At 50.9% G+C, this 57,671-nt stretch carries 51 protein-coding genes and 1 tRNA gene (1 of these 52 running past the window's edge); 25 read left to right on the top strand and 27 right to left on the bottom strand.

The window, feature by feature from the left end:
• The first annotated feature begins 86 nt into the window (after positions 1–86).
• Together AC6I7T_RS01945 and AC6I7T_RS01950 are read left to right on the top strand one after the other, a co-directional pair.
• On the top strand, positions 87–839 hold the full coding sequence (locus tag AC6I7T_RS01945; protein WP_497791596.1) for a hypothetical protein: 753 nt from the start codon (positions 87–89) through the stop codon (positions 837–839).
• A gap of 572 nt (positions 840–1,411) precedes the next feature.
• On the top strand, positions 1,412–3,142 hold the full coding sequence (locus AC6I7T_RS01950; RefSeq protein WP_497791597.1) for a methyl-accepting chemotaxis protein: 1,731 nt from the start codon (positions 1,412–1,414) through the stop codon (positions 3,140–3,142).
• Between the two features lie 640 nt (positions 3,143–3,782).
• Here the strand turns inward: AC6I7T_RS01950 and AC6I7T_RS01955 are convergent.
• The 3 genes from AC6I7T_RS01955 to AC6I7T_RS01965 all read right to left on the bottom strand — a co-directional run bounded on the left by AC6I7T_RS01955 (position 3,783) and on the right by AC6I7T_RS01965 (position 6,412).
• Complete coding sequence (locus tag AC6I7T_RS01955) at positions 3,783–4,205, bottom strand: type 2 periplasmic-binding domain-containing protein (protein WP_497791598.1); 423 nt, start codon at positions 4,203–4,205, stop codon at positions 3,783–3,785.
• A 24-nt stretch (positions 4,206–4,229) separates the two neighbouring features.
• The gene (locus tag AC6I7T_RS01960) at positions 4,230–5,378 is read right to left on the bottom strand and encodes a hypothetical protein (protein ID WP_497791599.1); all 1,149 of its coding nucleotides are present in this window, start codon (positions 5,376–5,378) and stop codon (positions 4,230–4,232) included.
• 725 nt (positions 5,379–6,103) lie between these two features.
• Complete coding sequence (locus AC6I7T_RS01965) at positions 6,104–6,412, bottom strand: ABC transporter (RefSeq protein WP_497791600.1); 309 nt, start codon at positions 6,410–6,412, stop codon at positions 6,104–6,106.
• Positions 6,413–7,261: 849 nt separating this feature from the next.
• On the opposite strand from AC6I7T_RS01965, the gene AC6I7T_RS01970 reads away from it, so the two are divergent.
• From AC6I7T_RS01970 to AC6I7T_RS02020, 11 genes are all read left to right on the top strand, one after another.
• Positions 7,262–9,025 (top strand): sigma-54 interaction domain-containing protein, encoded by a 1,764-nt coding sequence (locus tag AC6I7T_RS01970; RefSeq protein WP_497791601.1) that lies wholly within the window; start codon positions 7,262–7,264, stop codon positions 9,023–9,025.
• A 161-nt stretch (positions 9,026–9,186) separates the two neighbouring features.
• Positions 9,187–9,606 carry an Ohr family peroxiredoxin gene (locus AC6I7T_RS01975; RefSeq protein ID WP_497791603.1) on the top strand — a complete coding sequence of 140 codons (420 nt, stop codon included), beginning with the start codon at positions 9,187–9,189 and terminating at the stop codon, positions 9,604–9,606.
• Between the two features lie 55 nt (positions 9,607–9,661).
• Positions 9,662–10,729 (top strand): alpha/beta fold hydrolase, encoded by a 1,068-nt coding sequence (locus AC6I7T_RS01980; RefSeq protein WP_497791604.1) that lies wholly within the window; start codon positions 9,662–9,664, stop codon positions 10,727–10,729.
• A gap of 22 nt (positions 10,730–10,751) precedes the next feature.
• Complete coding sequence (locus tag AC6I7T_RS01985) at positions 10,752–11,882, top strand: redoxin family protein (RefSeq protein WP_497791605.1); 1,131 nt, start codon at positions 10,752–10,754, stop codon at positions 11,880–11,882.
• Between the two features lie 592 nt (positions 11,883–12,474).
• Positions 12,475–13,167 (top strand): RHS repeat-associated core domain-containing protein, encoded by a 693-nt coding sequence (locus AC6I7T_RS01990; RefSeq protein ID WP_497791606.1) that lies wholly within the window; start codon positions 12,475–12,477, stop codon positions 13,165–13,167.
• A gap of 28 nt (positions 13,168–13,195) precedes the next feature.
• Positions 13,196–13,888, top strand: coding sequence for a hypothetical protein (locus AC6I7T_RS01995; RefSeq protein WP_497791607.1), 693 nt, complete (start codon positions 13,196–13,198; stop codon positions 13,886–13,888).
• Complete coding sequence (locus AC6I7T_RS02000; protein WP_497791608.1) at positions 13,879–14,124, top strand: hypothetical protein; 246 nt, start codon at positions 13,879–13,881, stop codon at positions 14,122–14,124. Before AC6I7T_RS01995 ends, AC6I7T_RS02000 begins: the two co-directional genes overlap by 10 nt.
• Before the next feature lie 13 nt (positions 14,125–14,137).
• Entirely contained in the window at positions 14,138–14,344 is a 207-nt protein-coding gene (locus AC6I7T_RS02005) for an RHS repeat-associated core domain-containing protein (RefSeq protein ID WP_497791609.1), read from the top strand.
• A 141-nt stretch (positions 14,345–14,485) separates the two neighbouring features.
• A complete protein-coding gene (locus tag AC6I7T_RS02010; protein ID WP_497791610.1) occupies positions 14,486–14,809 on the top strand; it encodes a hypothetical protein in 324 nt (107 codons plus the stop codon).
• Positions 14,810–15,323: 514 nt separating this feature from the next.
• Entirely contained in the window at positions 15,324–15,851 is a 528-nt protein-coding gene (locus AC6I7T_RS02015) for an RHS repeat-associated core domain-containing protein (RefSeq protein WP_497791611.1), read from the top strand.
• A 67-nt stretch (positions 15,852–15,918) separates the two neighbouring features.
• Complete coding sequence (locus AC6I7T_RS02020; RefSeq protein WP_497791612.1) at positions 15,919–16,992, top strand: IS630 family transposase; 1,074 nt, start codon at positions 15,919–15,921, stop codon at positions 16,990–16,992.
• A 521-nt stretch (positions 16,993–17,513) separates the two neighbouring features.
• On the opposite strand, the gene AC6I7T_RS02025 is transcribed toward AC6I7T_RS02020, so the two are convergent.
• From AC6I7T_RS02025 to AC6I7T_RS02040, 4 genes are all read right to left on the bottom strand, one after another.
• A tRNA-Gln gene (locus AC6I7T_RS02025) sits at positions 17,514–17,587 on the bottom strand.
• 268 nt (positions 17,588–17,855) lie between these two features.
• Positions 17,856–18,536 (bottom strand): TetR/AcrR family transcriptional regulator, encoded by a 681-nt coding sequence (locus AC6I7T_RS02030; RefSeq protein WP_497791613.1) that lies wholly within the window; start codon positions 18,534–18,536, stop codon positions 17,856–17,858.
• A gap of 3 nt (positions 18,537–18,539) precedes the next feature.
• The gene (locus AC6I7T_RS02035; protein ID WP_497791614.1) at positions 18,540–19,286 is read right to left on the bottom strand and encodes an ABC transporter permease; all 747 of its coding nucleotides are present in this window, start codon (positions 19,284–19,286) and stop codon (positions 18,540–18,542) included.
• Positions 19,287–19,289: 3 nt separating this feature from the next.
• Entirely contained in the window at positions 19,290–20,075 is a 786-nt protein-coding gene (locus AC6I7T_RS02040) for an ABC transporter ATP-binding protein (RefSeq protein WP_497791615.1), read from the bottom strand.
• Positions 20,076–20,336: 261 nt separating this feature from the next.
• On the opposite strand from AC6I7T_RS02040, the gene AC6I7T_RS02045 reads away from it, so the two are divergent.
• The 5 genes from AC6I7T_RS02045 (at position 20,337) to AC6I7T_RS02065 (ending at position 24,270) form a co-directional block, all read left to right on the top strand.
• Positions 20,337–20,843: an RNA polymerase sigma factor gene (locus AC6I7T_RS02045; protein WP_497791616.1), complete on the top strand. Its 507-nt coding sequence runs from the start codon at positions 20,337–20,339 to the stop codon at positions 20,841–20,843.
• Between the two features lie 8 nt (positions 20,844–20,851).
• Positions 20,852–21,649 carry an anti-sigma factor family protein gene (locus AC6I7T_RS02050; RefSeq protein WP_497791617.1) on the top strand — a complete coding sequence of 266 codons (798 nt, stop codon included), beginning with the start codon at positions 20,852–20,854 and terminating at the stop codon, positions 21,647–21,649.
• A gap of 148 nt (positions 21,650–21,797) precedes the next feature.
• Positions 21,798–22,760, top strand: a complete 963-nt coding sequence (locus AC6I7T_RS02055) for a heme-binding domain-containing protein (protein ID WP_497791618.1) — start codon at positions 21,798–21,800, stop codon at positions 22,758–22,760.
• The gene (locus AC6I7T_RS02060; RefSeq protein WP_497791620.1) at positions 22,757–23,263 is read left to right on the top strand and encodes a cytochrome P460 family protein; all 507 of its coding nucleotides are present in this window, start codon (positions 22,757–22,759) and stop codon (positions 23,261–23,263) included. Before AC6I7T_RS02055 ends, AC6I7T_RS02060 begins: the two co-directional genes overlap by 4 nt.
• A 101-nt stretch (positions 23,264–23,364) precedes the next feature.
• Entirely contained in the window at positions 23,365–24,270 is a 906-nt protein-coding gene (locus AC6I7T_RS02065; RefSeq protein WP_497791621.1) for a cation diffusion facilitator family transporter, read from the top strand.
• Between the two features lie 62 nt (positions 24,271–24,332).
• Here the strand turns inward: AC6I7T_RS02065 and AC6I7T_RS02070 are convergent, their stop codons facing one another.
• The 5 genes from AC6I7T_RS02070 to AC6I7T_RS02090 all read right to left on the bottom strand — a co-directional run bounded on the left by AC6I7T_RS02070 (position 24,333) and on the right by AC6I7T_RS02090 (position 31,085).
• A complete protein-coding gene (locus AC6I7T_RS02070; protein ID WP_497791622.1) occupies positions 24,333–27,413 on the bottom strand; it encodes an efflux RND transporter permease subunit in 3,081 nt (1,026 codons plus the stop codon).
• A 2-nt stretch (positions 27,414–27,415) separates the two neighbouring features.
• On the bottom strand, positions 27,416–28,606 hold the full coding sequence (locus tag AC6I7T_RS02075) for an efflux RND transporter periplasmic adaptor subunit (protein ID WP_497791623.1): 1,191 nt from the start codon (positions 28,604–28,606) through the stop codon (positions 27,416–27,418).
• Positions 28,606–29,892, bottom strand: coding sequence for a TolC family protein (locus tag AC6I7T_RS02080; protein WP_497791624.1), 1,287 nt, complete (start codon positions 29,890–29,892; stop codon positions 28,606–28,608). Before AC6I7T_RS02080 ends, AC6I7T_RS02075 begins: the two co-directional genes overlap by 1 nt.
• A 159-nt stretch (positions 29,893–30,051) precedes the next feature.
• On the bottom strand, positions 30,052–30,360 hold the full coding sequence (locus AC6I7T_RS02085; RefSeq protein ID WP_497791625.1) for a hypothetical protein: 309 nt from the start codon (positions 30,358–30,360) through the stop codon (positions 30,052–30,054).
• Between the two features lie 416 nt (positions 30,361–30,776).
• The gene (locus tag AC6I7T_RS02090; protein ID WP_497791626.1) at positions 30,777–31,085 is read right to left on the bottom strand and encodes a hypothetical protein; all 309 of its coding nucleotides are present in this window, start codon (positions 31,083–31,085) and stop codon (positions 30,777–30,779) included.
• A gap of 302 nt (positions 31,086–31,387) precedes the next feature.
• Here AC6I7T_RS02090 and AC6I7T_RS02095 point away from each other — a divergent pair, with 302 nt between their 5' ends.
• Complete coding sequence (locus AC6I7T_RS02095) at positions 31,388–31,957, top strand: TetR/AcrR family transcriptional regulator (protein ID WP_497791627.1); 570 nt, start codon at positions 31,388–31,390, stop codon at positions 31,955–31,957.
• Positions 31,958–32,108: 151 nt separating this feature from the next.
• Complete coding sequence (locus tag AC6I7T_RS02100; RefSeq protein ID WP_497791629.1) at positions 32,109–33,170, top strand: SDR family oxidoreductase; 1,062 nt, start codon at positions 32,109–32,111, stop codon at positions 33,168–33,170.
• Positions 33,171–33,298: 128 nt separating this feature from the next.
• Here AC6I7T_RS02100 and AC6I7T_RS02105 read toward each other — a convergent pair whose 3' ends face one another.
• The 7 genes from AC6I7T_RS02105 to pdxR all read right to left on the bottom strand — a co-directional run bounded on the left by AC6I7T_RS02105 (position 33,299) and on the right by pdxR (position 45,076).
• A complete protein-coding gene (locus AC6I7T_RS02105; protein ID WP_497791630.1) occupies positions 33,299–35,923 on the bottom strand; it encodes an ABC transporter permease in 2,625 nt (874 codons plus the stop codon).
• A gap of 242 nt (positions 35,924–36,165) precedes the next feature.
• On the bottom strand, positions 36,166–38,811 hold the full coding sequence (locus tag AC6I7T_RS02110; RefSeq protein WP_497791631.1) for an ABC transporter permease: 2,646 nt from the start codon (positions 38,809–38,811) through the stop codon (positions 36,166–36,168).
• Positions 38,808–39,152 carry a PadR family transcriptional regulator gene (locus AC6I7T_RS02115; protein WP_497791632.1) on the bottom strand — a complete coding sequence of 115 codons (345 nt, stop codon included), beginning with the start codon at positions 39,150–39,152 and terminating at the stop codon, positions 38,808–38,810. The genes AC6I7T_RS02110 and AC6I7T_RS02115 overlap by 4 nt, the downstream gene beginning before the upstream one ends.
• 326 nt (positions 39,153–39,478) lie before the next feature.
• A complete protein-coding gene (locus tag AC6I7T_RS02120) occupies positions 39,479–40,426 on the bottom strand; it encodes a hypothetical protein (RefSeq protein ID WP_497791633.1) in 948 nt (315 codons plus the stop codon).
• A gap of 80 nt (positions 40,427–40,506) precedes the next feature.
• On the bottom strand, positions 40,507–43,182 hold the full coding sequence (locus AC6I7T_RS02125) for an ABC transporter permease (protein ID WP_497791634.1): 2,676 nt from the start codon (positions 43,180–43,182) through the stop codon (positions 40,507–40,509).
• Positions 43,183–43,191: 9 nt separating this feature from the next.
• Positions 43,192–43,521 carry a PadR family transcriptional regulator gene (locus tag AC6I7T_RS02130; protein WP_497791635.1) on the bottom strand — a complete coding sequence of 110 codons (330 nt, stop codon included), beginning with the start codon at positions 43,519–43,521 and terminating at the stop codon, positions 43,192–43,194.
• A 79-nt stretch (positions 43,522–43,600) separates the two neighbouring features.
• Complete coding sequence (gene pdxR / locus AC6I7T_RS02135) at positions 43,601–45,076, bottom strand: MocR-like pyridoxine biosynthesis transcription factor PdxR (RefSeq protein ID WP_497791636.1); 1,476 nt, start codon at positions 45,074–45,076, stop codon at positions 43,601–43,603.
• Positions 45,077–45,159: 83 nt separating this feature from the next.
• Here pdxR and AC6I7T_RS02140 point away from each other — a divergent pair, with 83 nt between their 5' ends.
• From AC6I7T_RS02140 to AC6I7T_RS02155, 4 genes are read left to right on the top strand one after another with little or no spacing between them, the layout of a single operon-like run.
• Positions 45,160–45,597 (top strand): cupin domain-containing protein, encoded by a 438-nt coding sequence (locus tag AC6I7T_RS02140; protein WP_497791637.1) that lies wholly within the window; start codon positions 45,160–45,162, stop codon positions 45,595–45,597.
• The gene (locus AC6I7T_RS02145) at positions 45,597–46,043 is read left to right on the top strand and encodes a MauE/DoxX family redox-associated membrane protein (RefSeq protein ID WP_497791638.1); all 447 of its coding nucleotides are present in this window, start codon (positions 45,597–45,599) and stop codon (positions 46,041–46,043) included. Before AC6I7T_RS02140 ends, AC6I7T_RS02145 begins: the two co-directional genes overlap by 1 nt.
• Before the next feature lie 10 nt (positions 46,044–46,053).
• A complete protein-coding gene (locus AC6I7T_RS02150; protein WP_497791639.1) occupies positions 46,054–46,503 on the top strand; it encodes a nuclear transport factor 2 family protein in 450 nt (149 codons plus the stop codon).
• Between the two features lie 40 nt (positions 46,504–46,543).
• Complete coding sequence (locus AC6I7T_RS02155) at positions 46,544–47,032, top strand: carboxymuconolactone decarboxylase family protein (RefSeq protein WP_497791640.1); 489 nt, start codon at positions 46,544–46,546, stop codon at positions 47,030–47,032.
• Between the two features lie 70 nt (positions 47,033–47,102).
• Here the strand turns inward: AC6I7T_RS02155 and AC6I7T_RS02160 are convergent, their stop codons facing one another.
• The 5 genes from AC6I7T_RS02160 to ychF all read right to left on the bottom strand — a co-directional run bounded on the left by AC6I7T_RS02160 (position 47,103) and on the right by ychF (position 52,976).
• Positions 47,103–47,294, bottom strand: a complete 192-nt coding sequence (locus tag AC6I7T_RS02160; RefSeq protein WP_497791641.1) for a YqaE/Pmp3 family membrane protein — start codon at positions 47,292–47,294, stop codon at positions 47,103–47,105.
• A gap of 225 nt (positions 47,295–47,519) precedes the next feature.
• Positions 47,520–47,966 carry a rhodanese-like domain-containing protein gene (locus AC6I7T_RS02165; protein WP_497791642.1) on the bottom strand — a complete coding sequence of 149 codons (447 nt, stop codon included), beginning with the start codon at positions 47,964–47,966 and terminating at the stop codon, positions 47,520–47,522.
• A gap of 207 nt (positions 47,967–48,173) precedes the next feature.
• Positions 48,174–49,109 (bottom strand): alpha/beta hydrolase, encoded by a 936-nt coding sequence (locus AC6I7T_RS02170; RefSeq protein ID WP_497791643.1) that lies wholly within the window; start codon positions 49,107–49,109, stop codon positions 48,174–48,176.
• A gap of 211 nt (positions 49,110–49,320) precedes the next feature.
• Positions 49,321–51,405 (bottom strand): glutaminase family protein, encoded by a 2,085-nt coding sequence (locus AC6I7T_RS02175; RefSeq protein WP_497791644.1) that lies wholly within the window; start codon positions 51,403–51,405, stop codon positions 49,321–49,323.
• A 473-nt stretch (positions 51,406–51,878) separates the two neighbouring features.
• Positions 51,879–52,976, bottom strand: coding sequence for a redox-regulated ATPase YchF (gene ychF, locus AC6I7T_RS02180; RefSeq protein WP_497791645.1), 1,098 nt, complete (start codon positions 52,974–52,976; stop codon positions 51,879–51,881).
• Positions 52,977–53,429: 453 nt separating this feature from the next.
• On the opposite strand from ychF, the gene AC6I7T_RS02185 reads away from it, so the two are divergent.
• Complete coding sequence (locus AC6I7T_RS02185) at positions 53,430–55,988, top strand: ABC transporter permease (protein ID WP_497791646.1); 2,559 nt, start codon at positions 53,430–53,432, stop codon at positions 55,986–55,988.
• 396 nt (positions 55,989–56,384) lie between these two features.
• Here the strand turns inward: AC6I7T_RS02185 and AC6I7T_RS02190 are convergent, their stop codons facing one another.
• The 3 genes from AC6I7T_RS02190 to AC6I7T_RS02200 form a co-directional block, all read right to left on the bottom strand.
• Positions 56,385–56,708, bottom strand: a complete 324-nt coding sequence (locus AC6I7T_RS02190; protein ID WP_497791647.1) for a hypothetical protein — start codon at positions 56,706–56,708, stop codon at positions 56,385–56,387.
• A gap of 208 nt (positions 56,709–56,916) precedes the next feature.
• A complete protein-coding gene (locus AC6I7T_RS02195; protein WP_497791648.1) occupies positions 56,917–57,210 on the bottom strand; it encodes a flagellar basal body rod C-terminal domain-containing protein in 294 nt (97 codons plus the stop codon).
• Positions 57,211–57,354: 144 nt separating this feature from the next.
• Positions 57,355–57,671, bottom strand: partial view of a metallophosphoesterase family protein gene (locus AC6I7T_RS02200; protein WP_497791649.1) — the final stretch only. Its footprint extends 637 nt past the window's final position; 317 of the gene's 954 nt are visible here — the last part of the coding sequence; the start codon falls outside the window, past its right edge; it ends in the stop codon at positions 57,355–57,357.

Below are 57,671 nucleotides of genomic sequence, written 5' to 3' on the forward strand. Positions count from 1 at the left end.
AGGAACTGCACGCCAGTCCAGGCGATCGGAGGGGGAGAGCTTGCCTTCGTCGCTGAGGCTGCAAATTGCTTCGTGTTCTCGAGAATATGGGACGTCTTATGTACGATAGATGGCACTGGCTGTATGACTGGACTGAAAGGCTCAAACTTCTGCCCCTTGCGGCCTTTTTCATCACCGGCTTCCACTATCTGGCAGGATTTTCTCTCGGAGTATCTACGGGGTTTGGCCTGGCTTTTACGGCTATTGCCTATTGGGCCTTTTTGCTCTTCAACACAATAGGATTTGTCCCTTATCAGCTGATTATTGCAATCGATTACGCTGCGATGTGTAGAGACTTTCGTCTCCTTCCCGACGCAGGTCCATCTTTTGAAACCATCACCTTTGTTTCAGGCAGGGAAGGGCACTTCGAACGCTCTGACCAGAGTGGTTCGAGCCGTACTATCGATATCTATAAGCTACTGCCTTGCTGTGCCCCCGCGTGGCAGGATCAAGCTGAGGAAACGGCAGAGCGCCCAACCTTCTTCTTCCGCCCAATCGTCGGCGGATATGAATTTGGCCTTCATGTACAGCGCGAATGGTGGCTTGCGCATGCAGGTCAATGGAACTCAAAGAACTTGAAGCTGGGAAACGATAACAGTATTGTCTTCGGTTTTCTGCCTTCTGGATACATCCCCGACCATGTGGTTCGGAAGTATAGGCCATCACGTCCTCTCTACAACTTCGAGAGGAAGCAGAATCGATGGCAGAGGCTATTGGCCCGAGAAGGTTGGTCTGTGGATGAGGAGCAGCCCAATCAGATAAGGCACCGATACCTGGATCTGGGCCTGCATCCCCTCTAGAACTTTATCTGGTACCACGGTATCGAGGTACCGCTATATTGGTACCATGATACCGTGGTACCACATGGAATACTTCCAATGCACATTTCGTGCCACAGAGGGAGTAACTTGAAAATTTGCTGCGGGGTACTGTCCCTCCATGGGGCACTTCCAGGTCTTAGCGAGAAACCTGAAGTTCTAACTGCCATATTCTATATGGAATGTAACTTAACCTGATCCTCTTCTGGATAAGAAGAAACATTATCCTGAATCTCATTGTGTATCATTGAATAACTAACAGATCTATATACATGAATTGATCGGTATCTGGCGTCATTTCCGCAATTCCTCTGGCGTGCCACCATATGTTACCCAGAAGTTGTATCTCGATAAGTAATTGTAGGATGCTCCATGGCCGATGAAAGCCATGTCAAACTAAACAAGCAATGACCGAGGCCGAGTGTGATTTCTGACCATGATCGTTCGGGCAGTGCTGTATCTCAGTAACGGCCATAAACATGACAGCTTTGAGAGGGGTGCATGGCTATCGCACGGTATCCAGGGCGATGGAGCTGCTAAAGCAGAGGAAGCGAATGAAAAGTTTCAAAATCAAAACAAAAATATTGGCCGGGCTTGGTATCGTGGGTTTCGGATACATCATTTTCATGACCATTATCCAATGGTCGTCTTTCCAGACACAACAATCCATGCATATTGCTGCCGACTCTCTTTTTCCTGCGGCCATCCGGATGCAGGAGGCCCAGTCGGCTTTTCAGAGGCTAAATAAACGCTATAACGACGCTATCCTCCTTCAGGACAAGAGTCAGCTCAATGATGCAGCCCAAGATACTCAAGCCATCGTTGATGATCTCAATATTGTCTATTCAAAGACCGGCTATGATGCCAAACGCCAGCAACAAATTGCGGCTTTACGTGACAAGATCGTTGAAGTAGAGGCCAAAGCCGGTACTACTTACACTGCCATGATTGACGCCAAAGATAACATTACCGATGATATTCAGACGTCTATCAAGACTCTTGCTCAGAGCAATAGCGAAATAACCGCTTCTCTACAACAGTCACAAAATGATGTTGCCAACGATTTTGCGCTCCGTCTGAAAGAGGTATCGACTTTTGCTTCCCGGCAGAGTCGTTTGGGCCTCTTAATGTGCGTTTTGGGTGTTGGGTGCGGCCTCATAGCCTCGATATTAACCGAACGCTATGTCTCGAAACCGCTTACTTCACTCGTGCATAGATTGAAGGACATTGCAGAGGGGGAAGCAGATCTTACTAAGCGCCTTGAGCTTCAAACTACCGATGAAATCGGAGAGGCCAGCAAATGGTTCAACACTTTCATGGATCGTTTGCATGATGTTATCTATCAGATATCTACCAATACGGAACGTCTTGCTTTGGGCACCCAGACTATCGCTGACTCAGCTCAGCAGATGGCTGATCATGTTGGCGTACAGCGCTCCCAAGTCAATCAGATGGCTGCCGCTATGCAACAAATGGCTGATAGTGTTCAGGAGATCAGCCAGAGCTCTAATCAAGCTGCACAGGGCGCTGTAGACGCTGGTGAGCTTGCGGCCTCTGGTGGTTCAACTGTTAATGGGGCAATCAATAGCATCAAACAAGTGGCTGATGCTACTCTCGGCACTGAAGATCGTATTAAACGACTCGGCCAATCCGCCCAACAGATCGGCCGCATCATCAATGTTATCGATGAAATCGCAAGTCAGACCAACTTACTGGCCCTTAACGCTGCTATTGAAGCTGCCAGAGCTGGAGAACAAGGCCGGGGGTTTGCCGTCGTTGCAGGTGAAGTAAGAAACCTCGCTGTCAGAACAACGGGGGCTACCAAAGAAATCGCGGACATGATTAATGCGATTCAGACAGAAGCGCGTAATGCCGCTGAAGGTATGCATCGCGCGGCGGAGAGAGTGGAAATTGGTGTTCAGGATGTTACACAGGCTGGTGATGCCCTACACCAAATCATTGGAAGTGCGGAGCGCGTTAAGAAAATGATCACTCAAATCGCTTCTGCGAGTACAGAGCAGTCTGCTACTACCTTACAGGTCGATGAAAACATGCAGGAGATAGCTAAGCAGGCCGAAGAGACCGCTCGGGGCGCTGCCCAATCCTCCAGCTCCTGTCAGGAAGTTACTCTTTTAGCTTCAGATCTCCGTCGCCTCGTCAGCGTCTTCAAGGTTGGCTGCGAACTCAAAAGTGCTTCCGAACCCAATCCTATCCATATTCAACAGCTGGCTCCGGTTTTCAAAAAGACAGGACGCCTCCCTCAACCCGCTCTCACTAGGATTTAGTACTACGGTCGTAAGCAGCTTAGGAGATGGTTTACAGAGCTCTAGGGCACAGTTGGAAGCTGTGCCCTAGAGCTCCTTATTTTGAAGAGCATCAGGACAACAATAACGGAAAGGTACTTCGAGGTTGAGATACGTGCGTTATAGCACGGAATCAAGCGCGTTTCGTCAGCCGGTTTCTCTACCGAAGGGAGAAGGTGACAATAGCCAAGCGAGAGGATAGCGGAGGACCCGGTTAACTGGGCTTTAGTCGGTGAGGAGGCGCGCTTCTTTCCTTTTCATGTGTTTCATCCAATTGCTTTTGGATAAGCACCCTAGCCGTTCCAATCCCGAAAACGATTAAAATTGCGCATCTTTACGGAGAGAAGGCACAACGAAGTAATGAAGAGCAATCAGCCAGTCTTTGCTTCGTTCTGGGCTGATTTTCGATTTCTCTTTTCGGAGAATAGATATGCAGGATACGAACCAAGCATATCGGTAACAGTTTGAGTTCAGATATCGAGGACCGGGTACAAAGCAAGAACGCCTTGGAAAGTGAGCGCCGTTCAGGTACGAACTCAATATCTCCTTCCTGCAGTATTCAGAAGGAGATATTGAGTCGCTTGATTTGGAGAAGAAGGCCAGTGGTGAATGGATGCTATGCTCATTTCACCGTTAGCACTTTCACTGCCTCATGAGGTGTGGTTTTACTGATGTAGCCGATCGCGTTTGGGGTATGAGAAACGAATCCGACGACATCGGCATCACTGTTGAAATGCTTAGGCATATTTGCCTGTCCCGAAAAGAGCAGATTTCGCCAGCTAGCACGGAAGGTAGCGTCGGATTTTCCGACATATTTCTGAAGGAACTCCTGGTGGGTGGCGCCTGCTTCGATCAGTACTGGAGTTACGCGGATTCCGCCCTTAAGGTTTGAGGTTGAGCCGGTGAAGACGTCACGTAGCTCATCTTTACTGATTTCAGAGGCTTTTATTCCCTGGTTGGCTATTATGATTACCTGTGCATGAGCGACAGAGGCAAATATGGAAGCAGCCGCGGCAAACAAAAATAGTGCAAGATATCTTTTCATGGAAATAATCTCCTTCCCGTCGCCCTAAAATACAAAACCGATCTTGGCGACCAAGAGGTTCATGTGCGGTCTTAGTCCGTTTGGGTTGTTGACACCGTAAAAGCCCACAGCATTGCCGTCCATGTAATGCCCTTCGATCTTTCCATAGAAATTGTTGTTAAAGTCATAACGAGTTGCTGCTACCCACTCGTGCGAATAGCTTGCTGGATCTGAGTGATCCTCTGCGGAAGCCATCAGAAAGCGGCTATGATATGCTCCAACTTGCAATTTATCGTTGATATGGTAGCTGGCCATTGCAAACCAGGCGCGTTCATCTTGAACGCTGCTTGAAGTGGGTGAGCCTGTCTGCGTCACATTCGTATATTGGACAAGCTTCATATATTGTCCGGAAAGGGTGAGCTTTCCGCGATCGTATTGCCCGTAATATGTGGGCCAATAGGTTAAAGGTTGGCGAAGATTCCCGTCGGAGGTTGTGCCCTTTAGGTCGTAGAGCATCAAAGATCCGCCAACTTGCAAGCCCTTCACCGGAGTCTTCCAGCGCAGGTCGAAACCTGGAGTTTTGCCCCAGGGATGATCGGTAAACGAAGTGCCTGATTCATGATAGGTCTCCATGTAACCATCATCTGTAGCTAGATAATAATCGCCATAGTATCCGCTGTATGTCAGTTCTCCACCATGTTTACCTAAGGGCGCCTTGCCGTATATTTCCGCACCGAGCTGCGAGAGGTTGGTTTCCCGATAGTCGATCGAATAGATCGATTCGGGAAGGAGAGACCACATGTATCCGGGATCTGCATCCTGCGTGTCATTGTAAAGTCCCCACCGGATTTTCACTTTGCCAGCTCGAACTCCCACCCATTGATTTACCTTAAAATCACCAAGCGCCCAGTCCCAGGAGACATTGTTGCCTCCAAACTGGCCAAGATTTAGGTAATGAACTTGGAGGCCAATTCGCAATCTTTCAGTAACTTGATCCGTGATGTTTGCTGCTGCTTCAGTCCATTGCAAGCTTCCGTTTCTGGTGTCTGCAGAAAGGTAATTGTTGTGTGAGCTAGCAATTGCACTTTGTGTAGCATAACCGTGAATCTGAATGTTTTGACTGTCGAGATTCTGTGCAGATGCAAAAGGAATCCCCGTACATAGGGTCAGAACCCAAAGAAGCAAATGTTTCACTGTGTCAATCCTCCGGGAGTTGCTGCCTAAAACGAATGTGCTATTACGTTCCAGCATCAATCTCGTTGACAGGAGTCCAGCGGTTAAAAAGTTGCTGGACCTGAGATATCTATCGGCGTCGAGTTCTAAACGGTAACATCTGGAAATAGCAAGTTAGACATAATGAGGTATGGTGAGTGTGGAAGTGATGGTAAAGAAAGGATATGAATCGCTTCCGGAAATGGAAAATGTCGAAAGAAAAATTTCATTACGTTTTTGCTGGTAAGGAAGAATTTTGGGAGACCCCACTTCGGGGCACGAAAGCTGCGTGTTCTGTGTGCTCGGTTTTACTGCGAAATGACGCGGAGCGCTCTAGGTCGGGCAACGGTGACTGGGCGATGCTTTGAATTTATGGAATCTGAGTAATGAGATGGACCACGTGGTGGAGGTTTGGTGTTGCTCAATATGAGAGTGCGGAGCTACAGACTAAATTGCTCCGACGACTACTCTCATTTCATTCTCTTACATTTGAATCCAGACGAGTACAGGTATATGCCCACTGAGCTTTAGGGTGGTTACCAGAGCAAGGACGAAGTGGTCGCAAACTTAATGTTCCAATATTTGGCTGGCCGCTTGTCATTTCGGCGGCGGGAAGAGAGGCCGGCTTCTTTGTTTACACCCCTACAGATGTAGCAAGACTGCTTATTCGGCGGTTTTGAGACGTTTCCTCCTGATCGAAGTACACCCTATGTAACTTCGAACCCGCTAAGGTCTGGAGGCCAGAGGATTTTGAATTCCTCCTCGTCGAGTTTCCGATATGCAGCCTTGAGCTGCTGTTGTGCATGATATCTTTGGATTATCTTTTCCGCCGCGATGAAGGTTTCCTCCGGCAGGTCGGTTAAGACAAAGATATTGAATTCACCATTTCCGCAGTCATGACCATCAACCTCCGCAGTCGATGGCAAATTTTCGATGAGTAGATCTTCCAGAACAACCAACTCATCTAGATCTTCTGTGCTGTTAGCTCGAAACTGTAATACCAGTTGATATTCCATAATCTCCTAGTATGCTGGCTGCTTCAACCCATTCTTCGCTTGCTTCTATAAATTAAGATTAATAGCCTTCCCCATAGAATGGACTCTGCATGACGCCAATAGGCCTATCTCCGTTGTAGGTATCAGTGCGCCAAGCCTGGAGCGAAGCACTGTTCCAGCCTGCTGAACTCGAGGGCAACACGAATAGCACGATCCTTCACGAGGGGATAGTTCAGAATTATCTCGTTAGATTAAGAGACTGAAAATCATCTTCCTTTTCTTTAAACAATTCCAAATGTGGAAGACGGATGGTGGTAGCTATTGCGATGTAGATTAGCACGGAAGTGAATGCGAGAGGCAGCCACAGCAGGTCCTTCCGCGTGACGGATTTCAAGGATGAAGGGCAAATGCCAGGTGGAACAGAATGCAGTCCGCGAATGTTCATCTTCATTGCACTATTTGCGAGCGGTACTTTTGCATCATGGGATTTAGCTTTAGGGGAAGATGCTTGATCGTCATGATGAGGCCAACTTTTTCTGGATACTTTCGCTTAGCATTTTCATGACTGCTGTCCTTCCTCCTGTTGCCGGGACTCCTTGCAACTCCAAGTTCTCTGCTATTTTTAATATTACGTCATTTGCAGTTTCCGAATAACTACGGCGGCGGCTTCGCGCCACACGGCAGCACGCCCGAACAAAGCAAAACGAATGGCCGATCCATTGATGCCTCACAAAGCCGAAGGCATACCATTCTGGAATGGGAACCTTTATTGTTGCCTAGAGCATTCTCCCGTATGCTATCAAGCAGATCGTGATGCGGCTCCGCGGCCACAACTTGGCGAATATTCAAACTCTTGAACCCGGAACAACTATGCTAACTCCTGAACCCTCTGCAGAAACTATGCTCCAGTTCGCGATGGATTCTTTGCCCATGCTCTATTGGCAGGTGTCAGAGAATGGCGCGTTAATGTCGGCAAATGCCATGTTCCATCGATTTGTAGGCACCAATAGAGATGGATGGAGCACGGTGCTTCCGGACGATTATGTGTGGTTTGAGGACCTTGCCCGGCTGCGGAGCTGGTGGGAGGCACGGAAGCAGGCGCTTGGCGAGGAGAAGATTGAACTGCGCCTTGTGGGTGCGGATGGCAGCAGCCAGTGGTTTCTTTTGTTTGCGTCTTCGCAGTCTACAGAAGAAGGCGAAGCTTGTTGGCATTGCGTCGCAGTCAATATCGATGAGCAGAAGCGTTTGGAAGCCCAGCTGCGTACGCAGGAAGCGGAGTTCCATACAATCGTGGACGCGATCTCGCAATATGTCGTCGTGCTTGATACGAACGGCATTGTTACCTATGTGAACAGGGTCGTTACCGAACAGACTGGGATGTCACTGGACGCTGTTGGTGGAGAACAGGACGCTTTTGCCCGGCCTTTCCATCCTGACGATTTTGAACGCGTGCGCCGGGAGAGAATGGATGGACTCTCGGGCGGCATAGCTTTTCAGCTCGAAGTTCGTGTACGTATGCAGGGCGGGCAGTACCGCTGGTATCTGATGCAGTACAAGCCGTTAAAAGACGAACGCGGAGACGTCGTACGCTGGTACGTTACTGGGACCGACATTCACGAACAATACCGTCAGAAGGAAGCCCTTCGGGAGGAAATCGTCAGCCTCAAAGAGGAGTTGGGGGCCCGTACGGATCAGGACGAACTCGTTGGGGAGTCCGGGCTCATCCTTCGGCTTCGAAAGCAACTCACCCGTGTCGCCAAGTCCGATTCCACGGTATTGCTGTTGGGGGAGACTGGAACTGGCAAGGAGTTGGCTGCAAGCTCGCTTCATCGGCAATCGCGCCGCAGTGGCAAGCCTTTTATTCGAGTAAACTGTGCAGCCATTCCGCAGTCGCTCATCTCTTCGGAACTCTTTGGCCACGAGAAGGGTGCATTCACCGGTGCGACGCAAAGACGTCAGGGCAAGTTTGAAGCGGCAAACGGCGGAACACTGTTTTTGGACGAAGTCGGCGATCTCCCGTTGGAGACACAGGTTGCACTTCTTCGTGTTCTGCAGGAGCGCGAGATTGAAAGGATCGGCAGCAACACGGCTGTTCCGGTAGACATCCGCCTGATTGCTGCAACACATCGCAATTTGCTGCAGTGCATCGAGGACGGGACGTTTCGAGAAGATCTTTTCTATCGGCTTAATGTCCTCCCGATAACTATGCCTCCGCTTCGTGAGCGCATTCAAGATATCCCTCTTCTGGTAAATCGCTTCGTCGCACGCTTCTGCGAGAAGGCCGGCAAACATGTACAGCACATAGAGAAAAGCACGCTTACGAAGCTTCAGACTTATAGCTGGCCTGGCAACGTTCGAGAGTTGCAGAACATCATTGAACGCGCGGTGATCCTAAGTGATGGTGACACGTTGTTCTTCGATGAAAGCTGGCTGAATCGGAGCCAGCGAACTCCGCAACCGACAGCCCCCAAAACTCTTACCGATCTGGTTCGTCAGGAGAAGGAGATGATCGAGGCTGCATTGGCAGAGTGTGGGGGACGTATTGCTGGACCGAACGGCGCTGCTGCCCGGCTTGGAATACCGCGCCAAACTCTCGAATCCAAAATGAAGCGATTCGGTATCGCACGCTCCTGAACTCAATCGGACGAGGAACACGGCTCGAGCTTGGAATGCTGAGCATTCGGCATTTTGCCGATATCTCGTCAGTAGAATTTCGCCTATCTCCTTTATTACATAGCGATTGACCTTGGCATGGGGATTGCATTCTTTCTCGGCAGTTGGAGAAGGAGAAGGTCATGCAGTCCATAAGCAGGAAGGTTCACTACACTTCAAGAGTCCATGTCACCACAGGACGCGACGGCGGCACTGCCACAAGCGATGATCGCCACCTCAAGATCAAGCTATCGATTCCCGGTACGGATGACGGGACAAATCCAGAACAATTGCTCGCGGCTGGTTGGTCGGCATGCTTCCTCAGTGCGTTGGCCATCGCGGCGCAGAAGCACGGCGTTGCGCTGCCGGACGAACGTGCCATCGACGCAGAGATCGATCTGGCGACAATCGGAGCCGACTTCGTAATCGGCGCCCGTCTCCGAGTGGCGCTGCCTGGGCTGTCGAGAGATATTGCACAACAACTCATCGAGGCTGCCGACGCGACGTGCCCCTATTCCAAGGCGTTTCGCGGAAATATTGAAACACAGATCACGCTTGCTTAGGCACTCCCGCCGATGCGACCCCCACAGACGAACAGAAGCAGATGAGGAGGAAAGAATGCAAATCAAGAAAAACGAAATGAATCGAGTCAGTAGGCGAGGATTCTTGAGCACCGCGGTGATGGCGATGGCCGGTACTGCCGCATTACCTTCAATGACGATTCACGCCGAGGCCGCAACAAAAGACCAGGAAGATGCGGCGGAAACATCATCCCTCATGCCTCCGCGCTATGCCACCGCGGTACGGCAGATTAAGGCAGGCGTTTTGGAGGTTGGGTACATCGACGAAGGGCCAAGGAACGGACCCGTTGTAATTCTTCTTCACGGATGGCCGTATGACATCCACAGCTTTGCGGAAGTTACTCCTTTGCTGACTGCCGCAAACTACCGCGTAATAGTTCCATACCTCCGTGGCTATGGCACTACGCGGTTCCTCTCTCCGAGCACGTTACGCAACGGTCAGCAATCAGCCTTCGCGTTGGACATTATTGCGCTGATGGATGCTCTCAGCATTCGCGACGCGATCGTGGCTGGTTTTGACTGGGGAGCGCGCACGGCAGATATCCTTGCCGCGCTGTGGCCTGATCGCTTTAAGGCTCTCGTCTCTGTTAGCGGATACCTTATCGGCAATCAGAAAGCTGGCTCTGTCCCTCTGCCGCCCAAGGCCGAGCTGCAGTGGTGGTATCAGTTCTACTTCGCTACTGATCGAGGCCGCGACGGGTACGACAAGTATCGGCGAGAGTTCAACAGACAAATCTGGCAGCTGGCATCCCCGCGTTGGCATTTCAGTGACGCTGTGTACCAGCAGAGTGCGGCATCCTTCGACAATCCCGATCATGTCAGCATAGTGATTCACAACTATCGCTGGCGCTTGGGTCTTGCTCAGGGCGAGTCTCGCTATGACGCCTACGAGCAGAAGCTGGCGCAAGGTCCGGTGATCACTGTTCCGACAATCACCATGGAAGGCGATGCCAACGGTGCTCCGCATCCGGAAAGCAGCACTTACGCAGCAAAATTTTCAGGCCGGTATGAGCATCGTGTGGCGCGTGGCGGTATTGGACATAACCTTCCGCAGGAAGCGCCTCAGCTGTTTGCTCAGGCCGTTCTGGACGTCGCGCATTTTTGAACCGCGGGCAAGAGGAGAATTTGTGAAAAGAACATTGACCATATCTGAGCAAGGTGTAAGAGACAAGCGTGGCTTTGAAACGGGGAGGAGATTCCATGCCGCCGTAGCCTTCCTTCTGCTGAGCCTGATCTTCTCTGTCTTGGTAGCTTGCGCTCGAGCAGGCACTGCAAAGGCTTCTGAGAGAAGTCTCCCGGTGGAGGGCAAACTCCCCGCTCTTGATGCGACAGCGTGGATCGGAACACCGGCGCTCACGCCGAAGGCGTTGAAGGGCAAAGTCGTCCTGGTTGATTTCTGGACGTACTCCTGCATCAACTGTATTCGGGTTACTCCCTATCTGAACGCATGGGCGGACAAGTACCGCGACCAGGGATTCATTGTGCTTGGTGTGCACACTCCTGAGTTCGGTTTCGAAAAACGTTCCGAGAACATTCAGGAAGAGATGAAGCGCTTCCATATCGCTTATCCCGTCGCGGTCGATAGCGAGTACAAGATCTGGAATGCCTTTGGAAACCAGTATTGGCCTGCCATGTACCTAGTGGATGCGAATGGCCGCATCCGCTATCACCAGTTCGGTGAAGGGAACTATCCCGAGACCGAATCTGCGATTCAGCAGTTGCTTGCCGAAGCTGGACGTGGAGCGCCAAATGGTAGCTCGGTTGTACCTCATGCCTCTGGTGCACAAGCGCCTTCGGATGTGCGCGCAGTAGCTTCTCCTGAGACCTATCTCGGCTATCGCGAGGCGACAGGATTTATTTCGCCAGAAGGCTCCCATCATAATCGCGATGTCCTCTACTCAACTCCTTCCAGTTTGAGACGGAATACCTGGGCTCTTGCGGGCAGTTGGGCAATTGCAGCAGATTTCGTCCAGCTCAATAATTCGGGTGGCACGATCAGCTACCGCTTTGCCGCTCGGGATCTGCATCTTGTAATGGCCCCTTCCGACGAGGGAAAGCCGGTACGGTTTCAGATCACGATTGATGGCCTACCTCCAGGAGTCGATCATGGAGCAGATACGGATGCGGATGGACATGGGGTGGTTATTGGATCACGACTTTACCAACTCGTTCGACAAAGGGGCGGCGCTCGTGAGCGCACTCTTCAAATTCGTTTCGAAGACGCAGGCGTAAAGGCATTTGTCTTCACCTTCGGATGATCCACTCAGTTTCTGCAACAACATAAGGAGAGAGAATTATGAAGACACATTTGTGACTCGCAGCGGTCCTGGCATTGAACTTGTCTCCTACGGGGTTTGCACAAACGGCCAACGAGGTATTGGGTCCGCCGAAGACAAGCAAACAAATCGATAATCAGCTTTACACGATCAAATATGAATACGACTTAGCCGGACATATTACTCAGACTACTTACCCTTCCGGGTTGAAGGTTGTAAATCAATAAGATCTAGTCGGTCGGTTGAAAAATGTGCTAGACGGAGAAGATCTTAGTGAATATGGCGCGAAATTTCAGTACAACGCAGCAGATCATGTGCTTGGTTTTCGGTGTGAAAGTGGCGTGACCGCTGAATTGGGCTGCACGACGGATGGTCTAGAGGATGTCCAACTAATTCAATATGATAAGAATAACACTCTCTTTAGTGTGCCTTACGGATGGGAGAAAGGTTATATAACCTCAATTCACGATAATCTCGATGATGGGCGAACTACACGCTTTGCATACGATAGCCTAGAGAGGCTCACAGCTGCGCGCACTACCGGGTCAGCGGTTTATCCTGAATGGGGAGCGAGTTGGACTATGATCCATGGGGGGACCGCCTGGCTCAGATCGTGACTGTCGGTGCGGGATATACCGATTACGCAGCTTTCTCGACTGATACTAATCGTCGTGATCCAGTCAATAATTATGATTCTTCAGGAAATCCAAAGATATCAAATGGCACGATATTAACTTACTATGGGGAAAATCGCATAGTGCAAGCTGCAAGTGGAGATATTCAATATACGTATGATACCGATGGCCTACGCATAAAGAAAATAGTTGGGGCCATTTCGACTATGTATATTAGAAGAGGTTCTAATGTTCTGGCAGAGTATGTTAACGGCGTCCTCAACAATGAACAAATTTTTGCCGATAATCGACATATTGCCACAATCGATCATACGAAAATGGACAGTGATCCTAAAAAGATTTGGTATTATCTTCTCGATCACCTCTCGCCTCGAGTCGTAACAGATGATAATGGTCGTGTAGTACGAGAATATGGGCACTTCCTCTTCGGGATGACGTGGTACGATACCGCGGGAGAAGAGTATAACTATACCGGCAAAGAATGCGACTCCGAATCTGGGAATGATTATGGGGGGGCAAGGTACTATTCGGGTAGCATGGGGAGGTTCATGAGTCCTGATCCGTCACAGTTGTACTACGCAGATCCGACGAATCAGCAGAGCTTGAATCTTTATGCCCATGTACTAATATAGTCCGTTGATCCACATCGATCCACGGGAATTGGATTGCGCGAAAGTTAATGACAACGGAGACATCACCGGTGAGATTACGCCTGGTGACTGCCCCGTTGATGCAAAAGGAAACCCAACGACGAACGATATTTATATTGATGCAACTGGGGTCACGGGTGCTTGGCAGGATTCGAATAGTGATCTATCGGGCTATGCTGTTGGGCGGAGTATTTATGACTCCAACGAATCACTAGATACAGTAGCTGATTTCGTGGTCAATGCAGATCCTTCGATAGGTCAGCTTGCGCCATCTGCACAAGAACTAACAGTTGGTGCGGCGGACGATACGGCGGGCTCTCCGACTGTCTGTTCTGTCGGTGGATTTGCGCAGCTTACTTTTGGTTCGCTTCAAGGTGGCTACTTCTATGATTCGAGTGGAGGGGGGAGGTTTTACGGATCTACCAGGGCCACGCCAGGAAAACCGGATTCAATCGTTTCACCCATTACAGGGAAAACCACACCACTTGGAGCACCGCTCTCTTTTAGCGCAAATGTAAAAGTCAACACTAAAGGGACAGTTAGTGGCGGCGTTACGCTTCGTGATTCTAGAACCGGCTTGGGAATTGGAGCCTCGTACAACGAATACGGTACTCCAGGTGCCAGTGTCAGTTGGCAGTGTGGAGCTCTTACAGCCGGGGCCACTGCGACATTTGGCATAATAGGAGATCCCAAATGTCGTTAATAGGCATTTCTTTCCAAGTGCGGCATTGGGGATTTATTGTGCTTCTCATTCCCGGGATTTGGGGGATGTTCTATGCATTTGTAGCAGATGTTTTCATCGACGAATCGGAAACTCCAATGACAGAAGAGCACATAGATAAAGTCGGTATAAAAGCAACGCCCCTGACCCGATCTATTGTGTTTACTCTCGCTCTGTTGATGACGGGATTCGCTCTCTGGAAGATGTTCGGTCTGTAGATCTGTAAGTTGAATGCTGCATTTTGCCGGGAAAGAACGTGACTCCGAATCTGGTAATGACTACTTTGCCGCGAGGTACTATGGTTCGGGCATTGGGAGGTTCTTTAGTCCTGATCCTTCGGGTTCGTATTATGCGGATCCGGATAACCCTCAAAGCATGAATTTTTACAACCACGCACAAAACAATCCGCTGAGAAATGTTGATCGATGGCAGCTTTGATGCCGAAGATGATAAGCAAACTGGAGACAATGGGGCCTTGTGAAAGAGCAGGTGGTTATTGGGAGAAGTACGGCAATCACGCGCCTGGAGTTGACCGGGCTAGTTCGAATCCTGACGGAGCTTTGATGCTACATAGCGTACATGGATCCGCCGAATCAGTTAGCTACAGTTACAGGAATTCTGGTTGACACATCGGTGTGGGCTTCCGGCTATTTGGCGGACATCGGACTTGCATACGCTAGCGGGTCGAATTACTTGACGGGCGGCAAAGACATTGGGTACTACAGATTTCTAATGAGCCATTACGGTGGGCTGGTGGGGCCGCTGATCCGACAGGCGTCATTGATCGGGCCTGCAAAGGCTCACGATAAATGCTATGCCGCCGCAGGTCTGGATGCGTCTGTCAACACGAGTTCTACAGCCACGTTAACCCTTCAACAGGCGGTTGCCGCACAAGCCTGTTGAAGGCCCTTTACAATGCCGCACGCGCCAATTCGCGGGTGGCTGGCGCTACACTCCTGAGACTCTGGCTCATTAAGTGCGATCAGACACCTTTCGGACATCTTCACATTCTCGCACCAGGAAGGGAGGCCAAACCATGGTAGGTTTCATGCTCATAGTCTGTTTGGTCGTGATGTCAATATACCTTGGTGCTCAAGGGGTCATTTTGCTTTTCTCTGGCTTTCCATTGCCAGGACTCCATCCTTATATCTATTTTGTAGGCACCATTTGGACCCTAACATGTGTGTCCGTGTTTTATTTTACGAGGCGGCCATTGTTCGCGATAGCTTTAGGGTGGATATTCTGCGTTATGAATATTGGCGATTTATGGTCTCATTCTGCCGTAGAAAAATCTCTAACTTGGTTTCTGTTCGAACACAGTCCTGAGTTGTTCTTTCTAGCCGCATTGCACATTGGATACGTTTTAGTATTGCGACGAAAAAAGCTACTCCGGGGTACCCACAGCGCGGCACTTTAAATGTCTGATTGCATTTACGATGGAAATCACACTCATGACCTACTATGGCGTTTGTGCGGTATCAGTGTGTTTTCAGGCATTTGGTTTACCGGCAAAGCATGTGACTTCGAATCGGGAGACGACTACTGCGACGCTAGGTACTATGCAAGAGCAATGGGGCGAATGCTGCCACCTAATCCGGCAGGCTTATTTTTTGCTGACCGCTCAAATCCCCAGAGCCTGAATCTGTATGCTTATGTGCGGAATGACCCTTTGAGCTTCACCGATCCAACTGGACTGTATTGCGCGTGGGAAGACGGCACCTCAGATGACGATCCGAAGGACGGCGGTGCGACCAAGAATCAGTGTAGGCAGCAAGGCGGACATTGGACTGATGCCTCCAATTCTGGCTACGGAATGGATAATTGTATTGCGACGGTCGCCTGGAACAGTCCTAGGAGAGATAAGACGCTGTCTTTCGATCCAAGGTTAGAATCCTGGCCCTGCAGGCGTGGTCGGCGCATTACCTACTCAGCCAAGCGTTTCTAGTGTAGTCCGTCAGAAATACAATCATTTATAAGGCGCTGAACATCTCATATACAGTTGAGGTGACGGTATGCGCGTAGCTCCAGCAGTTCGATTGAGTTCCGAAGCACGAGGGGAACTGCAGAAGTTATTGCGGAGGCGTACCACTCCGGTGCGCGTGGTCGAACGTTGTCGCATCGTTTTGTTAGCTGCTGAGGGGCTGGAAAACAAACAAATTGCCGCACAATTGCATGTTGCTCCGCGTATGGCTGCCCTTTGGCGCGGTCGCTTTCTTGCTCTTGGCGTCGAGGGGTTGCTGCGTGATGCGCGGCGCTCCGGGCGCAAGCCTACCATCAATTCCCAAACCATTGCTGAAGTCATTGCCAAAACCACCCAGGGTAAGCCGGAGGTGGCCACACACTGGTCCCGTAGCAGCATGGCCCGTGCCGTTGGTATTTCTGAGTCCAGTGTCGGTCGCATCTGGCGTCAACACGGGCTTAAGCCACATCGCATGGAGAGCTTCAAAGTCAGCAATGATCCGAACTTCGCCGATAAGCTGGAAGATATCGTCGGTCTCTATCTCTGTCCACCTGAGCATGCACTTGTCTTGTCACTCGACGAGAAAAGTCAGATACAGGCTCTGGACCGCACACAACCCGGCTTACCGATGAAGAAGGGCCGAGTTCAGACTCTGACTCACGATTACAAACGCAACGGCACCACTACGCTATTTGCTGCGCTCAATACAGCTACCGGCGAGGTCTATGGCTTATGCCAGCAGAGACATCGCCATCAGGAGTGGTTGAAGTTTCTGCGTCTGATTGACCAGATCATACCTGTCCAAAAGCAAGTCCACATCATTTGCGACAACTATGCGACTCACAAGCACCCCTCAGTCCAACGTTGGCTGGCCAAGCGCAAACGCTTTCATGTGCACTTTACCCCTACTTCTGCCTCCTGGTTGAACATGATCGAACGCTTCTTTCGCGATCTAACTGTCAATCGCATCCGCCGTGGCGCCTTCCTCGATCTGGAACAACTCATTATGGCCATTGGTGATTACATCGACCATCACAATCAAAACCCTAAACCCTTCATCTGGACTGCTAAAGCCAAGGACATCCTTCAAAAGGTCTCCCGTGCCCGATCTTCCCTGATTAAATGATGAAATTAGTGACGAACTACACTAGAGTGTTTGATCCTGATGCTGAAAGAATCCAGAGGCTCGCCGACGCAGTAAAAAAGAAAACAGATTGCGCATCATAGCTTACTCAGGAGTTCAAGCACGATCGCGTTGGATGCGGTAGGTATGGTCCCATTTGGAGGAACTGCGGAGGCCGTCGCTCCAATTGCTGTCGGGGCGCTTTCGTCCGTTAGTGGTGCGGCAGAAGACGACACAAGCCACCGCTATCGGCCAACTTATAGGGCTTGCTCCTTGGTTTTGCATTTTCGATTTCTTTGATGGTGAGGGCCATTCGCTGAACCTCTCAATTGCATATTCTGTTCCGTACCCACACAATGCAGACCATAATGCCCATAATCGTACCCACAGAAGAGCTCGGCTGCAGAAGGTTTACCCGGAACGCCTGCGGACGCAATATGGATCATAATTTGCTGATGCAAATTGACTTAGCTATGTTTGAGGTGATCCTGAGAGGAACGGAGAAGTGCAGAGAAGTACGCGAATGGCTGCCCCCCAGGGATTCGAACCCCGATATGCTGATCCAGAGTCAGCTGTCCTACCATTGAACGAGGGGGCAGTATATTGCTGCCGGACGCCAAACAACAGCGTTGGTATTGAGTTGTTTTGAGGCTGGTCTCATTGACCCGCCTTGATCATATTAAGGGGAAAGGGCTTTCAGGTCAAACTGTTGGGTCTCACTGAATGGAATCAGGGGAATCCAGATTGGAAACAACCTTCTTTTTTCCCTGATTGGGGCTGTTTTTGCGGGTCGAGTTGCGGTGGGTACCCAGGGGGGCGATAACAAATCGACCTCTATTCTTGGGTCCTTGTACGCTTTGGGGGCTTTATAAAGATGTTGCGCTGCGGGATTCTTTTTCGGTGTGTTTCTTTGTTTTATGTGCTGAGGCAGCGACTGAGTCTTTGACTGGAACTTCTGGATCGATTCTTCGACTGAAGGCTCGGAAGAAGGCGTTGACTACACTCTCGATGTAGGTTTTGGGAGCGCTGCCTTTCTTCCCGGAAATAAAGATAAAGCGGTAGGTCAATGGTCCGAGAAGCATCGCCAGTGACAGATCCAGATCCAGATCTTCTGCAAACTCACCTTCAGCAATGCCTCTCCGCAGTTGCCGGAGCACTTGTTTGCTTTGACTCTGCATTACCAATTCTCTCCAGGCCTTGCCGAAGATGTAATTGCGTGCTGAATAGGCAAATAGATGCGGCATCATCCGCTCTTTTAGATCGCTTGAGCTTTCATGTGGACGGTAGCCAAGCTGGGCGATCATGTCGATGCGAAGGTCGTCCGTTTCGAAAAAAGTGGGCTCCTGGTCCAACCCGTGCAGATGCGAAAGTACCTCGAGGGCTAGTTTGTCCTTGTCCGACCAGTGCTTATAGATGGTGGCTTTGCTGACGCCGGATTCCGCAGCGATGGCATCCATGCTGGTCGCATCAATGCCTCGCTCGGCGAAGAGTTTCTCTGCTGCTTCGAGTACTTTGCTATGTGCTTGCGCGCTACGTTTTCTTGCCACTTCCTAAATCTCGATCCTGGAGAAGAGATAAGCGCCCATCATCAGAAAGATTACCGCCAATCCCCCTAGTAGAACCATATCCAGGAAATAACTAAAGTGCCACATCCCAATAAGCGTTCCGCGCAGGCCATCTATACCGTAGGAAAGAGGATCGATTTGCGTAACGATACTCAGCGCCTTCGGCAGATGATTCAGCGGGTAAAGTGCTCCCGATAAAAAGAAAATCGGCATTACCAGGAAGTTCATGATGAGTTGGAAGCCTTGCATGTCCTTTATGACCGATCCCATTGCACTGCCCAAGGCTGCAAAGACAATCGCAATCAGAGCCACAAAGACGAAGGCCAGAGGAATTGCGATCCAGTGCTGCGGGCGAAACCCGATCAAGATGCAAACGATCAGAATCAGCAGTCCCTGAATCATAGCGACAGTGGCACCGCCCAGAGTGCGTCCGATCATTACGTATAGGCGGGGTACTGGTGCTACCAGCGTCTCTTTTAGAAAGCCAAATTGGCGGTCCCACAGCATGGCGACTCCGGAGAAGACAGAGGCGAGGAGGATGGTCATCCCAATCACCCCAGGTGCCATGAACTGAAGATAACTGCCAGATCCTGCTCGTTCGAATACCGGGCCAAAGCCGAATCCCAGGGCAACAAGGTAAAGAGCCGGTTGCGCCAGAGATACGATCATCTGGACCTTTGAACGCACATAGCGCTTCATCTCTCGCAACCAGAGGATATAAATAGCATTCATCGGTTACCTTCTCCACATCTGGGCAAATTGCCGTAAATTGTCTGTCGAGTTTGCGCCCTCGTCGCGCAGAGAAGAGCCGGTGAAAGTCAGAAAGGCGTCTTCCAGGGACTCGGTTGAGGTTTGGTCTTTCAGCTCTGCCGCCGTACCTTGGGCTATCAGCTGACCATGATCGATGATAGCGATGCGATGTGCGACGCGCTCGGCTTCATCCATATAGTGTGTGGTCAGAAAAACAGTCGTCTTTTCTGTCGCATTCAAGTGCTTTACATGCGACCAGAGCTGATTTCGGCTTTGAGGATCCAGGCCCAACGTCGGTTCGTCGAGAAAGAGAATCTTCGGGGTGTGGAGAAAGCCGCGAGCAATCTCTAACCGGCGTTTCATGCCTCCGGAGAACTGCTTTACGTAGTCATTGCGCCGGTCCCAAAGTTCGAAGATTTTGAGTAGATGTTCGATGCGCTCAGCACGGACTTTACGCGGAACATTGTAAAGGACTCCGTGTAACTCCATATTTTCGTGTGCCGTTTGCTCGGCATCCAGACTGGGATCTTGAAAAACGATTCCGAATTTCTTCCTTGCCTCAAGTTTGTGATGTGCAGGGTTCAACCCATCGAGTTCGATAGTTCCAGCAGTGGGGCGTAACAGGGTCGTCAACATCTTGATCGTAGTTGTCTTCCCGGCACCATTAGGGCCCAGAAAGGCAAAGATCTCACCTTGACCGACAGAAAAGGTGATGCCTTTTACCGCGGTGAAAGAATCGAAGGTCTTCGTGAGGTTCTCTACGCGAATCATGAATTCTCCATCGTTCTTTAACAATACTGAACGGTTTAGTTTAGTTAGTCAAGAAAGATTTTTGAGAACCGAGGCTATGTTTATGGACTCAGAAGAAGGGAGAGGTCTGGACTCTATAGATGGTTGCTTGGATGGCAACGGTCCTTGCGCTCCCGATTTGCAAAACATAGAAAAATTTGTCTGAGTGAGGGAATAAAAACTCTCGCTTCCTCGTATATGGCAGTAGAGGTTAAAAAACTCATTTTCGATTGAATGCCCGATATGCATGATGATGCTGCACAAGTGATAGCTTGTATTCCCTCGTTGCGCCGATATGCTCGGGCATTGCTTCGTGACCAGGATGCGGCAGACGATCTCGTGCAGGAGACGTTACGACGGGGCTGGGAGAAACTCTCTCTCTTTCGAAGGGAAAGTGAGATGCGTGTTTGGCTATTCGGCATCATGCACAACACTTATATCGATCAACGTCGAAGGCCGGAGCCCAGCATGTCGCTTTTTGAAGAAGAGAATCTTGCGTTTCAGGAGCAGCCGGCAGAGTTGGCGCGATTGGAAATGCTGGATCTGGAATCTGCACTACGGGAACTCCCTGAAGACCAGAGAGAAATTCTTCTATTGGTTGCGCTGGAAGGACTCACTTACAGCGAAGTTGCTAAAGCAGTTCAATTGCCGCTTGGAACCGTAATGTCGCGGCTCTCGCGTGCCAGAGAGAAGTTGCGCATATTAATGAATGGCGGTGCCAGATCGAGCAAGGTTGAGGTCCTTCCATGAGATCCAACATGGTTACAGAAGAAGATCTTCAAGGATATGTCGATGGAGTGCTGAGCGAAGAGCGCCATCTCCTGGTCGAGAAATACTTACAGTCCCGTCCAGAGGAGGCGGCAAGGGTTCGATCCTACCGACGGCAAAATGACCTGTTGCGCCAGCATTTCAATTTCATCATGCAGGAGCCGGTACCGGAGAAGTTACAGCGCAGTATTCCTGTGAAGATTGTCGAGATACGTCCTCGTTTCGCTCGAAGGTTGCTGCAGGTGGCGGCAGGCATAGCTCTCCTCTTCTTTAGTGGATATGCGGGGTGGACGATTCGGGATCGTGTCAGGCCGACGAATCCTGCTGCCGGAAATTCGGCACGGTCGGTTGCATCAGCCGATCTGCCACAACGTGCTGCTGTTGCACATGTAATGTATAGCCCTACGGTTGAAAGACCACGGGAGATTCCAGCCAGTCAGGAAGACCAGCTGATCGCCTGGCTTTCACAGCGATTAGAACTCCAGGTTCGTCCTCCGAAGCTGCACTCTCTCGGTTATGAGTTGATAGGAGCACGAATGGTTCCCGGATCTTCTGGGCCGATTGTTCAGTTCATGTATCACAACAGTATGGGAGAGAGGGTGACTCTCTACGTTTGTACACAAGCTAGAGCGGGACGTGATGGCATGGTTCATTTCGACCAAGAGGGTCCGGTAAATGTCTTCTACTGGACGGATAGTGGCTTTGGCTATGCTATCTCCTCCGGAATTTCAAGAGCAGAACTTGAACAGTTCACGTTGACGGCTTTTGAACAACTGACTCATCGATAGCGCAAGACTCTAGAGCATTTCCCGAAATACTGTGAACTTTCCATGTAAGGTGAAGAGCGGCTTTCTTTGGCGGAAAGCCGCGCCAACTTCCGTGATTTGGTCTACATCTTTTCGGGAAATGCTCTAGGCAAGATAGAAAGGAATACGAATGGCAACGGGATCATCAACCCGTATCAGGATCTTTTTGTCTCTGGTGCTGCTGTTGGGGATTATCTTCTTGGGTATTCAGTTTATTCATCCAACGATAGAAAATCCGCCTGTTACTGCAGATTTGCAAGCACCGCCAGAAGTTAAGCAGATTCTGCGGAATTCATGCTACAACTGTCACTCCAACGAAACCAGAATTCCCTGGTACGACAAAGTTGCTCCAGCATATTGGATCGTCTCCAGAGATGTGAAGGAAGGGCGGCAGGCACTGAACTTCTCAGAAATAGGGAAGCTTCCGGCTGCGCAACAAAAGGGAATTCTCTTTGAATCGGTGAATCAGATTCAGCTTGGGGCAATGCCTTTGCCAGCTTATGTGCGAGTTCATCGCGGAGCTGCACTCACAGAAAAGCAGCTGGAGGTGTTACGAAACTATTTGAATCCTCCTGTTACGGCTAAGCCTGCCTCTGAGGAGGTGGTGAATACATCCAAGGTCCAGTATGAAAAGTGGATTCATGCCAGCAATGTAAAGCTCGATGTACAACCTGCTCCAAATGGGATTCCATTTTTTCCTGATTATAAGAACTGGAAAGCCGTCAGTGGTACGGACCGTTTCGATAACCACACCATCCGAGCGATCTTGGGCAATGATGTTGCCGTGAAAGCAATCGCAGAGAACCACATAAATCCTTGGCCGGATGGGACAGCTTTTGCTAAAGTCGCGTGGCTTCAAGAAGCCGACGATAAAGGTAATGTTCACGCTGGTTCCTTTGTCCAGGTAGAGTTCATGGCGAAGGACAGCCAGAAATATGCCGCTACAAAAGGTTGGGGATGGGCACGGTGGCGTGGGACCGATCTGAAGCCGTATGGCAAGGATGCCAAGTTCAGTAGTGAATGCATTAATTGCCATGCTCCAGTAAGTGAGAATGATTATGTCTTTACCATGCCATTCAGGGGGCAACAGTGAGGATACATAAGACGGGATTCTATTTCCTTTCGGTGATGCTTATGACGGGAATTCTCGGATGCTCGCAGCGGAATCCTCGTGTGGCGACAGCTTTGAATCAGAACGCCTCTTTGCAAGGTGATCTTCCTTTTAATCCCGTGCGGGGAAGAGTGATCACTACGTGGATAAACAGGAACGACTCGACTATGTCAATCCTCTTCGGCAATGACTTGGCCGTGAATTATGCAAGAACGAATTCCTCGAATGATTATCCATCCGGTACAGTGCTCGCTCTGGTGACCTGGCGTCAGCAGGAAGATAAACGATGGTTTGGGGGCAATATCCCGGACACGGTGAGATCTATTGAATATGTTTTTGTAAAGACCGCGTCCGATCAAAAGAAACTGTATTCCTATCAGGAGTATGAGGGCAGTCCTTTGAAACAAGTGTCTGTTCAGGAGAGCCCGTTGCCCAAGGATCGTGCTGCTTATCTTCTTTTACAACGTGCAGCCGTGATGCCATGAATATGACAGGCCTTTTCTCGCGGCAGAGGAGAAGGGTGCGAACTGAGACGGAAGGACAAAGCGCAATCGTGCTATCTGAAAGGAGGCGCGAACACATATAATTGTTGCCCAAGGACAGGTTAGCGTTCGTGATCGACAGGGCCACAATTGGAAAGCGTGTTGCGCTGATCAGCATTGGGGTCAGCGCAATTTTGGCTGTAGTCAAAATTGTTATTGGTTCATTGGCACATTCAACGTCTGTGGTTGCCGACGGTGTGGAATCTGCCGGTGATTTTGTAGCCTCTGGTTTCGTCTTCATCGGATTTGTGATTGCTGCCAAGTCTGCCGATGAGGAACATCCATACGGATATGGCCGTTACGAGACTCTTACCGGGCTGGCCGTGGGACTGATACTTATGCTCGGCGGGGTGGGCATCTGTTATCGCTCCATTTCAACGATAGGGGTAAGCCACGATATTCCCGCTATTTATGGAATATGGCCTCTTCTGGCTTCCATGATCTCAAAAGCGATTTTATCGACTACGAAATTCCGGATTGGCCGCCGTATCGGAAGTTCTTCTCTGGTAGCGGATGCGTGGAACGACTTTGTCGATATTCTTTCAGCTATTACAGCAATGGCTGCTTTGGCTCTCAGCGTTCTAAATCCCTCGCGTTTTCTCGTAGCAGATCACTATGGTGGTTTTACCGTTGGGCTAATTGTTGTTTTTACTGGATTACGAGTTGCTAAAGATTCAACCGATCGTCTGGCTGACACGATGCCTTCGCCGGACCTTGTGGGTGAAATTCGCCATGTAGCGGAGCACTATCCAGGGGTGCGCCGGGTAGAAAAGTGCTACGCACGCAATTCCGGCCTTCAGTATTATGTGGATCTCCATATTGAAGTCGATCCGAAGATGAGTGTTCTGGAGTCACATGAATTGGCGACCCAGGTACGTTTTGCCATTCGAAAAGAACTCGATTGGGTCGCAGATGTTCTTGTGCATGTTGAGCCCTGGCGGGGCATCTAGATCGCTAAATGTTGATAGTGTGGCCATTCTGTCGAAGAAGGGCCACACTGCGGGTTCTTGTCTCAGAGGTGATTCTTCCTCTCCTGTCGCTGTTCGATCCATTTATAGAGAGTTGGAAGCACCAAAAGCGTCAGTAAGGTAGATGTAACCAAGCCTCCTATCACAACAGTTGCGAGCGGACGCTGTACTTCGGCTCCGGCACCATGCGAAAGAGCCATGGGAATAAAGCCAAGACTGGCAACCAGGGCTGTCATTGAAACAGGGCGAAGACGGGTTTCCGCGCCAATTTCTACTGCGTCTTCAATAGGCATCCCTTTCTGCCGCAGCTCTCGAATATAAGTAAGCAAAACAATTCCATTTAGAACCGCAATCCCAAAGAGAGCGATAAAGCCCACTCCTGCAGAGACACTAAAGGGCATGCCCCGGAGCAAGAGCGCCAGAATGCCCCCTGTCGCAGCCAAGGGAATATTCAGGAAGATCAAAAGTGCAGGTACGGTTGCCTGAAAGTTGAAATAGAGAAGGATAAAGATCAGTGACAACGCAACAGGGACGACGATCATCAGTCGTTGGCTAGCACTCTGCAATTGCTGGAACTGGCCGCCCCACTCCAGCTGATACTCGCTCGGAATGTTTACCTTTGCGTCCACTGCTCGCTGTGCTTCGGCAACAAAGCTCGCCAAGTCTCGTCCGCGAACATTGACTTCCACGCTGATTCGACGTTGTCCGCTTTCGCGGCTTATTTGCGCAGGTCCTTCTTCTTCCTGAATGTCGGCCAGTTGGGCGAGGGGAATAAAGTGACCTTCGCTATCACCTACACGAAGGTTCCCAATAGCATCGATCGATGAGCGTTGCTCTTCAGGAAAACGTACTTGCATGGTGAAACGACGGTTGCCCTCAATGATCTCTCCAACCGGCTTGCCGCCGATGCTTTGGATCGTATCGAGAACTTCGGAGGCATCGAGTCCATGCCGTGCCAAAGCATCGCGCCTAAGGTGAATCCGAAGATACGGGAGCCCGGCGACGCGTTCGGCGCGTACATCTGCGGCACCGCGTACTTTGCTGACGACAGCGGCAATTTGATCGGCCTTCTGCCGGAGGATCTCCAGATCTTCTCCGAATAGTTTGATTGCGATGTCGCTACGAGATCCTCCTTCCATCAGTTCTTGAATTCGCATCTGGATAGGTTGGGAGAAACTGTAAACGGCACCAGGAGCCTCTTCTTCCAGACGCTTCTCCATTGCTGCAATCAATTCGTTCTTGGAACGCTTCTTCGGCCATTGATCTTTTGGCTTCAGCGCGACATAGACGTCGCTTTGATCGATCGCCATCGGGTCGGTTGCCACTTCCGCACTGCCTGTGCGGCTGAAAACCGTCGATACTTCCGGGAACTCACGTAGTACCGTCTCAATGATCTCATTTCCATGCAACGATTCTGTAATTGAAATCCCCGGTACTCGATACATCTGTACCAGGATCGAACCTTCATCCAGCGAGGGGATAAATTCGGCTCCAAGGAAGGGAATTGCAATCAGAGAAATTGCGAATACTGCGATTGCAATTCCTGTCGTTATTCCAGGAGCGTGTAGAGCTCGCTTCAGCATCGGTCGGTAGAGGCGATCCATCTTTCGCATTAGCCATGTGTGTTCCTCTTTGGGCTGCTTCCGTAGAAAGAAAGAGCTGAGAACGGGCATGAGCGTAAGTGCGAACAGCAGGGAGCCTAGCAGGGCAAAGAGTACGGTTGCCGCCATGGGTTTGAACATCTTGCCCTCGACGCCGCCGAGAGTCAGAATCGGAACATAGACGAGGACGATAATTGAGACCCCAAAGAAGATCGGCTTTGCCACTTCCCGTGCTGCGGAAAGAATAATGGCGTGCGGCTCTTCTTCGGGTTTACGTTGATGCAACCGTCGGAGGATGTTCTCAATGATGACAACTGAGCCATCGACGATTAATCCAAAGTCGATAGCGCCGAGACTCATTAGATTCCCGGAGATCTTCGCCTGAATCATGCCGATAAAGGCCACCAGCATGGATAGAGGAATGGCTATCGAGACAATTAATCCGGCGCGGAAGCTGCCGAGCAACAGCAGCAGCACCGCGATGACAAGTAGGCCCCCTTCGATCAGGTTTCGTGAGACGGTGTGAATGGTTCGATTTACCAGGTCGGTGCGGTCGTAGAGTTGCTCGATGCGAACACCCGCTGGCAGCGTCTTCTGTATTTCGGCGAGGGTCTGTTTGACTCGGTCAGCCACAACGCGGGAGTTCTCGCCGAGCAGCATCATGGCCACTCCTATGACCACTTCTCCTTTGCCATCCTGGGTTGCGAAGCCGCGCCGTACCATGGGGCCAAAGCGCACATCTCCTATATTCCTCACAAGGATTGGAGTCCCTGTAGGAGAATTGCCGACGACGATGTTTTCAATATCGGAGAGGCTTCCTATCAATCCTTCTCCACGTATCAGTGACTGTTGCTCGGCGTGCTCAAGATAAGCTCCACCGGCATTCGAATTGTTCTTCGAAAGAGCTTCGATAACGCGGCGTAGTGGAATGTGATAGCCATTCAGCTTATTGCTATCTACCTGAACTTCATAGGTCTTTAACTCTCCGCCATGACTGTTAACTTCTACCACTCCCGGTACACGACGGAGCTTTGGAGCGATATCCCATTCAAGGATTGTGCGCAGGTCCATTAAGCTGCGTCCGGGACCGGTGACTTTGAATTGATAGATCTCTCCTAGTCCTGTTGAGATGGGACCCATCTCCGGGACACCAACTTCGGGAGGAATGGCCTCTTTTGCCTGTGGCAGACGCTCCATAACTAATCGCCTGCAAAAGTAGGGATCCATTTTGTCCTCGAAGTAGATGGCCACATAGGAGAGGCCGTACTTTGAGGTTGATTGAATCCTCGTTACTCCGGGAAGGCCGCTCATCGAGGTTTCGACTGGGAATGAGAGCAGCTGTTCGACTTCCAGTGGAGACAGACTGGGGGCTCGTGTCATGACGAGCACCTGATTGGGAGTAATGTCCGGCTCGGCATCGATAGGAAGGTTCTGCAGCGATATCACTCCCAAAGCCGCAACCAATAAGGTCGCCAGCAAGACAAGGATGCGATAGCGGAGAGCGAGTTCTACAAGTCGTTGCATCGTTACTCCTCCCCAAGGTCGCCACCGGCGAGGATCGATTTGAGGTGAAAAGAGCCTTGAGTTACGACTGGCTCGCCAACCTTTAGTCCGTTGACAATCTCTGTCAGGTTATTGATCGTGGTACCCTTTTCGACCTCCCGCTTTTCGAATTGGGTGGCAGAACGACGGATGAACACGACATCCTTTCCTTCAACCTTTTGAAGCGCACTCGAAGGGACGGCAATGGCTTGTTTGCTGAACTTTGTTGGCAGTTCGATGTTGGCAAACATGTCGGTCTTTAGTCGCAGATCTTGATTTGCTACTTCGCAGCGGACACGCGCCGTTCTGGTTTGCGGATCGAGAATGTCGCTGATGTAGGTTACTCGCCCGACAAACTTTTCATTGGGGTAGGTGTCGACCGTAATGAAGGATTCCTGACCGACACGAATGCGGCCCAAGTCCTTTTCATAGACCTCGGCCTGGACCCAGACGCGCGAAAGATCTGCAACGGCAAAGAGCTCCCGGCTTTCGTCAATTGTGTCTCCCGGCGAAGCCTGAGCTTTCGTAACTACTCCCGAAAACGGAGCCTTTAGTCTCGTGAGAAAGCTCGCTCGGGGATTGTCTCCCGATATCCCAAAGCGCTGTAGGCGCAAGCGCAACCCGTCGATTACTGCTTGTTGCGAACGGATGTTGGCTTCTAGTCCTTCTTGCTCTGCCTTATTTGATTCAAAATCTCTTTCCGCTCCAGCTCCGATATCGGCTAGGCGGCGACTGCGTTCCGATTGCCGCGTTGCCGGGATCAAGCGGGCTTTCAGTCGCTCAAGCTCGGCTCGCGCCGCTTGCATTTGAGAGATCAGCTCTCCAGCTTCGATATTGTCAAAGATGGCAAGCGTCTGTCCGGCTGCAACACGATCTCCAACCTTTGCTTGAACCTCAGTGATTCGTCCGCGCGATAATGGCCGAACGGCACCGACATGGCTGTCGATGGGTTGAACAGTTCCAGTTACACGGAGGTATTCGTTCAACTGTGTTGTGGCTGCGGGTGCATCTACAAGGCCAATATGTTTCTGGGCCGTAGAGGACATCTCAATGAGATTTGATTTGGCCACGGATTCTGCGTTGGTTGGTTCTGCCGTTTCCTTTTCTGAGGTCTTACGATGGCAGGCCGAAAGCAATACTGCGCCACAGGCAAGCAAAATGAATAGATGTTTCATCAGAGGTTTCCTCCTGTAGCGCGTTCCAATTCAGCCAGTATCCGATTTGCATCGGCTTGAGCATCAATGTAGGCCAGCCGGGTATCGAGTAAGCGACGCTGTTCGTTCAACACGTCGAGGAGTCGAAGCTGTCCCAGCTTATATGCTTCGCGAATCACAGAGAGATTGGCTGCAGAAGGAGAAATGACTCCGCTTTGAAGCATCTCGAGTGAATTCTTTGCAGCGATCCAACGCCGATAGGCCGACTCCACATCGAGAGGAATCGTTTGTTGCAGATATTCGCGATGAGCACGGGCTCCCGCCGTACGCGCTGTTGCTGCCTGTATATTTCCTACTCCACTGCGCGTTGTGCGCAAGGGAAGTGAGACGCCGAAGTTAAGCAGGTCCGCTCTGTCCCTGATGGGAGTGAGTGCGCCGCTGTTCGTAAATCCGTACAGACCCTCAAACTGGCTGTTTTGCCGGCTGAAACTGGCAGAGAGAGTGACGTCCGGCTTTGCTTCTGCACGAGCGAGGCGAATACCCATTGTTTCCTGCTCTTCAGCTGCTTCTGCAATAGCCAGGTCCGCTCGATCTTGCAGGGCCTTTTGCTGTAGAGCGCCTAGTTCCAGAGGTCTGGAAGCAGGGAAGTCTTCGTTAGGAATCGGGATATTCCGGTTAATACCAACAAGACGCCGCAACTCCGTTTCCGCAGATACCAATCTCCCTTGAGCACTTACCTGTAATACCTGTGCACGGCTGATCTCAACTTTGATCAGGTTGGCATCGAGGGGGGGCACGTCGCCTTCTTTCACTCGGGCTTCCGTAAGCTTGAGTGACTCCTGGTTTAGCTCAAGCAGATCGTTGAAGACCTTCAGCTTGTACCTTTCGGCAAGTACTTCGGCATACGCAGCTTTAATCTCAAATGCCAATTGCACGGAGCGATCACGCAGTTCCTCTTCGGAAACCTTGACGGCGAGTTCGGCTGCGCGGATGCGTTTCCCTCGCTTTCCAAAGGTCTCAACGGATTGGGATAGCTCCGCTCCGTACTGTTCTTCCCCTTCTGTACCTAAAGGTTTTCCTGTAACCCCGTTTAAGGTGAGTGTAGGCGCCGGACGTACCCCAGCCTGACGCACTCGTCCCTTAGCTTCGGCTATCCGTTCCCGGATAGAAGCCAAATCCTTGTTACCTGCAATTCCTGCACGCACCAGATCGTCCACGTTTGCAAATGCAGACGTAGCTTGTTGCGCCTCAGCAAAGAATGTCGAAGCGAACAATGCGGACAGGAGGAAGAGAATTCTTCCCCGCATAACATCTCCTATTCAGTTGTTTAGAACAGTAACTGTGACGGTAGATCCAGAGCCTTTTCCGCATAGGTATGGACTTGCCGAGGACAACGAGGAGCAGATTCCCTTAGCGGAAAGTTGCATATGCCTTCGTGCTTGGGCTAGTTCTTTGCGGAAAGTGCTCTAGGAGAGCTGTGGCGGGCGATCAATATGTATCGGGACGGAGACCGGTTGCTGGACGCTCTCTTCAGTCGGTGCAGAGGTTTCCATCGCCTCAGGAATGAAGATGAGCTGTTGCATAACCATCACGTGTGCGCAACAGCACACACAATTGTCGACAGTGGAAGGTTGTCCCTTATCCTGCTGCTGGCTCTGTTCGGCATAGCAGGAGGAGCTAGGAAGCAAATCGCAGGTGAGCACCTCGACGGCTACAAAGAGCACGAGGAAGACTGCGGTAAAGCGAAATGCTTTGGACCAGAACTCCATGTTCATAGGATGCCACAGATTGTGATTTGATGTTGTCAATCTGTTGTTGGAATATTCCTGTTTTGAGACTTGAGGCGAAGCCGATATCCACGAGACTGCTCAATTGTTTCTGATGGCAGGTATGTTTTCAGGCAGTACTTTGCAGGGCAGGTGATTGCATTGTCTCAAACGGTGCAGTTGCTCAAGAGGCCTGCCTTTTCAGTACAGGCGATTGGGACAGGGTCACACGGATTTGTGATTGGCTGGCCAGAAGGAAGACAAAAGATACAAGTCAGCTCAGCTCTGTTTGGGGCAGAGCTGAGCTGAACCTAGAGTAGTTTTCTGGTTGATATACCGCACGAAGACGATCGAGGACCCCTTCTAGCGGGAAAGAAGCCCCCTGTTCTTCGGCGGTTCCGATGCATATCTACACGAGAACTACTCTAGGCGGCACGACGCAACTCAACGGCAATATCTACATCATTTCGATCGTCTGGATGCCCAGAGATGATTGCAGCATTTTCTGCAACGGAACCTTGGAGAAACAGATCCACTTCCGGTTCATGAATATCGGGATCTTCGGTTGCGGGGCTCACGTGGACATAGGCATAGAGCTGGCTCCCATCGAAGTGATACGTGCCCGTATAAGTATGGGTCCGATCGCAACCTAGGATCTGTCCGTCATGCAGTACGGTCATTCCCTCACCGTGTGAGTGACCGGCAGTGAAATGTGTGTACCATAGGCCTTCCATATGGCTACCTCCCGTTGGAAGACTGTATTTCAGGCGATTCAGCATACGCCGGTTTTATAACGAGTGAAAAGATATTTTGTAACAAAATACAAGTCTTATTGTTACTCTGGCAGATTACTGAAGACGTATGGCTCACTTTTGTATTTCATGAGGTAAAAAGAGTCTGGCAAGGCTCATAGCTTATCTGTTCATCCTTCTGAAGTGGGTACCACGAATTCTTGTGAGCGGTGCCAGTTTGAACGGGTCCATTCGAAGGAAGATGCTAGAATGAACATTCTAGAAGGTTTAGAAGCGTAGGATGTATGGCGGACAAGAGCGACAAAAGGGAAGCAATACTCGATGCAATGCTTGAACTGATCGCCGAGCGAGGATTTCACAATGCTCCGATGTCTGTTCTTGCCAAGAAATCCGGGGCCAGCCCTGGAGTGATCTATCACTATTTCCCCAGTAAAGACGACATCATTCACGCTCTTTATAAAAAGATCGCGATGAAGAAGCGTGATGCTTTCCTTGAAGGCTATTCGGAAAAGATGAGCCCGCGCGAGGCTTTCCTTCATATCTGGTTGAATGCCTATCGCTTCTACCGTACTCATCTTCAGGAAACGCGCTTTCTGGATCAGTACCTCAACTCTCCTTATTGCAATCCGGATGCTATCGAGAAAGAGGAACGCTCCGACCCTACTACTGCCCGTCTCCTTGGACTCATGAAGCCGAGGAAAAAGGGTGGGATCTTAAGAGAACTCCCTCCTGAAGCTGTTCAAAGCTTCACCTTTGGCCTGGCGGCAAATCTTGCTAAGGCTCCGAAGCCTTTCTCTCCATCCACTCTTCGTACGGTTGCAGAATCCGCCTGGATAGCTATTGCCGACGAGTAGTTGAAACCTGATGATGCTAAGTCTCGTCAAGTAGATATGCCCGTAAAGCCGGATAAAGATTTTTCGAATCCAATAGAATGAACGTTCGATCTAAAAGAGAAATCTTTCCTGGAAGTTCTTGTGGGCGAGAGTGATTGTTTAGGAGATAGCAATGAGTACGGTTCTGGTTACCGGCGGCTCCGGTTTTATCGGTAGTCATTGTATTGCGCAGCTGCTGGCTACGGGCCATCGTGTGCGCACGACAGTTCGAAATCTGAAACGCAGAGACGAAGTGCTGGCCATGTTGAGACATGCTGGTGCCGAGCCGGAGGACCGGCTAGCTTTCTTTCAGGCTGACTTGGAAAAGGATGAAGGCTGGAGAGAGGCTGTAAACGGCTGCGAATACGTATTGCATGTAGCTTCTCCGTTTCCTCCAGGTGTTCCAAAGCACGAGGATGAATTGATCGTTCCTGCGCGAGAGGGTGCTCTCCGCGTTCTGCATGCTTCCAGAGATGCAGGAGTTAGACGTGTAGTTCTAACCTCCTCCTTCGCTGCCATTGGCTACGGCCACAAGATGCGAACGCAACCCTTCAATGAAAATGACTGGACAGCGCTTGAGGGCGACGATATAGCGCCCTATGCGAAATCGAAGACATTGGCCGAACGGGCGGCGTGGCTTTTTATTGCCAAAGAAGGGCGGGGTCTGGAGCTCTCCGTGGTGAATCCGGTAGGCGTCTTTGGTCCAATTCTGGGACCCGATTATTCAACATCGATTCTGCTTGTCCAGCGGTTGATGGATGGCGCCGTACCCGGATGCCCAAAGCTGTATTTGGGCGCCGTCGATGTTCGTGATGTTGCGGATTTACATCTCCGGGCTATGGTGCATCCAGCCGCTAAAGGCGAACGGTTCCTGGCTGTTGCAGGTGCGTTTATGTCGATGCTTGAAATCGCGATGATTCTCAAGACAAACATGGGCGAGCACGCTAGCAAGGTTCCATCCAGACAGCTTCCGAATTGGCTGGTACGCCTCGCCTCCTTACGGGATCCAGCGATCAAGCTGATTCTTCCCGAACTCGGCAAAATGAAGAATGCTACAAGCGAGAAGGCTAGACGGCTGCTAGGCTGGATGCCTCGTTCGAATGCCGAAGCTGTTATCTCTACAGCCGAAAGCCTGTTGCAGTTTGGTCTTTTGAAGAGTAGCTCGAAGAAAGTCTGGGAAGAAGCGAAGGCATAGCTGCCATGCAAGCTGGTATGAAAAGGGCGAACGTCATACCGCCATTGCAGAATCTTTGTGTCCCACCTTCGTAGACGGAGCTTTTTGCCACCGCGAAGGTGGGACACCCAAAGTTGCTCTTTTATTTGCTATTCACTACGAAGAGCCTCAACAGGATTGATTGTTGCAGCGCGCCTCGCCGGAAGCCATGCAGCGAGAAGTGCGAGCAGAAGCATTAAGAGTGGAACCGTATAGAGGGTAAAGGGATCGAAAGGGCTGACCTCGAAGAGGAAGCGCCGCAACATGCGTGCAGAGGCTATAGAAATGAGCAGTCCGGCCGTTGAGCCAGCGATAGCCCATAAGATGCATTGCTTCACGATCATTTCCACTATCTGCAATCGGGATGCCCCCAACGCGATACGGACACCAATTTCTCTCGTTCGCCAACTTACTATATATGCCATCAAGCTGTAGACTCCAGCTCCTCCCACTCCGAGAGCGAGTACTCCGAAGCTGAGCAGCAGAAGCGTCAAGGATCGGGAGGTTGAAGAGGCGTTCGTGATCACTTTATCGAAGGCGCGTACATGCGTAACGGGCGCGAAGGGATTCAGCTCTGTGACAATGCTGCGAAGCTCCGAGGCCGTTTGTTCAATGCTTGTATGAGAGCGGAGTAAAATGCTCATCTTTGGAGCTTCGTTCTTGACCGTCATTGGAAGATACAATTCTTCGTCGTAACTACCGGCCAGATTTTCATGATGCGTATTGCTGACTACTCCCACGACGATAAACGCGATGCTTGGATTGAAAACTCCCGGAGCTTGTTCATCGCCCACGTTAAGGATGCGTTTGCCCAGCGGATTTTGATTTGGCCAAAGTAATTCGGCCATTCTTTGATTGATCACTACAGCTCGACTTGTACCCGCCTGATCGGAGTCGGTCAATAATCGGCCACGGAGAAGACGAAGTCCGAGGATTTGGAAGTAGTTAGAAGAGACAACGCGGGCTGTGGCTATTCGTGCTCCCTGTCTTGCTTCGCGCGGATGATCTTCCGCATCGTAGGCATACATCAGGTGATTGCCAGTCATTGGAAGAGTACTTACAAGTGCAGCGTCTTCGACCCCTGCCATTCCTTGTGATCTCTCCACCAACTGCTGGAAGAAGCCCTGGCAATGACCTTTTAGTCTGCACGCTGTAGCGTCCAGTGAAACTTCTGCTGTGACGATGTGATCGGTACGAAATCCGGGATCGACGCGGGAGAGTTGATAGAGACTATGAAGCATTAATCCCGCGGCTGTAATCACCACAACCGAGAGAGCAATTTGTCCAATAACCAAGAGCTTGGAGAGCTTGAATTGAGAATCCTTTCCCACGACACTCAGACTGCCGGAGCGCAAAGTTTGCTGTATGTAGGGCGAAGCCATCTTAATAGCGGGGATCAGGCCAAAGAGAACACCGGTAAGAATGGATAGAAGGAAGGCAAATAGAAAGACATTCCAGCGAAGCGAAATGTCTGTTATTCGCGGTGTGTCCGCAGGGAGCAGTTGAGTCAAAGCTCGAATGCAAACGGCAGAAGCACTCAGGCCTACTATTCCTGCAAGTACTCCTAAAAGTGCGCTTTCTACAAGCAGTTGACGGATTATCCGAATACCCGATGCACCCAAGGCGGTACGTATGGCAATTTCCCGCTCACGGGAGGCAGCTCTTGCCAGCATGAGATTTGCCACATTTGCGCAGGCGATGAGCAGAATCAGTCCAACAGCTGCAAAGAGCAACAGTAGCCTTGGGCGTGTATCTCCCACTACGGAGTTGAGCAAGGGGACAACAATTGTTTCTGCAGCCCAGATGTCGGGCATTCTCCAGGGAAAGAGTGTCAACAGTTGTGGATGCAATCGGCGCAATTCAGCTTGTGCTGCAATGGGAGAGATCCCGTCTCTCAATCTTCCAACCGCTTGGAGTTCGTATGGGCTTATCCAAGGGTCGAAAGAATCTCCACCCTTGAAGGCGATGGGGATAACGAAATGAGTCTCTGCATAAGGGAAGTGGACTCCCGCAGGCATGACGCCAATAATGGTGCGCGAAACTCCATCGATCCGAATAACCTGGCCGATAATCTCAGGATTACCTGCAAAACGTTGTTTCCAGTATCCGTAGCTGATGATGGCAACCAGGTCTTGTCCTGAAACAGCATTCTCGGGAGAAAAGAAGTGCCCGAGTGCTGGATGGATTCCCAGCGTATCGAAGGTGTTGACACTTACAGTAGCTCCGAAGATCCGTTCTGCTGTGTCGTTTGTAGCTACATTGGCTTCTGTATTCAGGCCATAACCAGAAATAGAGGCAAACGATTGGGAATGCTGTTGTAAGGCACGAATCCAGCCTTTAGGGAAGTACGCACCTCCAGAAGAAACCGATGCCAGTCGATCTTGCTGAGCAAAAGGCAATGGACGCAGCATGATCGAATCGATCAAGGTGAAGATCGCAGTATTTGCGCCGATTCCGAGCGCTAGCGTGAATACTGCCATGATGGTGAAAGCGCGGTATCTTTTGATCTGCCGAAGGCCGAACTTCACGTCGGACCATAGGGATGCGAATGTGGACCATTGCCAAGGTTCGCGTGCTCGCTCTGTAATCAAAGAAATGTTGCCGAATGCTCGCCGTGCCTGATGTTCAGCTTCCTCCGGACTAACTCCATCGGCAATAAGCGCTTCGATCTTTTCTTCAAGGTGCTGATTGATTTCCTCGGAGAGATCGTCGTAGACGCGGCGGCGGGAGAACATAGCAGATCCTCACAGAGTCCAAAATTTGAATGCGAACTTGTGTGGCGCCCGGGAGTCAATCCCTGGCTATGTAGAAACAAGCCTAGAGTAAAATAGTATAGAGGTATCCGTCAATAGGCTTTTGCGTATTGAGCCATGGCTTCGATGGAAATCGAGAAAAGGCTTGAAAAGAAGGTGTTTCGCTGTTGTTCCGACTCTTGATCGTAGATAGAAATCTGGTCGAGAGTCGGAGTCAGCAGCCGTCATTCCGCCCGAAGTGCCTCTAGTGGATTTACGGAGGCAGCACGGCGGGCGGGAATGTAACTGGCCAGGAGTGTCGAGAGCGCTAGAATAAGAGCCACAGCCAGTAGTGTGGAAACGTCCCAGGCACTTACCTCAAAGAGCAGGCTGCGCAATAGGGATGCAGCAGTGAGAGAACAGGCTATTCCAATTGCTATTCCTATTAAGGTAAGCCAAACTGCTTCGCGAAGGATCATTCGGTATACCGAGCTACGTTGGGCACCTAGAGCCATCCGAACTCCGATCTCTCGCGTTCGCTGATTTACCGTATATGCAATTACGCCGTATAGACCAACAACGCCGAGTATCAATGCCAATACGGCGAAGCCTCCGACCAGCCAGGCCGAAGAGCGGTGTAGTGAAGCCGTAGGAGAGTCGTGAATGTGATCGGTCATGGTGATGGCATATGAAGTAGCAATTCCGGGATCGAGCCGGTGAATACTTGCAGCCATAGAAGTGAGCAATAACTGAGGATCCTGGGAAGTTCGTACGATGATATAGAAGAGGTTATTGGGCTCCTGATCGAAGGGAACATACATGACCGGGCGAGTTGTAATGTCGAGCGGCCCCTCCCGGATATCATCTACAACTCCAACAATTTCTACGGGATCGGGAACTCGATTTGTGTTCAGGATCTTTTTACCGACCGGATTTTCGTCTGGAAAAAACTTCCTGGCGAAAGCCCGATTGATGATGGCGATAGGAGGGTGGGAGTTGTTATCGGTCTCTGTAAAGGTTCTTCCCTGTAGAAGTTGCGCTTGGAGTGTTGCGAAATAGTCCGTACTGACGCTGCGAAAGTTTACTTCGTTGTTGTTTCCGAGAGAGGGCCTTCCAAAGAGACCGATACTGATGATTCCATCACCATCTCCCACGGGAATGTCGCTGGAGGTAGCCGCTGACTTTACGCCAGGAAGAGCAGTGAGTTGTGTCAGTACTCCTCGTTTGAGTGACACCATCTGCGGATTCTTGCCATAGCTGGATTCTGGCCCCCAGACACGTAGAATAGCGAGATTCTCGGCTTCCATCCCGGTATCGACATGCAGGAGACGATAGAAGCTCTTACCAAGTAAGCCTGCGCCAACCATCAGAACCATGGCGGTTGCCAATTCAATAACAACAAGATGAGTACCGAAGTGATGCCACATTGTTCCGGCACTGCCGCGGCCTCCTTCTTCAAGTCCTCCCCGAATATTGCCTAGCGATAGCTTCAAGGCAGGCGTCAGGGCGAAGAGAGCTCCAATCAACAAAGATATCGTGCAACTAAAGAGCAGCACGTGAGGTGTTAATCCAACCCCTTGCATATACGGCATGCTGGCAATTCTGTTTGCCGGAATCAGGCCGAGAAAAACCTTCATTGCGAGATAAGCAAATCCAATCCCGAATATGCCTCCTGTTGCGGCAAGAAGTGCTCCCTCTGTGATGAACTGCCGGATCAGGCGAACAGGTGTTGCTCCGAGTGCTCCACGTATAGCAATTTCTCGCTTTCGTCGTTCAGCACGAACGAGGAGTAAGCTTGAAACATTCACCGTAGCAATGAAGAGCAACAGTCCGGAACCGCTTAGCAATACCAGTAAGATTGGTCGGATGTCGCCGAGAATGGCGTCTGTCAAAAGAATCCCACTTGCGCCTCGATTACGATTTGTTTCGGGATATCTCCGCTGCAACTCAAGCGCGATTGCTTTTAATTCCTGGACAGCAGTTGCAAAGGTCGCCCCCTCTTTAAGTCTTGCAATTCCATAAAAGTTATGGCAGCTACGGCTTTTTGCGCAGCCCGAGGTGGGATCGATTGTTAACCAAAAATCCGGAGAGCCTGCAGGTGCAAAGTGGAAGTCTTTGGGCAGCACTCCGATAATGCTGGCTGGAGTACCATTCAAGATAATCTTCTGACCTAAGACGTCTTGTCTGCCTGCAAAGCGTTTTTGCCATGCTGCGTAACTTAGAAGAACTGTACTTGATGGTGCGGAACGATCCTCTCCATCGTGAAAATCGCGTCCAAGAGATGGATGCACGCCAAGGGTCCGGAGAAAATTATCGCTGGTGCGAACGCCGTTGACCTGTGTTGTCTCGTTCGATGCCGTCAGAAGAAAATCGCCAATTTCATAAACTGCCAGAGAACTAAATCCGTGGTTGAGCTTCCTCCAGTCCAGATAATCCAGATAAGAGAGATGATATCTGGGGCCGGTTCGATTGCTCTCGAATAGATTTACTAGCTCTGAAGGCGCTTCGTAAGGCAGCGGACGAATCAACGAGGCATCGACAAAGGCGAAGATCGTAATCGCCGCTCCGAACCCGAGAGCCAGTACCAGACTGGCGATGAGAGTGAAGCTAGGATTTTTGATTAACTGTCGGAAAGCGAAACGCAGATCCTGGAACAAGGCTTCAAGAAAGGGAAGAGTGCTCCGTTCGCGATAGGCCTGCTTTGTCATCTCTACTCCGCCTAACTTCATGATTGCGTTGCGGCGGGCTTCTGCAGGTGTCATGCCTGAGCGAAGGTTGTCTTCAACATGCAATTGGAGGTGAACTTGCATCTCCTCGGCAAATTCGCTTTCAGAAACCGTCTTCCGAAAGAGACCACGAAAACGGAGAAGGCAGGCACGTAGCTTTCTCATAGAGGATTCTCTCCTGGAGACAGGAAGCGAGCGACAATTGCTGTTGCACGTTCCCACTTCAATGATTCTTTCTCGACCTGCTTCCGTCCGGCCTTCGTTATCCGGTAATAGCGGGCGCGGCGGTTATTGTCTGAGACTCCCCATTCCGAGGCGATGTAGCCCTCCTGCTCCAGCTTTAGGAGCGCAGGATAAAGAGTGCCATATTGCACGATGAGCTCTTCGCCACTGGTTTGCTCGATTCGCCGTGCAATACCATAGCCATGCAGTGGACCCATCGCTTCCAGTGTCTTCAGGACCATGAGGGCCAGAGTCCCTTGCCAAACATCGCTCTTGCCGTTCATACCTCTCCTATTGGCTAACAATAGGAAGGTACACTGTCTTCCTATTGGGAAGCAAGAGGAGATTTTTCTGTATGGTACTGCTCCTGTTCCCGGAAGGAAGTCCGTAAACAAAAAGTGATCCTTAGCGCCAGGGGGGCTATCACAGGGTGACTCGTCTTAGACGCGCAGGGGAAATAGAATTATATGTTGGGAGAAGCTGGTGTTCTGCTTCATGAAGGAGCTTGTTTCGAGGCTGTTATCGCATTGTAGACTGATGAGGAAGAAATGATCTTAGCCATCTTCCTCATCGTTAATCCTGACAAAAACCTGCCAAAGCTTTTATTGCCTCAAGGCATCACCGGCAAACTGAAATCGTTACCCGCATCGCGATTGGCCTTTTCAGTGGCAGAGATATCCAGTTTGCTGACGGGAATAACGCGTTGCTGTGCGTCATAAACATAAAGCATGTTGCGGGTGACGGCGTAATTGTGTACCTGGATTGGGCTGCTTCCATCCTTGAAGATTAGGGTAGTAGCAGGGCGCTCCTGGGCCGAGGAGGTTTCGGTGTCCTCATCTGATCGATAGGGTGCGCGTCCGTATGTTTGGGGCGGGGCCGGTGTTGGATCTGGAGCGGAATATACAGGTTGAGCAGTGGCTGTCGATTCTACCGGCAGATAGCTGCTCTGATTCGAATAGTTATTTACGTAATTCTCTGGTTGCGAATTGAAGCTGTCGTACCAGTCGGAATCGTCCCAGTAGCCTGGGTACGGTGAGAGTGGCAGGCTTCCTCCGACCAGATAAGCAGAACGAGCCCAAACATTGGGAATGTAGGGCGGACGCCAACCGTCGTAGTGTCTTCCGTAACCACGATCATAAGGTGGCCGATGATAGCCATTACCTCCGCGCCAATTGTTGTCCCGATGTTGAGGGAGCATCGGTGTTCGATATCCGGAGGTGAGGCCCGGTCTTATGATCCCCGATCTTACCGGTGTGAAGGGCTGGCGAACAACCCCGCGAGCAAAGGGAACACCACGGGTAAATGACGATGGTGGTGCGGCCACATGATTCCAGTTGTAGCGAGGCGGTGCAGAGAAGTTGCGTGGAGCCGAAAATCCTGAACCAAAGTTGACTCGAGGAGCGACGTTTCCAGGAGAGACTCTCATCCCGCCGCTTCCATGCCCGGAGAAGCCTCCACGCATTCCTGCGTGTTGCGCAAACCCGGGAATAGCAAGAGTCAATGAGAGGAATCCGGCTGTCAGCCAATGGCGCGTCGTGCGAAAGTCTATGTGACGCATGGGTCTACCGCCTTGTATATAAGACGCACAACAAGGAAGGATGGTGTAGAGATTTTTGCTGTGACCGCAGCGCCTAAACTCTATTCTGCGCGCAAGGCCTCCATTGGATTTAGTGAAGCAGCACGCCGCGCAGGCAGATATGCCGCGATGACTCCAGAGAGGGCTAAGAGCAAGCAAACAGAGGCGATAGTGATCAGATCGCGTTCCTGCACGCCATAAAGAAAGCTACGTAAAAGACGGCTGCTTACTAAAGCCAGTGCTACTCCCGAGGAGAGTCCGATGGCCAGCAGCATAGTTGCACGAAGCAGGACCATGAGAATGATTCCCTGGCGTTGTGCGCCTAAGGCCATGCGTATACCTACTTCCCGTGTGCGTTGGCTGACGGAATAGTTGATCAATCCATAGAGGCCGGTGATTGCGATCAAGAGTGTTGTTCCGGCGAAGATGCTGATCAACTTTGCTGCCAGAGTCTGACTGGCGAGAGAGTCCTCAACAACCTGACTCATGGTTAGGAAGTCTAGTGCTACTACGTCCGGAGCAAGATTGTACAGTATCTTTTCAACTGGTTTAATGATGGTAGTCGGGTTGTTCTGGGTCCGAATTGCAATTTGAGCAAAGGTGCTGCCAATGCCGTAGAACTTAGCTCCTGGGGCGAGTTGCGTTATAGAAAGATGAATCTCCGGCCCGGGAGGGACCCCTACAGCAGTTTCGCGAACGTCGGAGATAACGCCGACAATAGGCACTGCTGACCAGGGTGCGTTATCTCCCATACTCATCTGTTTCGTTAGGGGATCTTCGTCATGGAGATAGAGGGCCGCGAATGTGTGATTCACCACTGCAACAGGTTGTGACGTTGGCGTATCGATCTTGGGATCGAAGAATCTGCCGCGTTCGACCGTGATACCTAAGGTTACCGGATATTTCGGGCTGGAGAAACGAAGAGCTCCTTGCGGCTTCTTATCTGGCGAGCTTTCATGACGTCCGACAATGTTGAACATTCCCAGCATCTTGAAATTCGATGAGAGCGGAATGACGGAAGTGATTGTTGCCGATTGCACACCAGGAAGCTGTTCAACACGATCAAGTAGCGGTTGATATAGCGCCGTGTTGATATTTAGTTGCTCGTATTTCCCTTTAGGAAAGGAGAAGCCGGAGGTAAGGAGGTTCTCTGTTCTGAAACCAAGAGGCACATGATGGAGTGAGTATATGGTCCTCATCAATAGCCCTGCCGCTACTAGCAGAAGAACCGATAGAGCGATTTCTCCGATGACCAGTCCATCACGCAATCGGCTCTGGTGGCGGTTGGCATCTCCTGTTTTTACCTGTAGGCTTTGCTGGAGAGAAATTCTTGATGCTTCTACGGCAGGAAGTAAACCAAAGGTGAGGGTGGAGAGCAGCGAAAGAACGATTACTGCGAACACGGCAGTCCAGTCGATATGCAAATGTATCAGGCCCTGCTGTTTTAGGCTGTTCAGGATCGTGTTTCCCAGGATGCGTATAACTGCGTAGGAGAGAAGCAATCCCAGCAGGCCGGAACAAATGCTAAGGATGAGGTTTTCTGTCAACAGCAGGCGAACGATACGTTGCTTGCCTGCACCCAAGGCTCCTCGAATTGCTATCTCACGCTGACGAACGGCATTGCGGGTCAGCATAAGACTGGCGACATTCGCACAGGAGACAAGCCAGACGAGTCCCACAGCTATCGCTAAAGTGAGGAGTGCCGGGCGCACTTTGCCCACGACTGTATCCCAATAGCGACGTATCAGGACGTGATCGGGCAGTGGTTCTTTTGCTGAATAGGCGTTAGCTAAACGTGCTTGAATCCCATTGAGTTCTGTCTGCGCAGCCTGCAATTTGATGCCGGGAAGGAGTCTGCCGAAGGCTGTCACCGATCCTCTATTACGGTCTTCCGCAAGCGAATCTGCTACGTAGGGCTGCCACATCCCAGATTCCTCTGTGAAGGTGAAGGGATAAGTGAGTCCTTTGGGCATGACTCCGATGATCTGGTAGGACTCGCCATCGAGCTTTATTGTCCGGCCCAGGATTTTAGGGTCTCCATGAAAGTTCTTTTGCCAGAGGTGATAGTTGAGGACAACGACTTTTGCCTTGTTTTGTTCGTCGCTGGTGACAAAGGTTCTACCTAGAAGAGGTGTAACACCGAGTGCCGCGAAAAAATTGGAACTAGCAGTAAACGTCTGTATCTGTTCGGTACTCTCCTGCTGTTCCATCCGGGAGAGCTTTGAGGAGTAGTAGGCAATCTGTTCAAAGGAGTGGCTCTGCGCGCGCCAGTCACGTAAATCGGGAAGTGCTGCGGCCCAAAACGTCTCCACCTTGCCGCGAGGTTCATCCAATGTAACGAGTCTTTCGATATGAGGAATAGCTGGTTTATCGAAGAGGACACTCTTCAGGACTGTGAACATTGCGGTGCTTATGCCTATCCCAAGCGATAGCACGACGATGGCTACAAGCGAGAATCCGCGATTGTGGATCAGTTGCCGGATTGCGAAACGAAGATCCTGTAACACGCTTTCGAATCTGAAGCCAACAATTTCATGGCTCTGGTCCTTCAATCTGGCTGTATTTCCGAACTGACGCGTAGCAGCATGATGTGCTTCCTCGACGGCGGCACCTTCCTCTCTCAGTTCTTTCTCCGTTAGTTCACGGTGAAAGGCCATCTCCTCATCCAATTCGCTAAGGAATTTGTCGCGGCGGACCAAAATCCATATCTTACGAAAGAGGTAGGCTAGCCGATCCATTGCATTCTCCTATGCGTCCTGTAGAACTCGTCCAATTGCGGCAATCATCAGCTCGAATTGTGAAAGCTCAATTCCAAGCTGTTTCTTCCCGGCTGCGGTCAAGGTGTAGTAGCGTGCTCGGCGGTTCGTTTCCGTTTTTTTCCACTCTGCCTTAACCCATCCCTGAAGCAGGAGGCGTTGCAGGGCAGGGTATAGAGAGCCTTCTTCTACGGTAAGCACATCTTCCGAGAGCCGTTTGATAGAGAGGGCAATTCCGTAGCCATGCAAGGAACCACGGGTCAGCGTCTTCAAAATCAGCATGTCGAGTGTGCCGGGCAGCAGTTCTGGTCTCTTTGTCATCGGATGTATATATAGATCGTCTATGGATAGAAAGTCAATGGGCTCTTTCCCGCTTGTCTATACCTATGCGGAAAATGCTCTATTTGAACGATTCCAGCGCACGGCCTAGATCTTGGATTCCGCGTCGAATTTCCCTCTCATCGACGGCTCCGAAGCCTAACTGCAAGCCGTCTCTTACCATGGGAACACGACTGAAGCGGCTGATCGGTACAACGTCGACGCGGTAGTCTGCGGCGGCCTTTGCCGCGGACTCTCCATTCAGGTGCGTTGGCAGCCAGCCGACGGTCTGCAGTCCTGCTTCGACTTCGGAGACCTGGAGTAAGCCTGCGAGTTTTTCCTTTGCGGCTTCATGCAGGATAGCGAGGCGCTCGGAATAGATCTGCCGCATGCGGCGCAGATGGCGTCCGAAATGCCCCTCCTGGATGAAGTCGGAGAGCACGGCCTGTTCCAGCAGTTGTGCGTGCCGGGTTGAAATGGAGATGATTGCAGCAAAATTATCTACCAGATCGGAAGGAATGACGAGGTAGCCCAAGCGCAAGGACGGAAAGAGAACCTTGCTGAAGCTTCCAGCAAAGAGGACCAGGTCGTGACGATCCAATCCTTGCAGTGCTGGGACGGGACGGCCTGAGTAACGAAATTCGCCGTCGTAATCGTCCTCGAAGATCAGCGCTCCGGACCTCCTCGCCCATTCCAGCAATTCAAGCCGTCGGCCCAGACTCATGGTGATACCGAGAGGAAATTGATGTCCGGGCGTGATGTAGATTAGTCGTGCTCCTCGCAGACTCGTGTGACGAAGTTCCATTCCATCTTCGTCGACCGGGAGTGCTGAAATCTTTGCTCCTGCTGCTTCGAAGACCTTGGTTGCTCCTATGTATCCAGGATTTTCCATGCAGATCCGATCTCCGGGATTGAGCAGGACCCGAGTGGCAAGATCGAGAGCCTCCTGAACACCGGAGACAATGGCAATCTGATCTTCCGTGCACTTTACGCCCCGGGAGGTGTTCAGATAATCGGCAATGGCCTGTCGAAGCGGGCGATATCCAAGCGGTTCGCAACCAAGAAGTAAATTGACGGAGACACGGCGCAGGCGATGAGTTGCTACCTGTGTCCAGAGCGTGGTTGGAAATAGATCGACAGCTGGAAGATTAGCGCGGAAGGCACGAGTATGTCGGATATCCAGACCATGAAAGATCTCCACGCGTTTGGCATAATCCGAGAGCCGTCGTCGGCTATTGGTGAGTTCCGTCGCTTTTGTTGTCGGTCGTTGTGGTACATGAAGTAGTTCTTCCGGAAGAATCTGGCTCACGTAGGTTCCAGAACCGATTGATCCTTCTACGTATCCTTCCGAACGTAGTTGTTCGAAGGCATTCACGATTGTTCCCCGGGAAAGCCGGTATTGCCGTGCCAGGTCCCGTGTGGCAGGCAACCGTGCTCCGGGGCGCAATCGGCCTTCCAAAATTTCGGTACGAAGAGCTGTGTAGAGCCAGCGATAGGCGGGTACGTCCTCTTCCCGCGGAGGTAAGGCGAGCTCAAAAGTTGTTGTTCGTTTCGCCATAAAGTGGTCTAGGGGAAATGATGTAAATGGACCTTTAGAACAGGTCCATTCTAGCCTACCTTTGGAGATGTCGGAGGTCGTAAATGAAATTCCCCAAGATGTGGATGGCAGCCCCGGCGATTTTTCTACTTCTGACGTCGGCTGGCGCACAAAACAAGAACAAGGCGGTTCAATCCCGCGTGGCTTTTGCCCATGGATTGCCGGTTCTGAATGGCGGTCGCTTGCAGGCATCGCTTGTCGAGGTAACTTACGGACCGGGAGGTTTTTCTCTGCCGCATACTCATCCTTGTCCAGTAATTGGTTACGTGGTCGAAGGCGATCTGCGCGTGCAGGTGAATCACGAGGCTGAGACGGTATATCACACAGGACAGACCTTCTATGAAGCGCCGAATAGTGCTCATCTTGTCTCGGCGAATGCAAGCAGTCAGAAACCTGTAAAGTTTGTCGCTTATTTTGTGTGCGACCACGAGGCGCCGCTCTCAGTAGCGATGCCTAAAACTCAAGAACCCGGAGAGAAGTGATGAATCGTCTGGAGCAGGTACGCCGTACTTTGTCACTGGAGCGATTTGCGCTTATTTACGCGCGGATCGCATTAGGGGCCGCATTTCTCTCAGCCGTTGCTTCGCGATTCGGTTTCTATAAGGGGAAGATAGGCATGGGGAACTTCAGTAACTTTATCGAGTACACAGCAGAAGTGAACTCCTTCATGCCGGTTGCTGCGATTCCGTATCTTGCCTGGGTTGCCACGATTGTGGAGATTACTTTGGGGGTCAGCCTGATTTTCGGCGTATCAAGGAAATGGGTAGGTATGGGAGCTGCAGTGTTATTGGCGCTCTTCGGAACAGCTATGGCCATTTCTTTCGGGATTAAGTCGCCTCTCGATTATTCAGTATTTTCAGCCTCTGCAGGCGCGCTGTTGCTTTCGTTGTACAAGCCCTGCGAAGCGACCACGGACTCACAACCATAGGAGAAGGGAAATGCGTCGTATTCTTTGCCTTGCAATTGCGCTGTTAGCATCGTCGAGTGTAATGGCCTACGCGGGAAATACGGTAGATCGTACGAATCTGCTTGAGACGCGTGAATTTGTATGGCGGGCCTGGTTTGCCAATGATGCAAAAGCTCTCAATGACCTGTTGCCTGATGACACGATTACTATCAGCAGCGGAGAAGAGAAGTGGAAGCACAAAGCCGAGGTATTACAGGAAGCTGCACAGTTTCAGGCCGACGGAGGAAAACTTGTTTCTCTGGAGTTTCCCCGCACGGAGATACAGCGTTACGGCGATGTGGCTGTGATTTATAGCCAGTATCGATACGCGATAGAAGTAGGTGGTAAATCTTCGAAGGCGTCCGGACGTGTAACTGAGATCTTCGTGCTTCGCCAGGGTAAGTGGGTCAACTCCGGTTGGCATACCGACAAAGAGCAATAGAAACCAAAAGCTAGGAATAACCAGAGAAACAGGAGGATATATGGAACCGCGATTCAATTATGTCAAGGCAGCGCCGGAAGGCTACAAGGCAATGATCAATCTTGAGCGCTATCTGCATAGCTGCGGACTGGAGGAGCCTTTGCTTCATCTTATAAAGTATCGTGCTTCGCAGATCAATGGCTGTGCTTACTGCCTGGATATGCACTCAAAAGATGCGCGTGCCCTTGGCGAAACAGAGCAGCGGTTGTACACGTTGGATGCCTGGAGAGAGTGTCCTTACTACACCGATCGCGAGCGGGCCGCACTAGCTTGGACTGAAGCCTTGACGCTCATTACGAATGGTCATGTTCCTGACAGTGTTTATGAAGAGGTGCGTAAGCAATTTTCAGAAAAGGAAATTTCCGATCTTACGCTTGCCGTAACCACAATCAATGCCTGGAATCGTTTCGCTATTTCTGCTCGCTCGGTTCCTGGGAACTATCAATCCCCGAAAAGTCAGCGGACCCAGTCTGCTGAAGCTGTAGCGTGAGATTGAATTGAGCTTTTCTTCAGATACCGCTACTTTGAGCTCCATAGTCAAGGTAGCGGTATTCTTATGCCTATAGCGAGCGGATGGCCCTTTGAATCTTTTTGTCAGTCTTGTATTGCCCGAGAGCGTAGACGGCCCAGATTGTGGCGGGAATCCAGCCGATGATTGTAAGTTGCAGTAACAGGCAGAGCAGCCCTGAGAACGGCCGACCGATAGTAAAGAAAACAAGCCAGGGAAGCAGTAAGGCGATAAGCAATCTCATTACGAACCTCGCTGTCTGCATCATTCCTGAATTTGCAGATACTAAAGAGTCAGGAAGGTGCTATCAGAGAACATGCAGTATCAGACAGCATATAGTATCAGGTCGCGATGAACTCATACCCTGATGTGAATCATGCAACCGCCCGATGTGGAAACTTCAGCGGCCCTGATCCAGCTGTAGGAAACGCCGAAGCTCCCGGTCTCACTGTCGCTGTCCTGTCTTGCTCTATGTTCCGGTATCGAGACTGAAGGATTCCGTATAGGGCTCGACCGGATAGCCCGCCGCCTTCCATCCTTCTAGGCCGCCTTTCAGAAACTTGGCTCGTGTGAAGTCCATGGAGAGAGCTCGGGAGATAAGGAACCGACTGGTTTTGTCGCTTGGACAGGTACAGTAGACCACTGTGTCCTGATCTTTCGGAATCAGGTGTGGATTGGCCATGATGTCTTTCGGTGGAATACGCTTTGCTCCGGGAATCATCTCCGAATTCGCCAGTAGGTCCAGCGGTAGACGGATGTCATAGAGCAGAACCTGTCCATCCTTCATCAAAGGATACAAATCTTCCGGTGTAATGCTGTGTTGTTCCAGCTGTTGTTGTTCATGTCTGCGCTTCATTTGCGTAAAGATGAGGATGCAGAGCGCAGTGATGATAATCCCAGCCCAGACAAAAGGCATACTTGAACGTCCTCCCCTGCTATGAATTTATCTGAAGCGATTCGAAATTGGCAGGCACCGGGAACAAACTTCAACGGAAGTTCCGGAATCCGGAGGAGATAGTAAAAACTGGAAGATTTGAGGTTGTGGAACCAGAGTTAGTAATTCCTCGGACTTGGCGGGCGCCTCATCTTCTGTCCGAGGCGCCCGCTGGATGTCTTGTCAAAGCTATTTGCCGGATTCAGAGAGTATGTGAATCGTATGTAGCCAGGTTTCGACGCTTTGAGGCCAGGTTGTGACGGGCAGTTTTGTTCGACGCAGCCCATATCCGTGCCCGCCTTGAGCGTAGATGTGCAATTCCGCCGGAACCTTTGCATTCTTCAGCTCTTGAAAATAAACGACTGCATTTTCGACGTGAACAGGATCGTCTTCTGCCTGCACGATATATGTAGGCGGGGTATTTGCCGTGACCTTGATTTCCGGATTTGGAGCGAAATTCTTGTCTGCCAGAGCAAGGTATGCGGGATAGATGAGCACTGCGAAATCGGGACGGCAGCTTTGCTGGTCGGCAGCATCGATTGTGGTATACACGCGCTCTTCAAAATGGGTGCTGAGGGCAGCCGCAAGATGTCCTCCAGCTGAAAAGCCCAACACACCGATTTTGTGTGGATCGATGTGCCATTCGGCAGCATGTTCGCGAACCATTCCAACTGCACGTTGTGCGTCTTGAAGTGCAGCGGGAAACTTTGGATACTGGCCGCTGTCCGGGACTCTATATTTCAAGAGCACACAGGTAATTCCGGCTGAGTTCAACCAATCGCAGACCTCTGTACCTTCCAGATCAATGGCGAGAATATGATATCCGCCTCCTGGGAAGACGACGACAGCTGCGCCGGTATTGTTCTTCTTTGGGGAGTAAAGCGTGATGGTTGGCGTAGAAACATTCCCCAGACGAATCAAAGGCCGTCCTGCGATGAGCTCCGATTTTTCGGTAGAGGTGTCAACTTCCGGTGCTGGATTTGGCTTAGCGTCCGGAACTCCTTTTGGCCAAAGCTCCAGTGTGGTGTGCCCAGGCGCGGGTTGCCACGCTGGTTTCTGGGCAAACAGACAGGGCGCGGCAATGCCGAAGAGCGCAGCAAAAAGTAGTAAGTATTTCCGTAGCATGAGGATCCCTTGATCAAAGTTTGATAGCGATGATCGCAGCCAGAGGCAAAAGAGGCAAGTTGTTGAAGCAGCGCATCTCTGAAACAACGGATTGAAAGAGCGGATTGTCTGCTGCATTCTTCCTATCGGCCAAAGAAGAAAGCCCCGATTCCTGTGGATGCTTACCAGAGGAATCAGGGCTTTCGGTGTTCAGAGGGCCTGAATGGGCGATCTATTGCTTTGCTTTAGCCTTCAGCTGCCACTTCCGGGCTAGATCCTTGTCTTTGAGCGCCTTGATATATACGCCGCCGACAACGGAACGTGCCTGGAAGCCGATCTGCTTTCCGTTCTTGGTGTCGTACCAGTCGGTCAACGGTATCCGAGAAGGAGTTTCGTTGATCCACTTGGTTATCGGTGCTGTCAGATTCGCAAAGACCTCGGTATTTTCGGCCAGTGTTGCTGTCCAGATCTCCCAATCGAGCTTGGTGTAGTCGGCTCGATTATCAAGCGGCAGCCCGTATTGATTCAGGTGCTTTTGATAAAAGGCAAGTTCTGTGTCACGAATCTCAGGATTGAAGAGATTCATATTCAGAATTTCGTCCCAAACAAGGTTGTATTTCTGGCTCCAGGTTCCGGGCTTGTCGAAGGCCAGCTTATAGTGATCGCCATCACGGGCCATCCGTTGCCATTTGGCCGCCATCTCGTGTGCTGCGGTGGAGTAGCTCTTGGCTACGGTGCGCATGCCCAGGCCTCTTGCCATCAGGGCGTAGGCCTCGATGCCTTCGATTGCCTTAATCGAAAGGTTGGCATTGTGGGCCAGGTGTCCGGCGAAATCATCGGTTGAAAGCTGATTTTCCGGATCGAGCCCCTTTTCCTTGAGATAGTTTGCCCATTTGGTGAAGAGTGGCCAGTATTCTTTTGCCAGATGCCAATTGCCTTGAGCCTGCCCCAGAGCTGCGGCCAAGATCAGCATATTTCCGCTTTCCTCAACCGGCATCTGATCATCGTCAGTTCTTTCTCCTCCGCCATATACCTGTCCATTGGCGAGCGGATACTGCCCGAGATCGTGGGGTGCAAAAGGCCATTTCCAACGTGGAAGCATGGCATAGTCGAGTACCGGCCGCAGCTGCGCTTCCATTAATTCCGGACTGAGAAAGAGGAAGAAGGGGGCGGCAGGATAGAGGACGTCTACCGTGGCAATGCAGCCATTGCTGAAGTTTTCCTTAGGGAACATCAACGGCTTGCCATCGATATCAGCCACGAAACCGTTGGCCGCGAAGGTTTGCCTGTAGGCGAGGATGGCCAGATTGGCGTATCCCTTTCCGCCTGTTGCCTCCAGATCTCCGGTTAACTGAATGTCAAATTGTGTTCCGTGTTGATCGAGTTGCGGAAATTCCTGTTCGGCAGTGGCGATCATCTGTTCCGGCGTCATGCCATTGCGCTGCCAATACTCGCGTAGTCTGCGACCCAGGTACTCGATAGCATAATCCTGGGTATAGGCAAGGATTACGTGGCGGCTAACCTTTGCTTCTGCCACAGAGCCTAAGGGGAGAACTACCGACAGATGCGGCGCTCCGGAATGTTCCGAGCGGGGCATATCGATACTATCCGTGTCGGGCAGTGTGCCATGCTCAAGGAATTTGCGCCGTGAGTCGTTTGCTATCGAGGTTAGCGGCTTTTCGCTGTCCGGAACTGCGAGATGGAAGTATCCCCAATCGATACGAAGGTCGTCGCCTGAGCGATTTACCGGCTGCTGATCGCGAGAACCGATATTCAGCACCGTAAGGCCAGAGACCTGAGAGCGCCCCCAAACCTCGGCCTGATCGCCACTGTTAACGGCAATGCGAGGATCTACGTCCAGATAGAGATCGACATTGTGACTCTTGCCATCGAGAGCGCGTGCGTCCCAAATTACGTAGGTAGCTGGCCGTGACAGCAGTTCGAGGTTATCGGGAAAGGATGGGGTGAAGAATTGGACCGTGAGCTCAATTTCCTTTCCCTGAAAGGTATAAATTGAGCGAGTTGGCGTAACTCGAATTGAGGTTTGTGGCAGTGCTGGCACTTCTCGTGGATCGGAGCCCATGAATCGATAGTTATTTCCATCGATTCGAACCAGGCCTGTCATTGCCTGTTCGGAACCAGTCCAGTGCCGGGTGTTGCTGTCCGTTAGCTTGTCTGCCATCGACCAGACGCTGAAGTAAGGATTGTGTGCAACCAATGGTACAGCCGGTGGTCGTACCTGTGCGCCTGCCGTTAGCCCCATCATCAAGGTCGTAACAGCAATGAATCCCAACTTTATCCCTGATATCCCCTTCATCGACTCTCCGTTCGCGACTCGTCTTGCTCAAATAAAGCAGTCGTGGATTACTCTACTGGAGTTCCGGGCTTAGTGCAAAGCGTGTGATTGAGTTCACGTTGGGGCAGTACCAACGTTGTCATTAAGGGAAAGAGAAAGAAGTCAGAGTGGGAGTCTAAGTTGTAACCGCATTAGATACGACTTAGGAAACTCTATCCGGATTGGAAGAATATCGGGAGATCTGCAGCTTGTATCTGGAACTTAATCGTGGCGCGAATGGTGCATTGCAGTTGGGTGATCTGCTTCAGAGAGGGGAGAACAGAGCTTTCGAAATCTTTTCTTCTTAAGAGAATCTTTTGCGGAAATGCAGACCAATGGCGCCGGAAAAGCTTATGCAGCTTCCTCCGGTAATGGGGAGGGAAGCTGCATTTTTGTATCGTTTGCCAGTTTCTAACTATGTGGAAAATTCTTTGTGTTTCTAGAGACGGCTGTTATTAAACGTTGAACTTGAAGAAAAGAATGTCGCCATCACGTACGACGTACTCTTTACCTTCGGAGCGATAAAGTCCCTTTTCCTTCACCGCCTGTTCGCTCTTCAGTATAAAGAGATCGTCGCAGTGGTAGGCTTCGGCACGGATAAAGCCACGTTCAAAGTCGGAGTGAATGACTCCGGCTGCACCTGGAGCCTTGGTTCCGCGGTGAATGGTCCAGGCACGGACCTCTTGTACTCCGGCGGTGAAATACGTGATCAGGTCGAGCAGGGCATAGGCCGAGCGAATCAGACGATTCAAGCCGGGTTCTGCGAGGCCCAGGTCCTTCAAAAACTCGGTTCGCTCCGGAGGATCCAGCTGGGCGATTTCTGCTTCCATGGCACCGCAAATTTTTACAATCTGGCTATTTTCTTCCTTTGCACGCTTTTCGACTGCTTCGACCCACTGATTGCCGCGCTTCAGTCCTTCTTCATCGACGTTTGCAACGTAAAGTAGCGGTTTTTGGGTGATCAGGTGCAGATCGCGTGCGGCGACGGCCTCTTCATCGGTCAGTTCAACGGTACGGGCCGGTTTGCCTTCTTCGAGGGCTTTCAGCAGCTTTGCCAGTCCAGCTGCTTCAGCCTTTACTTTTGCGTCTGTCGAGCTTTTGGCTGCCTTTTCCACCCTGGTATAGCGCTTCTCAACAGTATCGAGGTCGGCCAGAAGCAGTTCAGTATTGATTATGTCGATATCTCGAAGGGGATCAACGGTTCCTGAGACGTGCACAACATTGGGGTCGTCGAAGCAGCGTACTACGTGGGCAATGGCATCGGTGGCGCGAATGTGTCCGAGAAACTGGTTGCCTAAGCCTTCTCCCTTGCTGGCTCCTGCTACCAGTCCTGCGATATCGATGAATTCCATCGTGGTGGGAACAATGCGATTGGGCTTGACCAACTCGGCGATTTTATCCAGCCGCTCGTCTGGAACAGAGACAACGCCAATATTGGGGTCGATGGTGCAAAAGGGATAGTTTGCTGCTTCTGCTTTTGCTGCCGTCAGGGCATTAAAAATCGTGCTTTTTCCAACGTTGGGCAGTCCAACGATTCCGCAATTCAAAGGCATTCTAGTCTTATCCTTCTCACGTCAAAACGTATCTATGCCGTGCCGATTCCTGGCCGCACCGGCCTATCCGTCGCATTCACGGCATTTCCCGAATCTCAGGAAGAGCTTTTGATTGTTCTAGAGAACTTCTTGAGGAATCCCTCCGTCGGCCTAATTGCCGGGGATGGAGAAGATCCGATTCCCATTCCCCAATTGGGGGAAGCTTCGATGTTCCCGTTTGCTCAACAAATGACTCTCTTCCATTATGCCAGTCGCGAGCATCCTGTTCGGTTCCGAACAAGGCAATTCGAATATGGACAGGAATCAGTTCCCCTGAAACAATAAACCTTTTGTTTTCAATAGATTTACACGGTGAAGAGACGGCATCGCACATGCAAGAAGCTGGTTGACTGTTCCTCTCTGGAATTTCCATGTGAGGACGAGAGCAGCAATCATCAGGAAAAGGGGATGTGAATGCTAGCGGATTTGAGCTTTGCCTGGAGGCAATTGCGGAAGTCACCTGGGTTTGCCCTTACGGCCGTGTTAACTTTGGCATTCGGTATTGGGGCTACTACCGCCATTTTTACCCTGGTTCATGCCGTCTTATTGAAATCTCTTCCAGTGACAAAGCCGGGTGAACTCTATCGCCTCGGGGATAAGGTGCATTGCTGCGTGCTGGGGGGCTATACCCAGTGGGAGGATTATTCGATCTTCTCCTATGAGCTGTATAAGCACTTTCAAGCTCATACTCCAGCCTTCGCCGATCTGGCTGCCTTCCAGGCCGGTTCCGCAGGATTGGGGGTACGTCGTGCGGGCAGCCATCAGCCTGCTGAGGCACGTAATGGGGAGTTTGTCTCCGGGAATTACTTCCGCACCTTTGGTATCAGTGCTTGGACAGGCAGAGTTCTGAATGAAAGCGACGATCGTGAAGGTGCCTCTCCTGTAGCTGTGATGAGCTATCACACCTGGCAGGAGAAGTACGGAAGCGATGTCTCGGTCGTGGGGTCCACCTTCCTCCTCAACAGCAAGCCCTTTGTTGTTGTCGGCATCGCTCCTCCGGGTTTCCTGGGGGCATCTTTGCGCGATTGGGGCACACCTGATTTCTGGATGCCACTCGCAGACGAGCCAATTCTTGTTGGGGGAAGCTCTCTTTTGAAGAAGCCCAACTCTAATTGGCTGGACATTATAGGGAGAGTTCGTCCGGGGACGGATTCTCAGGCTCTCGAGACTCAGCTCAAACTGGAACTGCGTCAGTGGCAGATGAGTCATCTGTCCGAGATGGATTCAGCAGAAAAGGATCTCATCCCTCGCCAGGAGTTCCATCTGACTGCCGGTGGTACAGGCGTAAACCAGATGCGACAGATGTATAGCGGGGAATTGCGTCTGTTATTTATTGCTGCGGGCTGTGTTTTGCTCATAGCCTGTGTCAATCTCGCTAATCTTTTGCTGGCCAGAGGTGTTGCTGGCAGGCAGCAGATTTCCGTCAGAATGGCATTGGGAGCCTCGCGGATAAGGATGATCCGAAAGGCACTGATTGAAAGTGTTCTTATTAGTGTCCTGGGTGGAAGTGTAGGTGTGCTGGTGGCTTATGCCGGAACGGGCATGATCCTGCATCTAATGTTTACCGATCCCCGGCTTTATGTGCCGATTCAGGCGACGCCTTCCTGGCCGGTGTTATTGTTTGCCTTAGTTGTATCTTTGCTTACAGGTGCTTTCTTTGGAGTAGCTCCAGCCTGGGTGGCATCTCATGCTCAACCAATAGAAGCGGTACGCGGCGTAACACGGTCGACAACCGGGAAGATATCCCTTCCTCAAAAGGCGCTGGTTGTTACACAAGCTGCTTTGTCGCTGGTTTTATTGTGCGCGGCTGTAATGTTATCGCAGAGTCTCCGTAATCTGCAGCATCGTGACCTAGGCTTTGATTCAAAGGACCGCTATCTTGTCTGGGTCGATCCTCTACTGGCGGGTTATCGTGTCGAGCGGCTAGAGAGCTTATATGAGCAGATTCAGGAGCGTTTGCAACGAATACCCGGTGTGCAGAGCGTTTCCGTTGCTCAATATGCTCCGATGAGTGGCGATAATTGGAGTGGCGATGTGCAGATCGAAGGAAAGCCAGAGCCCAGGGAGAACGAGGACAATGGGGCCACCTTTGTACGCGTTATGCCCGCCTTCTTCAATACCGTTGGAAACAAGATGCTCATCGGACGCCCTATAACGCAGCAGGATACTGCCACCTCACGAAATGTGGCGGTCATTAATCAAGCATTTGCTGACCGATTCTTCAACGGAGAAAACCCCATAGGGAAACATTTTGGAGATGGCGGGGGTAAGCATGCAGGAGATTATGAAATCGTCGGAGTAGCCGCCAACATGATCTACAACCCCTATAACATAATGAATTCCGATGCGGTGAGACCTATGTATTTTATGGCGGAGGCTCAGTCTCTTAAGCAGGAAAAAACCAACCTGATGGTCGACGAAGTTCGCAGCCATTACCTGCATAACATCGTATTGTGGGCTCCAGGAAATCACGCCAACATGGAAAATCAGGTAAGGAGGGCGCTTGCCGAGATAGATCCCAATCTGCCTGTTGAGGCGATGGATAGTTATGAAGGGATTCTGCGCTCGGATTTCTCTCTGCAGTCGACGACGGCTCGGCTTACTGCTCTCTTTGGTGTTGTAGCGTTACTTCTGGCCGCTGTGGGCTTATACGGTGTTACTGCCTATAGCGTGGAACAGCGGACAAATGAAATCGGCATACGTATGGCGTTAGGGGCAGGCCGCTCCTCGGTTCTGAAGATGGTACTTCGCGGTGCTTTCCTGCAAGTAGGGCTGGGGTTAGCTATCGGCATTCCGGCCGCAATCTTGGCTGGGAAGGGAATAGCAAATCAACTCTATGCTGTTACGCCTTGGAATCCTGTAGTTCTGCTCTCGGCTGTATCCCTTCTCAGCTTGGCCGCAACAATTGCCGCGATATTGCCATCCCATAGAGCTGCTTCCATTGAACCGATGGAGGTGCTACGAAATGAGTAGAACGAGGCAATAAGAAGAGGCGATCTATGTTGAAGCTTATCGAGACCAATTGCAGAATATTGGTCTCGATAGATTGCTGAGTGTCGTGCCTCCAGCACTTGGATATTGTTTAGTACCTCCTATCCAACCCGGACATACTGGGCTGATGTTTAGCCTTCGGCCCTCGAGGCTTCTTGGACAGCTTTTCTCTTATAGATTGGTTTCAGCTACATCGCAGAATTGTGCTATTCAGGCTCTCCCTGGAGCTCTCAAATCACTGGAGCTTGTGATATCGAGATTTAGCGATCAAAACTATTAAATGGACTAACGAGGAGGGAAGCTGGAACTGTTCTCAATGCTGCGTTCATTCTGTCTATTGCGAGCTCCAGGGGGAGTGGAGCTGTGAGGCCGTTACTTTCAGGCTGCTTGGCGCATTTCGACAGCGATCTTTACTTCCTCATGGTCGTCGGGATGTCCAAAGACCACTGCCGAATGTCCGGTAAGGGTTCCGGTGAGTGTAAGCATTACAGGTTTTTCCGGACGCTCTTGAGTTGAGACATCGGGTTCCCAAACGTAAGGTTTTACTACTATCCGAGCATAGACATTTGGGGAATCAATCATATATGTACCGGTGTAAGTGTGCCCTGGATCGCCGCCGAGAATCTGTCCATCGCGCAGCACGACCATGCCATCGCCATACTCCGGGCCTGCGGTGAAGTGTGTGAACCAAAGGCCGTCCATGGCTTCCTCCTGAAGGAAGACTGGTCTTTCGGCTGTCAAGCATACGCCGGTTTTCAGGGAAGAGAAAAGGTCTTTTTCGTTCGATCTGGTATCAAAGAATGTCTTTCTGAAGGATGCCGGATAGGGCTTTGGCGATAGCAAAACATAAGCGCCCTTTCTGCAGAGAAAAGGCGCCTCACAATCTTTATGGACGAAGAGATGTTATCAATTAGGCCTTGATATCAATTACGGTTTTGGCTAATTCCTTGCCGACCTCGATGGTTTTGAGATTAGCTTCGAATGTGGTTTTGGCGGACAACATGGATATCATCGCTTCACTGATATCCACTGTATCGACGGGTTCCGTCGTCGTAGAGGATGCCTCAGTACTCGAGCGGGCGATGTCTGATGCGGATTTTTCCAGTTGTCCCTGCGCCTGATTCAGTCCTTGCAAGCCTATCGAAAAGATATCCATTTTGTTCTTATCGACAGAGACTGTAACTACTTGAATTTTAAGGCTCATAAAGACGTTTAGGAGGCTAACTAGAGCATTTTTCGCATATGTATAGACTTGCCGACGATCGCGAAGAGCGGCTTTCTTTAGCGGAAAGCCGCATAAGCTGTTGTGTCTTGGTCTACGTCTTTGCGAAAAATGCTCTAAAGCGCATTATTCCTTGCGCGGATCGATGCTTTGAAAGCCATATGTCTCATAATGAGTCGATAACTTACCTTTTTCTATTTTGACAACAGTAAAGCCCTCCGGAGATCCCATACGGGTGCCGTGCCACCAGTTGCCGCAGACTGCGCCACTTGTAAGGTAAGGAATTCCGCGCCAGGTCACCGTTTCGTTGGCGTGGGTATGTCCTTGTAATACTCCAAGAACATTGTGTCCTTCAAAGAGAGCGATAGCCTCATAAGCATTGGCAACGGTGAGGGAATGATGCTTGGGCTCAGTCTTTGGCGGCGGGGCATATGCGGCAAAGG

The organism is Humiphilus diazotrophicus, assembly GCF_059726315.1.

What these genes read in the sequence shown, in the direction of transcription:
- AC6I7T_RS01945 (WP_497791596.1), top strand. Translation starts at nt 87, where the DNA reads ATGGGACGTCTTATGTACGATAGATGGCACTGGCTGTATGACTGGACT.
- AC6I7T_RS01950 (WP_497791597.1), top strand. Translation starts at nt 1,412, where the DNA reads ATGAAAAGTTTCAAAATCAAAACAAAAATATTGGCCGGGCTTGGTATC.
- AC6I7T_RS01955 (WP_497791598.1), bottom strand. Translation starts at nt 4,205, where the DNA reads ATGAAAAGATATCTTGCACTATTTTTGTTTGCCGCGGCTGCTTCCATA.
- AC6I7T_RS01965 (WP_497791600.1), bottom strand. Translation starts at nt 6,412, where the DNA reads ATGGAATATCAACTGGTATTACAGTTTCGAGCTAACAGCACAGAAGAT.
- AC6I7T_RS01970 (WP_497791601.1), top strand. Translation starts at nt 7,262, where the DNA reads ATGCTAACTCCTGAACCCTCTGCAGAAACTATGCTCCAGTTCGCGATG.
- AC6I7T_RS01975 (WP_497791603.1), top strand. Translation starts at nt 9,187, where the DNA reads ATGCAGTCCATAAGCAGGAAGGTTCACTACACTTCAAGAGTCCATGTC.
- AC6I7T_RS01980 (WP_497791604.1), top strand. Translation starts at nt 9,662, where the DNA reads ATGCAAATCAAGAAAAACGAAATGAATCGAGTCAGTAGGCGAGGATTC.
- AC6I7T_RS02000 (WP_497791608.1), top strand. Translation starts at nt 13,879, where the DNA reads ATGTCGTTAATAGGCATTTCTTTCCAAGTGCGGCATTGGGGATTTATT.
- AC6I7T_RS02005 (WP_497791609.1), top strand. Translation starts at nt 14,138, where the DNA reads ATGCTGCATTTTGCCGGGAAAGAACGTGACTCCGAATCTGGTAATGAC.
- AC6I7T_RS02010 (WP_497791610.1), top strand. Translation starts at nt 14,486, where the DNA reads ATGGATCCGCCGAATCAGTTAGCTACAGTTACAGGAATTCTGGTTGAC.
- AC6I7T_RS02015 (WP_497791611.1), top strand. Translation starts at nt 15,324, where the DNA reads ATGTCTGATTGCATTTACGATGGAAATCACACTCATGACCTACTATGG.
- AC6I7T_RS02020 (WP_497791612.1), top strand. Translation starts at nt 15,919, where the DNA reads ATGCGCGTAGCTCCAGCAGTTCGATTGAGTTCCGAAGCACGAGGGGAA.
- AC6I7T_RS02035 (WP_497791614.1), bottom strand. Translation starts at nt 19,286, where the DNA reads ATGAATGCTATTTATATCCTCTGGTTGCGAGAGATGAAGCGCTATGTG.
- AC6I7T_RS02040 (WP_497791615.1), bottom strand. Translation starts at nt 20,075, where the DNA reads ATGATTCGCGTAGAGAACCTCACGAAGACCTTCGATTCTTTCACCGCG.
- AC6I7T_RS02045 (WP_497791616.1), top strand. Translation starts at nt 20,337, where the DNA reads ATGCATGATGATGCTGCACAAGTGATAGCTTGTATTCCCTCGTTGCGC.
- AC6I7T_RS02050 (WP_497791617.1), top strand. Translation starts at nt 20,852, where the DNA reads ATGGTTACAGAAGAAGATCTTCAAGGATATGTCGATGGAGTGCTGAGC.
- AC6I7T_RS02055 (WP_497791618.1), top strand. Translation starts at nt 21,798, where the DNA reads ATGGCAACGGGATCATCAACCCGTATCAGGATCTTTTTGTCTCTGGTG.
- AC6I7T_RS02070 (WP_497791622.1), bottom strand. Translation starts at nt 27,413, where the DNA reads ATGCAACGACTTGTAGAACTCGCTCTCCGCTATCGCATCCTTGTCTTG.
- AC6I7T_RS02075 (WP_497791623.1), bottom strand. Translation starts at nt 28,606, where the DNA reads ATGAAACATCTATTCATTTTGCTTGCCTGTGGCGCAGTATTGCTTTCG.
- AC6I7T_RS02080 (WP_497791624.1), bottom strand. Translation starts at nt 29,892, where the DNA reads ATGCGGGGAAGAATTCTCTTCCTCCTGTCCGCATTGTTCGCTTCGACA.
- AC6I7T_RS02085 (WP_497791625.1), bottom strand. Translation starts at nt 30,360, where the DNA reads ATGAACATGGAGTTCTGGTCCAAAGCATTTCGCTTTACCGCAGTCTTC.
- AC6I7T_RS02090 (WP_497791626.1), bottom strand. Translation starts at nt 31,085, where the DNA reads ATGGAAGGCCTATGGTACACACATTTCACTGCCGGTCACTCACACGGT.
- AC6I7T_RS02095 (WP_497791627.1), top strand. Translation starts at nt 31,388, where the DNA reads ATGGCGGACAAGAGCGACAAAAGGGAAGCAATACTCGATGCAATGCTT.
- AC6I7T_RS02100 (WP_497791629.1), top strand. Translation starts at nt 32,109, where the DNA reads ATGAGTACGGTTCTGGTTACCGGCGGCTCCGGTTTTATCGGTAGTCAT.
- AC6I7T_RS02105 (WP_497791630.1), bottom strand. Translation starts at nt 35,923, where the DNA reads ATGTTCTCCCGCCGCCGCGTCTACGACGATCTCTCCGAGGAAATCAAT.
- AC6I7T_RS02110 (WP_497791631.1), bottom strand. Translation starts at nt 38,811, where the DNA reads ATGAGAAAGCTACGTGCCTGCCTTCTCCGTTTTCGTGGTCTCTTTCGG.
- AC6I7T_RS02115 (WP_497791632.1), bottom strand. Translation starts at nt 39,152, where the DNA reads ATGAACGGCAAGAGCGATGTTTGGCAAGGGACTCTGGCCCTCATGGTC.
- AC6I7T_RS02120 (WP_497791633.1), bottom strand. Translation starts at nt 40,426, where the DNA reads ATGCGTCACATAGACTTTCGCACGACGCGCCATTGGCTGACAGCCGGA.
- AC6I7T_RS02125 (WP_497791634.1), bottom strand. Translation starts at nt 43,182, where the DNA reads ATGGATCGGCTAGCCTACCTCTTTCGTAAGATATGGATTTTGGTCCGC.
- AC6I7T_RS02130 (WP_497791635.1), bottom strand. Translation starts at nt 43,521, where the DNA reads ATGACAAAGAGACCAGAACTGCTGCCCGGCACACTCGACATGCTGATT.
- pdxR (WP_497791636.1), bottom strand. Translation starts at nt 45,076, where the DNA reads ATGGCGAAACGAACAACAACTTTTGAGCTCGCCTTACCTCCGCGGGAA.
- AC6I7T_RS02140 (WP_497791637.1), top strand. Translation starts at nt 45,160, where the DNA reads ATGAAATTCCCCAAGATGTGGATGGCAGCCCCGGCGATTTTTCTACTT.
- AC6I7T_RS02145 (WP_497791638.1), top strand. Translation starts at nt 45,597, where the DNA reads ATGAATCGTCTGGAGCAGGTACGCCGTACTTTGTCACTGGAGCGATTT.
- AC6I7T_RS02150 (WP_497791639.1), top strand. Translation starts at nt 46,054, where the DNA reads ATGCGTCGTATTCTTTGCCTTGCAATTGCGCTGTTAGCATCGTCGAGT.
- AC6I7T_RS02155 (WP_497791640.1), top strand. Translation starts at nt 46,544, where the DNA reads ATGGAACCGCGATTCAATTATGTCAAGGCAGCGCCGGAAGGCTACAAG.
- AC6I7T_RS02160 (WP_497791641.1), bottom strand. Translation starts at nt 47,294, where the DNA reads ATGAGATTGCTTATCGCCTTACTGCTTCCCTGGCTTGTTTTCTTTACT.
- AC6I7T_RS02165 (WP_497791642.1), bottom strand. Translation starts at nt 47,966, where the DNA reads ATGCCTTTTGTCTGGGCTGGGATTATCATCACTGCGCTCTGCATCCTC.
- AC6I7T_RS02170 (WP_497791643.1), bottom strand. Translation starts at nt 49,109, where the DNA reads ATGCTACGGAAATACTTACTACTTTTTGCTGCGCTCTTCGGCATTGCC.
- AC6I7T_RS02175 (WP_497791644.1), bottom strand. Translation starts at nt 51,405, where the DNA reads ATGAAGGGGATATCAGGGATAAAGTTGGGATTCATTGCTGTTACGACC.
- ychF (WP_497791645.1), bottom strand. Translation starts at nt 52,976, where the DNA reads ATGCCTTTGAATTGCGGAATCGTTGGACTGCCCAACGTTGGAAAAAGC.
- AC6I7T_RS02185 (WP_497791646.1), top strand. Translation starts at nt 53,430, where the DNA reads ATGCTAGCGGATTTGAGCTTTGCCTGGAGGCAATTGCGGAAGTCACCT.
- AC6I7T_RS02190 (WP_497791647.1), bottom strand. Translation starts at nt 56,708, where the DNA reads ATGGACGGCCTTTGGTTCACACACTTCACCGCAGGCCCGGAGTATGGC.
- AC6I7T_RS02195 (WP_497791648.1), bottom strand. Translation starts at nt 57,210, where the DNA reads ATGAGCCTTAAAATTCAAGTAGTTACAGTCTCTGTCGATAAGAACAAA.